Genomic DNA, 56,162 nt, shown 5'->3' with positions numbered 1-56,162 from the left:
TCCGGGAGTCCGGCACCGAGCCGGTGGTCCGCGTGATGGTGGAGGCCCCCGACCACGACACCTGCCAGAAGTACGTTTCTCAGGTGGTGGATGTCATCAAGGCACAGGGCTACAGCGTCTGACGCTGAGCCGGAAAGAGAGCGCAGGATGAAGAAGTTCAAACGGATGCTGGCGGGGCTGGCCTGTGTGCTGGCGGTCTGCCTGTGTACCCCCACCGCTTTTGCGGCAAAGGTCATCGTCTATTTTGATGCCAACGGCGGTATCTGTACCTCTGCCGCGGAGCGCACCAATGCCGACGGCCAGCTGACGAGCCTGCCCACCGCCACCATGGAGGGCTATACCTTCGATGGCTGGTACACCACCGGTACGGATGATGTCACCGGTTTTCCCATTGATGTGCAGGTCAAAGCCAACGATACGGCGTTTGGTGCGGATACCACCGTCTATGCCCACTGGTCGGCCAATGGCGGCAGCGCGGAAGTGGTGGAGGAAAAAGAGGTAGACCCGGACACCCTTCTTACAACGATGGGGCTGGCGGCCGGAAGCGTAGTTCTGGTGCTGCTGGCAAGCCTGGCACTTTGAGAGGAGCGGACATGCAGCAGAACTTGAGATTTCCGGCGCAGTGCACCGTCATTCCTGCTGAGGAGCTGGAGCAGATCTCCGGCGGCGCTCCTGCCTGGGTGGGGGAGCTGAAGGATCAGATCCGCCCCTACTGGCAGAAGGCAAAGCCCTATCTGGCCTTTGGCATCGAGTGCGGCAAGGCCTTTGTGCAGGTCATTGCGGCGGCATACAGCATCTACATCTATGGCCGGATCATTCAGGACTCCATGCACGGCATCAAGGACAGCCTGAACTGGTTCAAGGGCCTGAACTGAAAATATCGGGATATGAAACGTCCCCCTGCGCCGTTCGTGGTTTGAACGGTGCAGGGGGACGTTTGTTTGTATCGCTGTCAGGCAGGTTTCTTATCTGCAAGTGCTTTTACTTCGTCGAGAGAAAGCTCTGTACACTCAGCAATCGTTTCCAGATTCAGCTGCCCCAAAGCCAGCATCTTCTTTGCTGTCCGTACAGCCTTTTGATACTCGGCATCTCTTGCGGATTCTCGCGCAACCTCTTCAAATGCTCTGCACATCTGTGATCTCCCTCCTTCGGTTTCTTTCAGATAGCGTACCTCTTTGGCAAGAAGCGGGTTCAACATTTTGTTCGGGTCGGTACAGTTCATGTCATGCATCAAACGTCCAACGGGATGCTCCAAATCACGGAATGCGCCATTCACATAAATGATATGAGCTCCATCACCGAACGCGGTGTGTTGCAGCTCTGTGACGGTTCTCTCTACATGATATAACGGCAGGCCTGCACCATATTTGTCATGCTCAGTGATGAAGATGACATAGGTGTCCACCAATGCGTCAAAATCTTCACCTTTTTCCAGTAACGTCCGGTCGATGACACTGCTGTGGAAGCGCGCCCGGCGGACGCTGGCACCCTTGTCTGCCCGCTGGACCTCGATGTCCAGTACGCGGCCCTCGGTATCTACAGCCCGGATGTCCAATTTGATGGAGCGCTTGGTTGCGCTTTTGTATTCCACCTGAGCCTCGGCGCACTGAACCTTGATGTCGTTGCGCTCAAGAATCGTGCGCAGGATATATTCCACAGGCTCGATTTTTTCATCCAATGCTTCTGAAAAGAAATCATCGTCCATCAGCCGCAGTCCCTTCAGGAGCTCGAGATAATGCTGATACTGGTCCTTCATGGCAGGATACCTCTCTTTATAAGGTGTGCGGCTGTTTCTGATTCTAAATTATCATAATCCTGTTGAAAATGCAAGTAGCAAACCCCTTAGTCATCCGTGCTGTCGAGCTTCAGCACGGCGGTAAAGGCTTCACTGGGCAAGGAGACGCTGCCGAGCTGGCGCATCTTCTTTTTGCCCTCCTTCTGCTTTTCCAGCAGCTTCTTCTTGCGGGAGATATCGCCGCCGTAGCACTTGGCCAGCACGTCCTTGCGCATGGCCTTGACGGTCTCGCGGGCGATGATCTTGCCGCCGATGGCGGCCTGCACCGGGATCTCAAACAGGGTGCGGGGAATGTTATCACGCAGCTTTTCGCAGATGCGGCGGCCCTTGGCGTAGGCGTTGTCCCGGAACACGATCATGGAGAGCGCGTCCACGGGGTCGCCGTTCAGCAGGAAGTCCAGCTTGACCAGATCGCTCTCGCGGTACTCCTTGAACTCGTAGTCGTAGCTGGCGTAACCGCGGCTGCGGCTCTTGATGGCATCGAAGAAGTCGTAGACGATCTCGCCCAGAGGCAGGGCGTAGTGCAGATCCACGCGGACATCGTCCAGATACTTCATGTCGATGAGCACGCCGCGCTTCTGCTGGCACAGATCCATCAGGGCACCCACGTAATCGTTGGGGGTGTAGAGGTGGACATCCACAAAGGGCTCCTCCTGCTTGACGATGTTGGAGGGGTCCGGGTAGCTGGACGGGTTGTCGATCATCTCCACAGTGCCGTCCGTCATGGTCAGGCGGTAGCGGACGCTGGGGGTCGTGGTGATGATATCCAGGTCAAACTCCCGCTCGAGACGCTCGGTGATGATCTCCATGTGGAGCAGGCCCAGGAAGCCGCAGCGGAAGCCAAAGCCCAGAGCGGCACTGGTCTCAAGTTCAAAGGTCAGGGAAGCGTCGTTCAACTGCAGTTTTTCCAGCGCGTCCTTCAGGTCGGGGTACTTGGCACCGTCGGCGGGGTAGATGCCGCAGAACACCATGGGCTTGACCTGACGGTAGCCGGGCAGGGCCTCGGAGGTGGGGCGGTCTGCCAGTGTGACGGTATCGCCCACGCGGGTGTCCTGCACGGTCTTGATGCTGGCGGTCAGGTAGCCGACCTCGCCGGCCTGCAGCTGGCTGCAGGGGGTCAGGCTGGTGGCACCCATGTGGCCCACCTCTACCAGCGTGAACTCTGCCCCGGTGGCCATCATCTTGATGGTGTCGCCGGGCTTGACGGTGCCCTCGAACACGCGGATGTAGACGATAACGCCCTTGTAGCTGTCGTAGATGCTGTCAAAGATCAGGGCCTTGAGGGGAGCGTCCGGGTCGCCGGTGGGGGCGGGAATATCGCTGACCACCCGCTCCAGCACCTGATCGACGTTCAGGCCAGTCTTGGCAGAGACGCGGGGCGCATCCATGCAGGGCAGGCCGATCACATCCTCCACCTCCTGGGCTACTTCGTCCGGGTGGGCGCTGGGCAGGTCGATCTTGTTCAGGATGGGCACCAGCTCCAGATCATGCTCCAGCGCCATGTAAGTGTTGGCCAGCGTCTGGGCCTCCACACCCTGGGTGGCATCCACCACCAGAATGGCACCCTCACAGGCGGCCAGACTGCGGCTGACCTCGTAGGCAAAGTCCACATGGCCCGGGGTGTCGATGAGGTTGAACTCGTAGGTCTTGCCGTCCTTGGCAGTGTAGTTCAGGGTAACGGCGCGGGCCTTGATGGTGATGCCGCGCTCCCGCTCGATGTCCATGTTATCGAGGATCTGATCCTCCATGATGCGCTCGTCCACGCTCTTGGTCAGCTCCAGAATGCGGTCCGACAGGGTGGACTTGCCGTGGTCGATGTGTGCAATGATGCAGAAATTTCGGATGTTGTCTCTTGCCATGTAATTCCTCCGGGAGAGTGTGTTAGTCGTTCAGGATCCAGTCCTCCACGGCAGCGGTCGTGCCGTGTTCCAGATAAACACGGGGCACCCGGCGGGAAACGCCGCAGAGCACCTCGTAGGTGATGGTATCGGTCTTGCGGGCAATGTCCTCCGCACTGTCGCTGACAGTGCCGCCCCACAGGATGGCTTCGTCCCCCTCCTGCACCGTGCCCGGTACAGCGGAGACATCCACCATCATCTGATCCATGCAGACCCGGCCCAGCACCGGGCAGGGTCTGCCGTGGATCTCCACGATGCCCTTGCCGCAGCTGAGCTGGCGGGGGTAGCCATCGGCGTAGCCGGTGCAGAGGGTGGCCACCGGCGTGGGCCGCTCTGCTGTGAACCGGCGGCCATAGCTGGTGGACTGGCCCGGCTGCAGCACCTTGACCATGCTGACCACGGTCTTGAGCTTCATCACCGGGCGGAACAGCCCGAAGCGGACTTCATCGCTGGGGTCAAAGCCGTACAGGATGATGCCGGGGCGGGCCATGCAGTGTGCCCGGGGCAGGCCCTCGGGCCAGTCCGGGTGGAGCATCACACCGGCCGAGTTGTCGCAGTGGACGATGCCGGGCTCGTGCCCGGCTGCCGTCAGGGCGCTGCAGGCCTGCACAAAGAGCCGGTGCTGCTCGGCGGTGTAGGCAATGTTTTCCTCGGCGGTGTCATCGGCCACCGAGAAGTGCTGGAACAGGCCGGTCATTTCCAGGCCGGGCAGGGTGCAGGCGGCGATGGCCTCGGCAATGGCAGCATCAAAATTGGTGCGCAGAGCAAAGCCGATGCGGCCCATGCCGGTATCCACAGCCAGATGCACTTTGACCCGGCCCCCGGCGGCCTGTGCGGCCTCGCTCAGGGCTTTGGCCTGAGGCAGGGAGTAGCAGGCCGCGGTGATATCGTCCCGGATGAGGGCGGCAGCGTATGTGGGCTGCACATGGCCCAGAATGAGGATGGGTAGGGTTTGGCCGCTCCTGCGCAGCTGCAGGGCCTCGGCCAGGCAGCTGACAGCCAGCCAGGAGGCGCCCTCCTGCGCAAAGACCCGGGCGCACTGGACGGCACCGTGGCCGTAGCTGTCGGCCTTGACCACGGCACACAGGGGCAGGCTGCCTGCCCGCTGCTTTACGGTGCGGAAGTTGGCCCGCAGGGCATCGAGATCGATCTCAGCCCAGACGTGTTTTTCAAAGTTCTGCATCTGCATGATGCATTCCCTCCTTTGGGGATGGATTGGATGTGCGTCCTGTATGGACCGGCCGCCAGCCGTCGATGCCGCTCTCCTGCAGAGCATGGAGCGTTTTTTGCCGGAAAGCGTGGTCGGTGCGGCAGCGCTCCCGGACAAAATCCTTGGTCTGCTCCCGCACGGTCACACCGTCGGCGGGACAGCGGCTCTTGACGATGGGGAAGTCCTCCTCCTTTACCGCACAGCGCACCTCGTGTTCGGTGGCCAGCAGCATGGGGCGGATCAGGGTCAGGCCCCGGCGGTCCAGCTGGGTGACTGGGGAGAAGCAGCCAATGCGGCCCTCCCGCCAGAGATTCATGTAAAAGGTCTCGACAGCATCATCGAGGTGGTGGCCCAGTGCTACTTTATTGCAGCCCAGCTCCTGCGCCGCCGTGTGCAGCGCGCCCCGGCGCAGCCTGGCGCAGAGGGAACAGGGGTTCTTTTCCTGTCGGTATTCAAACACGATGGGGCCGATCTCGGTGCGGCGCACCTCGTAGGGGACCTCATACCGGGCGAACAGCGCCGCCAGCGGGCTGTAATCCACAGCCTGGTGGTCAAACTGCGGGTCAAGGGTGACGGCCACGACCTCATAATCAAAGCCGAGGTACCGGCGCAGCTGAGCCAACCCGATGGTCAGGGCCACGCTGTCCTTGCCGCCCGAAACGCCCACCATGATCTTATCACCGGGGGAGATCATCTCGTAATCCTGCACGGCCTTACGCATCAGGCCGCAGAGCCGCTGCATGGCGTGTGGATCACTCATGTCAGGCTCACGCTTTCCACCAGATTGACGATATCGCTGATGGAGGCCAGCTTGGTCAGGCCGGAGACATAGACTACATCGCCGCTGTCGTATTCAATGGTGGCCAGCACGGCGTAGTAGGCCTGGATATCACAGCGCACGGCAGTGACAGTGGCACCCTCCACCTGCAGCTTGACCTTGCGGGGGCTGATGACACCGTAGGCTGCTTTCAGGTCGGCTTCCGACTGGCCGATGAAATCTTCGTAAGTGGCTTTGTCCCCCCGCTGGAACAGCACCACCTGATAGTTGGCGTTGGCACTGTCCTCACCGGAAGCCAGCTGCAGCGCATGGCCCAGCGCAGCATCCTCGGTCATCTGACAGACGGGCCAGACGGCACTTTCGTAATCCACCGAGATGCCATTCTCCGCATCAAAGTGGGTGTCGGGGTTGGCAGGAGTGCGGCGGTTGACGGCCAGCGTCAGCCCAAAGTAGGCCAGCGCACCCAAAAGCACGATCACGCCCATGGCGAGCAGCAGCCTGGAGGCCCGCTGCTGGGAGGAATCCTGCGTGTGAATGTCTTTCGGCATGGGAAAAATCTCCTTTTTACAATATCTTATATAGTATAACACACTCGGCGGCAAAATTGTAGCGCCGCCGGGACAATTTTGCCCCCCGGAGACTGAAAAACTTTTTGAAAATGAGATTTTAGAAAACACGAGATTTCGAGAGAATTCAAGAGATTTTGAGAGGTATAAAAATTTCCGCTGAAAAAATCGCAAAAAGATGTTGACAGGCGCTTTTTTGTGTTGTATACTGACACTCGCGCCCCAAAGGCGCCTGAATCGTACCAAACACTTATCAGGAGGAAATAGATATGAGCACTACTCTCGTAAAGCCCGCTGAAGTCGAGCGCAAGTGGTATCTGCTCGACGCAACCGGCAAGAGCCTGGGTCACGTCGCTGCTGAGGCCGCTGTTCTGCTGCGCGGCAAGCAGAAGGTCAACTACACCCCCAATGTCGATTGCGGCGATTACGTCGTTGTCGTCAACTGCGACAAGGCAGTTCTGACCGGCAAGAAGGCTGAGCAGAAGTTCCACATCACCCACAGCAAGTACATTGGCGGCCTGAAGAAGGTCCAGTACAGCAAGCTGATGGCTGAGAACAGCGACCTGGCTATGACCTACGCTATCAAGGGCATGATCCCTTCCAACACCATCGGTGCTAAGGCTCTGACCCGTCTGCACTGCTACCAGGGTGCCGAGCACGCTCACGCAGCTCAGAAGCCCGAGAAGATCGAGTTCTAAGAAGGAGGCAATCGAACATGTACGAAACCAAACCTTATTTCTACGGCACTGGTCGTCGTAAGGATTCCGTTGCCCGCGTTCGCGTTTACACCGGCACCGGCAAGATCACCATCAACGATCGTGATATCGACAACTACTTCGGTCTGGAGACCCTGAAGCTGATCGTCCGTTCTCCGCTGGTCCTGCTGGGCCTGGAGGGCAAGTACGATGTCGTCGTCCGCGTTTCCGGCGGCGGTGTTTCCGGCCAGGCTGGCGCTATCCGCCACGGCCTGTCCCGCGCCCTGCTGCAGCAGAGCGATGAGAATCGTTCTGTTCTGAAGAAGGCTGGCTTCCTGACCCGCGATCCTCGTATGAAGGAGCGTAAGAAGTACGGCCTCAAAGCCGCTCGTCGCGCACCTCAGTTCAGCAAGCGATAATCTACAGCTTAAAAATGCTAAAAAAGCCCGGAAATACGCTATTTTCCGGGCTTTTTCTATGCCCAAAATTCTGTCTGGACTGTTCGGTTTTGATGGAATTTGAACGGAAATTTATGGGTTTATAGTGGTCAAATTACTGGTGGACAAGCCCATTTTGACCTCTTATGGGTTAAATTACTGGTGGACAATAGGAGCAAATGAAGTCCAATTTTGCCATCGACGGACGAACACATACTTGACCGATTTACATAGAGCCTTGGCTCATTCTTTGAAAACGAGAATGGGTCGAGGCTCTATTTTTTTTCGCCTGAAATCCGGCGAGACAAATTTGAGTAGGAGGTAACAGGTATGACGGATTTCAATCAGAAGACCCATGATACCGATGTGGGTAGTCATGGCGGACAGTCGAGGCAGATGATGGAAGTGTTTGAGAACCAGGAGTTTGGTTCGATCCGGTTGTTACAGGAGGCAGGCAAGACCTTCTTCTGTGCAAGCGACGTGGCGAAAGCGTTGGGGTATGTGAATCCCTACGCCGCAGTGAAACGGCATTGCAGAGGCCCCCTAACGAAACGCGAGGGGGTCGTTCAGAAGGTGAACCAGTATGGGGATGCTGGAGAGCAGGTCGTTGAAATCTCCTTTATCACAGAAGGCGATGTTTACCGGCTGATCGTTCACAGCAAACTGCCATCGGCAGAACGATTTGAACACTGGGTGTTTGATGAAGTTCTCCCTTCTATCCGCAAGCATGGAGTGTATATGAGCGATTCCATTTTGAATCAGGTGATTCAGCATCCGGAGGTCATCTACACCCTGGCACAGGAGCTTGTAGCCGAGAGGGAGCAGCTTGAGGGTATCCGCAAACAGCTGGATGCGGCACAGCCCAAGGCAGACTACTTCGACACCTTTGTGAACTCGGAGGATTGTACCTGCATCAGGAATTTCTGTAAGGAAATCGGAATCCCGGAGAAGACGGCAGTGGCTCTCTTACTGGATCATCGCTATCTGTACCGCAGTCCGAGTGGCTGGCTGATGCCTTTTGCAGATAAATCTGCAAGGGGCTATTTTATTGTCCGGGATTGCTACGGCAGAAGCGGAAAACTGGTGCAGCAGACGAGAGTGACCTGCAAGGGAAAGAATCATCTCTTCAAGTTGTTTAAGAAATGGGGTGTGATCGAATGACGCTTTTTACAGAGGGACGCCTTCAGGCGTTTGAACGCATGATGCAGGATACCGGCAAATACCATCGCCGAGAGGACAGCGAAGATCGTCCGCGCAAATGTCCGAAGAAAAAAGCGGAGCCTGCGAAAAAGGATGGTGAGCACCATGCCGGTATTCAGGGTTGAGAAGAACAGCAATTACACAACAATGTGCAATTACCACCTGCGGGATCAGGGTCTCAGCCTGAAAGGGAAAGGACTTCTCTCCATGCTGCTCAGTTTGCCAGACACATGGAACTATTCGGTACGGGGGTTATCTTCGATTACGCCGGATGGCGTAGATGGAGTGCTTACGGCTCTGAAGGAGCTGGAGCGTCTTGGGTATCTGGAAAGGAACCAGCAGCGTGAGAGTAACGGTCGGATGGGCAGAGCGGAGTATGTGATTTATGAGATGCCAAGGAAAAAGCCGTGTTCGGAATCACCGTGTACGGAAAAGCCGTATGCGGTAAATCCGGATACGGACACACCGGTTACGGAAAATCCCGCGCAATTAAGTACTAATAGAACAAGTACTAAAACAATCAATAAAAGAGAGAAGAAGGAAATCCAACACCGGTATGGCTCATACGAAAATGTCCTTCTTTCTGACACGGAATACGGCAAGCTCCGGCAGGAGTTCCCAGGAGATTATCAGATGCGAGTGGAACGGCTCTCTGAGTATATGGCCTCCACCGGCAGGAGCTACAAAAACCACCTTGCAACAATCCGGAGCTGGGCAAAGAGAGAAAAGCCGAAGTACAACCCGGCAGACTACACATTTGAGGAAGGAGACAGCCTATGAGCGACATGGTGCCTGAAGTTTTGAATGCGGCGTTGGATTCGCTCTTTACGCCGAAAGAACCCGGAGAGCTGGAATACCAGGGCGATGACGGACTGTTGTATTGCAGAAACTGCCATACGCCGGTGCAGTGCAGGGTAAAGCTCTGGGGCAGAGACAAGATTGTTCCCTGCCTTTGCAGATGCCAGCAGGAAGCGATGGCGGAAAAGAAACGCCAGGATGAACTGGTGGAGCGGCAGCGTAAAATCAGGCAGCTGAAAGCAACTGGGATTCAGGAAAAGCATCTTCTGGAATGGAATTTTGGCGTTGCAGAAGACAACAAGGACATCCAGATGGCAAAACGTTATGTGGAGCAGTGGAAAAAGGTCAAGGCTGAAAACCTTGGCCTTTTGTTATGGGGAGATGTCGGAACCGGAAAGTCCTTTGTGGCGGCATGTATAGCAAATGCGCTGCTGGATCAGGGCATTCCGGTTTTGATGACGAATTTCTCCAAAATCCTGAACCAGATGGGTGCCATGTATTCGGAAGAACGATACCGGTATATCGCTTCGTTTTCCAACTATTCTTTGCTGATTCTGGATGATCTGGGAATTGAGCGCAGCACCGAATATGCGCTGGAGCAGGTCTACGCTGTCATTGATGAGCGGTATAAGTCCGGGCTTCCGGTCATTATCACAACCAATCTGAAGATTGCTGAAATCCGCAATCCGCAGGATGTGGTATACGCCCGGATTTACAGCAGGATTCTGGAAATGTGTACGCCGGTGCGAATCAGCGGAGAGGACCGCAGAAAAAGCATTGGAAAAGAAAAACAGCAGGTCGTTAAGGAGGTACTTGATCTATGAAGTGCAAGGCAAAAAAGGCGTTTTTCGCAGGTAAGAATGACATCTATCACCGCTGGAAGGAGGTTAAGAAGCTGAATGGCAAAAGCAAAAACCAGTATTACAACAGAAAACCGCAGTGGCTCAGCTGCCGACGCTGCGGCTAAGGAGCAGTGGACGGAGATGCCGCTTTCAGACCTGCATCCCTTTGAAGGGCATCCCTTTAAGGTGCTGGACGATGAGCTGATGGCACAGACCGTGGAGAGCATCAAGCAGATCGGTGTGGTATCACCGCTGATTGTCCGACCGGACCCGGAAGGCGGATACGAAATCCTTTCGGGACACCGCAGACTTCATGCGGCGCAGCTGGCAGGTTTGGAGACAGTGCCGGTCATCGTTAAGGAAATGGATGATGATGCGGCAATCATCTTTATGGTGGACAGCAACTTGCAGCGGGAAAATATCCTTCCCAGTGAGAGAGCGTTTTCCTACAAGATGAAGTTGGAGGCAATGAAGCATCAGGGGGAACGCGGAGATTTAACTTCGGCCCAAGTTGGGCCGAAGTCGTGGGCAGCTCAGGTTGTAGCTGAAGAAGCTGGTGACAGTAAATCCCAAGTAAAGCGATATATCCGCCTTACAAACCTGATTCCTGAAATTCTGGATATGGTGGATGAGAAGAAAATCGCCTTCAATCCGGCGGTAGAGCTGTCTTATCTGAAACCGTCTGAACAGAAAGAATTTCTGGAGGCAATGGACTATGCACAGGCATCTCCATCCCTGTCGCAGGCGCAGCGGCTGAAAAAACTCTCGCAGGAGGGCGGCTGCACATTGGATGCCATGTGTGAAGTGATGAATGAAATCAAAAAGGATGAGCTTGACCATGTGACGATTAAAAATGAGGTTCTTCGGAAGTATTTCCCGAAATCCTATACGCCGAAGCAGATGCAGGACACGATTATCCGGCTGCTGGAAAAGTGGCAGCGAAGTAAACAACGAGATATGGAACGATGAGAAGGAGATTTTTATGATGATGAACTTTAAGAAGAATCAGAACAACGCAGTGTGCAGCATGGACTGTAAGGACTGCCCGAACGGTGCATCGCAGCCGAATCCGATGGATGATCCCAAGTTTGAGAAGTCCATTGCGATGCTTCATAACTGGGTGATGCTGGAGGCAATCCGTGAAGATCACCCGAAGGAGCGTATTGTGATGGTGATCCTGCCGGGGACTGGCGGCGAACTTCTGACCGAGGCTGGCAGTCGAGACATCTTTGAGGATGTTTACGATGAGATGGAGGCTGATCTGGTGGCAGATGGGGAACTGCTTCTCCATTATGATAAGAGCGATGTGATCGAGACTGACAGAACCCGCTATCTGTTGGGAGCTGCGGAGGTTTCGGAAATCGACCAGAACGGCAACGAATGCAGCATCAATCTGTTTACGCTGGAACGTACCATCGACTATGTGAACGAGAACCTGACGGTGGTTTCCATTGGCGGCGAGTTGGTTCCGGCACTGCGCCTGATCTAAGGAGGCGCCTATGAAGAAATTTGATGTGGAGATTACAGAGACTCTCCAGAGAAAGGTTTCCGTGGAAGCTGCCTCACAGGAAGATGCGGAACGCATGGTGACGCAGGCGTGGAACAATCAGGACTATGTTCTGGATTCCGGCGATTTCACCGGTGTGGATTTCAAGACCGTGGGAGAACATGAATTGGCAGAGACCAGGACAATGGATGTGCTGCTGGTACAGCCCAATGCCTATCCGAAGAAAATCAGTGTTGGCACGGAGCTGGAAGATTTGCAGGCCATGGTCGGCGGCGATATTGAAGTCACCTATCCATTTGAGGATGAAGTGGCCATTATTCTGAATGAATCCGGCAAAATCAATGGTCTGCCGCTGAACCGTGCGATTTACACCGAAGACGGGGATATGCAGGACATTTATGCCGGTGATTTTCTGGTGGTAGGGCTGACAGAGGATGACTTTGGTTCTCTGACTTCGGAGCAGATGCAGAAATTTGAGGAAAAGTTCCATCAGCCCCAGATGTTCGTTCGTATGGGTCGCAGCATCATGGCGATTCCGGTTCCGGATGACATGGTGAAGAAGATGGAGGAAAAGGCTGCAAAGCCCCAAGAAAAGAGCAAACCTGCACCGGACCGGGACAGTTTGTAAGGAAGGAGGCGGAGATTCATGCAGGAAGAAGTTGAAAATCGTACCGTCAATCTGGCAATCAGCACCACGAAATTGACCTTTCGCACCATCGTGAATGGCTATAATGCGTGGAAACGGCACCATCAGGCAAAGGTGGCTCAGAAAACAGCGCAGCTGCCGGTTGGAAAGCAGAGCATCAAAGAACTGATCGGTCAGAATCAGGGAGTCAGCAGTATCCCCATTGAGAAAACGGATTTGAAAGGCTTTGAACAGGTGGCACGGAAATATGGTGTGGATTATGCCATTACGAAAGACCAAAATGTAATGCCACCCAAGTACACGGTGTTCTTTAAGGCGAAGGATGCGGATGCACTGACTTCCGCTTTTGAGGAATTCACCAACCGAAAGCTGAAAACAAAGGAAAAACCGAGTGTTCTGGAGCAGCTTAACAAGCTCAAAGAGCTGGTTGCTGCAATTCTTCCGGATAAGGTTCGCCACAAAAGTCAGGAGCGTGATCTATGAGTAATAAGACAAAGAAGCAGCTGCTCCTGAACCTACCGTACTTCATTGCCGGTCTTGTATGTACCAATCTGGGAGAAGCGTGGAGAATTGCCGAGGGCGCAGACATGTCTGAAAAGCTCCTCGGCTTTCTTTCTGCCCTGGGTGCAGCATTTTCCAACCCGATGCCAAGTCTGCATCCGATGGATTTGCTGATTGGTGTGTGCTGCGGAGCGGGTTTGCGGCTTGCTGTGTACCTGAAAGGCAAAAATGCCAAGAAATATCGCCATGGCATGGAGTATGGCTCTGCTCGTTGGGGTACGCAGAAAGACATCGAACCGTTTGAAGATCCAGTGTTTGCAAACAATGTGATTCTGACCCGGACGGAGCGGCTGATGATGGGCAACCGCCCGAAGAATCCGGCAAATGCCCGAAACAAAAACGTGCTGGTGGTGGGCGGCTCCGGCAGCGGCAAGACCCGGTTTTGGCTTAAACCCAATCTTTTACAATGCCACAGTTCCTATGTGGTCACTGACCCGAAAGGCGATATCGTAATCGACTGCGGCCAAGCCCTTTTGAAGAACGGATACAGTATCCGGATTTTCAATACTATCAATTTCAGAAAGTCGATGCATTATAATCCCTTCGCGTATATTCACAGCGAAAAGGATATTTTGAAGCTGACCACAACCCTCATTGCCAACACCAAAGGGGACGGCAAGGCCGGTGACGAATTCTGGACGAAGGCAGAGACCTTGCTGTATTGTGCTTTGATTGGTTATATCCACTATGAGGCACCGCTGGAAGAGCAGAACTTTGCAACGCTGATTGAATTCCTGAATGCGATGGAAGTACGCGAGGATGATGAAACCTTTCAGAATCCAGTGGATCAGATGTTTGAAGCTCTGAAAAAGAAAAAACCGAACCACTTTGCTGTCCGCCAATATGCCAAGTTCAAGCTGGCGGCGGGCAAGACCTTAAAGTCGATTCTGGTGAGCTGCGGCGCACGTCTTGCTCCCTTCGATATTGAGGAAGTCCGTGATATCACTATGTACGATGAGCTGTCGCTGGATACGGTGGGAGATAAGAAAACGGCTCTGTTCCTCATTATGAGCGATACAGACCCGACTTTTAATTTCCTGATTTCCATGATTTACACACAGCTGTTTAACCTGCTGTGCGAAAAAGCGGATGATGTTTACGGCGGCAGACTGCCGGTGCATGTGCGCTGCCTGATTGATGAGTGTGCGAACATTGGTCAGATTCCGAATCTGGAAAAGCTGGTAGCCACCATCCGATCAAGAGAAATCTCGGCGTGTCTGGTGCTTCAGGCACAGAGCCAGTTGAAGGCAATCTACAAGGACAATGCCGATACCATCATCGGCAATATGGATTCTCGTATTTTCCTTGGCGGTTCGGAGCCGACTACGCTAAAAGAGCTGAATCAGGCACTGGGAAAAGAAACGATTGATCTGTACAACACTTCCGATACCAGAGGCAATAGCCCATCTTACGGCACCAATTACCAAAAGGTTGGGCATGACCTGGCTTCGGTGGATGAACTGGCTGTGCTGGATGGCGGAAAGTGCATTTTGCAGCTGCGCGGTGTCAGACCGTTCAAGTCAGATAAATACGATCTGACCCAGCATCCGAACTACAAGCTCACTGCCGGTGCTGATAAGAAAAACACGTTCAGCATCGAGGCGTTTCTCGATCATCGGCTGAAGCTCAAGCCCGGTGATAAGTACGAAGTGGTTGACGCAGATCATGCCAAGTAAGGTTGCTCTGACGGCGAAGATGTCATGGGTGCGCTGCTGGCAACAGAATAAGAAGAGGCGGCGAGCTGCCGCCTCTTTACATAGCCAGGTTTCTGATTGGGATTGGAAATCTGGCTATATGTTTGCCCATTTGCAGGTGCACATGCAGGGGGATATTCACTATTCATCAGCCCGTAAGGGCGCATTGTACAAGGAGGTACACATTTATGGCATTTTTCAACAGCGCAGTAACCGTTCTTCAGACCCTCGTTATCGCACTGGGTGCCGGCCTCGGCATCTGGGGAGCGATCAACCTGCTGGAGGGTTACGGCAACGACAACCCTGGTGCAAAGTCTCAGGGAATGAAGCAGCTGATGGCTGGCGGCGGCGTGGCACTGATCGGCACGACTCTGGTGCCGCTGCTTTCTGGTCTGTTCGGTTAAGCGAAAACTGTCGGAGCGAAGATTCCGACCGGGCGGCGAAAGCTGCCTGTTACATAGTCAGGTGCAGGCAATCTCCGCAGCTGGCTATTTTCTGCGCTCTCCGGCAGGTGCACATGTTGGAAGTATGACGCAGAACCGCAGTTTAGAATCGCACCGGCTGATAGGCCGGACAAGTTACAGGAGGACAAATCTATGGCGTTTCTTACTACAACTGCATCGGCACTGTCTCTTTTCTCACAGCTGTTCATGCTTCTGTCCCGGATGGCGAAGCTGTTCGGCGTGTTTGCGTAAGAAAGGAGGCGGCTCATGCAGAGTATCCTTGAACAGATCACAGATTGGCTCAAGAGCATGATCATCAGCGGCATCATGGGAAATCTTTCAGGGATGTTCGATTCGGTCAACCAGCAGGTTGGACAGATCGCAGGCGATGTGGGAACCACACCGGCGAACTTTTCACCTGCGGTCTTTTCTATGATCCGCAACATCTCGGAATCCGTGATCCTGCCCATTGCCGGAATGGTGCTGACATTCATCGCCTGTTATGAGCTGATCCAGATGCTTATCGAGCATAACAATCTGGCAAATTTCGAGACCTGGACATTTTTCAAATGGGTCTTTAAGACCTTTCTGGCAGTGACTCTGATCTCGAACACATTCAATATCACGATGGCTGTCTTTGATGTGGCACAGCAAGTGATCTCTCGAAGCGGCGGTCTGATTTCCGGCAGTACGTCCGTCAGTGATGCGACCCTGACAGCAATGCAGGCTACACTGGAAGGAATGGACTTGGGACCGTTGCTGGGACTGTATTTGCAGACCTTTGTGGTTCAGGTCACGATGCTGGCGTTGTCGGCTATCATCTTTGTCATCGTGTATGGCCGAATGGTGGAAATATATCTCATGGTGAGCCTTGCACCGATCCCGTTCGCAACCTTTGGCAACCATGAGCAGAGCCATACCGGTCAAAACTATCTGCGCTCCCTGTTTGCACTGGGATTCCAGGGATTTCTTATCATAATCTGTGTAGGCATCTATGCAGTTCTGATTCAGAACCTGTCCTTTTCGGATAACATTATCAGCAGCATTTGGGGCGTTATGGGTTATACGGTTTTGCTGGCATTTACCCTATTTAAGACGGGAAGCCTCGCGAAATCCGTGTTTGCAGCGCACTAAGGAGAGGAGGAATGATTCATGGCATCTTATATTTCTGTGCCGCGAGACCTTTCAAAGGTCAAAACCAAGGTATTTATGAACCTGACCAAACGGCAGATTCTCTGCTTCGGAGCCGGTGCGCTGATTGGCGTTCCGGTTTTCTTTTTGCTTAAATCCAGCGGGAATCTTAGTCTTGCTGCACTTGGCATGATGGCAGTGATGCTGCCGCTTTTCTTTCTTGCCATGTATGAGAAAGATGGTCAGCCGCTGGAAGTGGTGGCAAAGCACTTCTATGAGGCAAAGTTCAAGCGGCCGAAAACGCGGCCTTACAAAACAAAAAATTACTATGCACTGCTGGTTCAGCAGGCAGACGTGGAAATGGAGGTAAATCGCATTGTTCAAAATTCTCGAAAAGCTGACAGCGAAGAATAAAAAGCAGGAGGACATCCGAATGCCGTCCCATCTGTCAGCCGCAGAGCAGAAACAGGTGCAGATGGTGATCGACCGTGCAAGGGGTGACCGCACGGTTCCGCATTCGGCACAGGAGAGCATTCCTTTTCAGCGGATGTTCCCGGATGGTATCTGCCGTGTGACGGACAACTACTACACCAAAACCATTCAGTTTCAGGACATCAATTATCAGCTGGCACAACAGGAGGATCAGACGGCTATCTTTGAGGAATGGTGCAGCTTCCTAAACTTCTTTGATTCCAGCATCCGCTTTGAGCTTTCTTTTATGAATATGGCTACGGATGCCTCGAATTTTGAGAAGATGGTGCGTATTCCGTACCAGAAGGATCATTTCAATCCGGTGCGCACGGAGTACAGCACCATGCTGCGCCGCCAGCTTGCCCAGGGCAACAACGGCCTGACCAAGACGAAGTATCTGACGTTTGGCATTGAGGCGGAATCCATGAAACAGGCAAAGCCGAGGCTCATTCACATTGAGATCGACCTGATGAACAACTTCAAACGTTTGGGTGTCCAGGCAAAACTGCTGAACGGCAAGGAACGGCTTCATCTGATGCACGATATGTTCCACATGGGTGACCATGACCGATTCAATTTCGATTGGAAATGGCTGCCGGAGAGTGGGCTGTCGGTAAAGGACTTTATTGCTCCGACCGGATTTGCCTTTCCGAAGAACCGGATTTTTCAGATGGGCGGGATGTATGGTTCCATGTCCTATCTCCAGATCACAGCTTCCGACCTTTCGGATCAGCTGCTGAAGGACTTTCTGGATATGGAATCCAGCCAGATCGTGACCATGCACATTCAGTCAGTAGACCAGAATAAAGCAATCAAGTCCATTAAGCACACCATTACGGAGCTGGATCGTTCCAAGATTGAGGAACAGAAGAAAGCAGTCCGTTCCGGATACGATATGGACATCATTCCGTCCGATTTGGCAACTTACGGTAAGGACGCAAAGGCACTGCTGAAGGAATTGCAGAGCCAGAATGAGCGTATGTTCCTGCTGACCTTTCTGGTGATGAACACCGGCGAAACGGAGCAGGAGCTGGAAACCAATGTGTTTCAGGCTTCCAGCATTGCACAAAAGTACAACTGCAACCTGCGCCGTCTGGACTTCCAGCAGGAGCAGGGGCTGATGAGCTGCCTGCCGCTGGCACAGAACCTGATTGAGATTCAGCGCAGCATGACTACCAGCAGCACGGCAATTTTCGTGCCGTTTACCACCCAGGAACTGTTTCAGACCGGGAAAGAGGCTCTGTACTATGGGCTGAATGCTTTGTCCAACAACCTGATTATGGTTGACCGGAAAAAGCTCAAAAACCCCAACGGGCTGATTCTGGGTACCCCCGGTTCCGGTAAATCCTTCTCTGCCAAGAGAGAAATCGCCAATGCGTTCCTGGTGACGGATGACGATGTAATCGTGTGCGATCCCGAAGCTGAGTACACAGCACTGGTGCAGAAATTTGAGGGGCAGGTCATTAAAATCAGCCCTTCCAGCACGCAGTATATCAACCCAATGGACATCAATGCGAACTATTCGGAAGAGGATAATCCGATTGCCCTGAAAGCAGATTTCATCCTGTCCCTGTGTGAGCTGATCGTGGGCGGAAAAGAAGGCTTGCAGCCGGTAGAAAAGACGGTCATCGACCGCTGTGTTCATCAGATTTACCAGACCTATTTTGAACACCCGGTGCCGGAGAACATGCCCGTTTTGCAGGATTTGTACGAAGCTCTGCTCCGGCAGGATGAAAAGGAGGCACACCATGTGGCAACGGCACTGGAAATCTATGTAACCGGTTCTCTGAACCTGTTCAACCACCGCACCAACGTAGATATCAATAACCGGCTGGTCTGCTATGACATCAAGGAGCTGGGCAAGCAGCTGAAAAAGATCGGGATGCTGGTGGTGCAGGATCAGGTCTGGGGGCGTGTGACCGCCAACCGTAATGCCGGTAAAGCCACCCGCTACTATATGGACGAGTTCCATCTGCTTTTGAAAGAAGAGCAGACAGCGGCCTACAGCGTGGAAATCTGGAAGCGATTCCGTAAATGGGGCGGTATTCCCACCGGCATCACCCAGAATGTGAAAGACCTGCTTTCTTCCCGCGAAGTGACGAACATTTTTGAAAACAGCGACTTCATTTATATGCTGAATCAAGCAGCCGGTGATCGTCAGATTCTGGCGGATCAGCTGAATATCAGCCCACATCAGCTGTCCTATGTGACCCACTCCGGTGAAGGCGAAGGACTGCTGTTCTACGGAAATGTGATTTTGCCGTTCGTTGATCGTTTCCCGACCGATCTGGAACTGTACCGGATTATGACGACAAAATTAACCGAAGTGCAGGAAGCGAAGGAGGCGTAAGCGATGGCTGGCAAGAAAAATCCGAATCTCGGAGACAAGCTGCGGCAGGAGCGCGAGGGTGCGGAGAACACCCTTCGCGATTCCAGAAGCAAAACCGCAGATAGCAGTACGGGAGACGGCGGCAAGAAAAAAGCGGAACACCGAAGGCAGATTCGTCACGAGGCCGATCTTGCTAAGATGCGCAGTAAGAAGCTGAAATCAGATCAGGAAGTAAAAGCGAAAAAGAATGCAGCAGCTTCCGGGAAAAAAGGCGGAAAGCCAAAGAAGCCGGGAAATCTTGCGGCAGATGCACTTTCAGCCAAGGCACATCAGAGTGTGCGCAATGCCGACCAGGATAATAATTCTGGTGTGGAGGCAGCGCATTTTACCGAAGGCTCAGCGGAAGGTGCAGCCCGTGCTGGTTCCCGGTTCCAATATGGTCGAAAGCTGCGGCAGTACAAAAAGCTGGAGCGGTTGGAGAAAAAGGGAAATAAAGATGCCGTAGATTCCATCTTTGCGGAACGCATGAAGTCTGATCTGCAGGCTGGTTCCAATCTCTTTTCCCGATGGCGGCAGAAGCAGGCCATCAAAAAAGAGTATGCCGCTGCGAAGGCAGGTGCGGCCGCTGCGGAGAACACAGCATCTGGCACAGCCAAAGCTGCACAGGGTACTGTCAGTATAACGGAAAAGGCATTTCAGTTTGTGCAGAGCCACTCGCATATCATCATCGGTATCGCAGCCGTGGGACTGCTTGTTTTGGTGATTGCCGGGTCGGTTTCGTCATGCTCCGTCTTGATCAATGGCGGCGGCAATGTGGTGCTGGGGACTTCCTACACGGCAGAAGATGAAGATTTGAAAGGCGTGGAGACGGATTATACCAGGCTGGAAGATAAACTTCGCAAACAAATCGACCGCATTGAAACCGACCATCCGGGCTATGACGAGTATCGCTACAATCTGGCAGAGATTGGTCACAATCCCTATGAGCTTGCATCTCTGCTGACCGTAGAATTTGAAAACTATACGAGAAGCCAGGTGCAGGCGCGGCTCCAGAGTATTTTTGAAGCGCAGTATGAGCTGAAGTTGGAGGAAAAGGTGGAAATCCGGACAAGGAAGGAAACCCGTGTGGGCTATCGCTACAATCCAATCACCGGAACCGGACACACCTACACCTATCAGGTGACGGTACAGTATGAGTATAAAATCCTCAATGTAACACTGCTCAATCGGGGCGTTGACTATGTTGCAAGAAATTCCGGCCTTACAGATGACCAGCTGCAACGATACGAAGTCACACTGGAGTGCCGGGGCAATCGAGATGACCTGTTTGCAGGCATAGCCTTTGCAACGCCGGATGGCGCGGGTTCCAGCGGAGAATACCAGGATTACGACATTCCGGGCGAAGCTCTGACGGATGAAAAATTCCGGAAGATGATTACCGAAGCAGAGAAATATCTCGGTTATCCCTATGTTTGGGGCGGCAGCTCGCCGAGTACCAGTTTTGACTGCTCCGGTTTTGTAAGCTGGGTCATCAACCACTGCGGCAATGGCTGGAATGTAGGCAGGCAGACGGCCAACGGTCTGATGGGAAAATGCGACATTATCCCGAAGAGTGAGGCAAAGCCCGGAGACCTGATCTTCTTCCAGAAAACCTACAACACCAGTGGCGCATCCCATGTGGGCATTTATGTCGGCAACGGGATGATGATCCACTGTGGCTCACCAATTTCCTATGCTTCCATTGAGACGAGCTACTGGCGGCAGCACTACTACTGCATGGGAAGAATTCGATAAAAATAGGGCGTTTATTCGCCCGGAAAGGATACGATATGAGCTTGAAACTGGAAAAGATTGCTGCGGAGCGCGAGAAAGCCCGCAGGAAACGCGATGAATGGGAGGAGCGCAGAAAGGAATGGGACAGAAAGTACCACGAGCAGGAAAACAGCGAAATCTGTGAAATGGTACATGCCCAGAGCCTGACCCCGGAACAGCTGGCAGTCATCATTCAGCTGGCGCAGGCTGCGGTTCCCAACCCGGAGAACCTGAAACTGGATGAGAAAGAAACGGAGGATATGGAATGGAAAAGATGATGGCAATGCTGCTTGCCAGCGTGATGGCGGCAGGAACCTTTACGACCACTGCATTTGCCTATACGGGCGATGATGTGCAGAAGAACACGCCTGTCAGTACCGCTGCACAGGAGACGGATGCAGCAGAAAGCACAAATGCGGGGAAAACGGACAATACCGACAGCATCGAAATCGACCCGGACATGCAGGTTCTGCCGGATGGCTATGAGGTCTCTACGGATGCGGATGGGAACCTGATCGTTACGGTGGGCGGCAAAGAATACAATATCGGCAGCGAAAAGTCCCAAAAGCAGACTGGTACGGTGGTGCCGGGGATCACCAGTCTGCATTTTCGTTCCGGTCCCGGCATGGATCAGGAGATTATCGGATATCTGCATTCCGGCGATACGGTGGAGATTGTCGAAAAATGCGGTGACTGGTATAAGGTAAACTTCAACGGCAAAACCGGGTATGCACATGGAAAGTACCTGAATGTCACGGATTCTGCAAAAGACAGCAGCATGTTCAGTGAAGATGCGCTGAAGCTGTTTCTGGATCTGATGCAGAGTGGAATGTCATACGAGGATGAGACGAAATCCAGTGCAGCTTTGACTCCGGAAGGAAATATGACGCTGGTGGACGATATCGGTGAGGAAGAAGATAAATCCAGCCAGCAGTTCATTACGCTGGTGACAAAGGCGGGCAACACCTTTTATCTGATCATCGACCGCGATAAAGACGGCAACCAGAATGTGCATTTCCTGAACATGGTGGACGAGGCCGATCTGCTTGCGCTGATGGATGAAGAGGAAGCTGCCAAGTATCGGGAGAAGGAGCCGGAAGTCACGGAACCTGCGGAAACCGAAAAGCCGCAGGAGACGGAACCGGCACCGGAAGAGCAGAAAACAGAGAGCGAGCAGAAGAAATCGTCTCCGCTTCCGATGATTATGCTGCTTCTGTTTGTGATCGGTGCAGCCGGTGTCGGCGGTTATCTCTATATCAAGATGAAGGGCGTAAAGCCTGCGTCCAAGAAAAATCAGCCGGACCCGGATGCGGATTATCACGATGAGGATGAAGATACGCTCCAGCTGCCGGAGGATGATGGTGACGAGGACGAAGAAGTGGATGTCAACGAGGATTATGAAGCGGAATCGGACGATGAACCTGTCTGATTAACGCAGCGTTGACCGGTGGGGGCGGCTGAAAAGCCGTCCCCTTTACATAGCCAAATGGTTGGTGGGTGAACTGTTTTGAGCTATGAAGCTATGGACTCTGTAGGCGATATCTGATAAAATAGAAAGTAAGAACAGCTCAACAACTCGGAATTTTACCATTCAGATTTCCGTGCTCTGCCACTTTTATGAGCGTTCTTTTCAGTATTTTGCCACTTTCATGAGGGAATAATCCGTGCTTCATTACACTTTCATGAGCGAATTTATGCTGTAATATGACATTTTCATGAGGGAATTGGTGCTTCGATGCGACGTGAGGAGGTAGTGGGCGGAGGCATGGGCGCGATAAAGGCAACGAGTGCGAATGGGTGGACGCGACGTGAGAAGGTGGAGGGTGCGGACGCGTGGGCGCGGAGTGAGCAGGCGGAGGGCCGAGACATTGGCCCGGGAAAAGTGAGCAGAAATATACGAGTGTCAACGGGAGGGTTTTATGGTACAACTAGAAGTAGTTTTTTGATGGAGGTGCCTATGGAGCCGAAGGTCAGTATCATCGTGCCGGTGTATAACGCGGAGAAGAGTCTCGCGCGCTGTGTGGACAGTATTCTGAATCAGGAGTTTCGGGATTTCGAGCTGATCCTCATGGATGATGGAAGTAAGGATCGGTCCGGGGAGATCTGCGACGGATATGCGCGGGCGGATGCGCGCGTGGTGGTCGTGCATAAGGAGAATACGGGGGTGTCGGATACGCGAAACCAGGCGATCGCGCGGGCGCGGGGTACGTTTCTGCAGTTCGTGGACAGTGATGACTGGCTGACGGCGGATGCGACGAAGCTGATGGTGCGGGCGGCCGAGGAGACGGGCTGCGACATGGTGATCGCGGATTTCTATCGTGTCGTCGGAGAGATGGTGTCGCAGAAGGGGGATATCGACGCGGACCAGGTGATCGGGCGTGAAGCGTTCGTTGGCTTCATGATGGAGAACCCGGCGGACTACTACTATGGGGTGCTGTGGAATAAGCTGTACCGGCGCTCGCTTGTGGAGGCGCACGGGATCCGGATGGATGCGAAGCTCAGCTGGTGCGAGGATTTTCTGTTTAATCTCGAGTATGTGCGCTATGCGACGACGTTCTATGCGCTGCGGACGCCGGTCTACTATTATGTGAAGACGAAGGGTTCGCTGGTGAATCAGAAGATCAGCTTCGCGCGGACGGTGGAGATGAAACTCGCGATGTTCGAGTGCTACAACGACTTCTTCAAGCATGTGCTGGATGAGGATGCGTATGAGCGGAAGCGGCTGCAGGTCTATCATTTTCTAGTGGATGCGGCGAAGGATGGTTTCGTGTTCCCGGCGACGATTCCGGGGACGCAGAAGCTCGGTGAGGAGCGGAGCCAGGCGCTGCAGGAGGTGATTTCGGAGGATGGGATCATCGTGGAGAAGTACCGCGACCGGAAGCTGCTCGAGCGCTATCTCGAGTCGGTGGCGCTGAACTATGATATGACGCTGGCGGAGCTGTCGCTGCTGCTGTATCGGAAGGACGCGGGAAAGGCGCTCTCTCGAGGGGCTGAAGCGCAGATGCCTGCGCGGGAAGATGCCGTGGAGGCGACTGATCGAAAGGATGCCGGAAAGGCGCTGAGCCGGAAGGATCTCGCGGAGCTGATGCATATGAGCCGCGGGGATCTGCGCGCCGCGCTGCAGAAGCTGGTCTCACGCGGGATGCTCGAAGTGGTCGACGTGCCGAGGAAACGACGTGAAGCGGCGGAAATAGCCGAGGCGACCGGTCTTTTCGGAAAGCGTGGCGAGGCACAGGATGCAGACGCGAACGGAATGACGAAGAAAAAACGCGAGCCGCGGAAGATTCGTCTCGAGCTGCTGCCGGCGTCGGATGCGGTGCTGCAGGATATCGCGGCCGCGGAGCGTGACTACGAGCAGGCGAAGTTCCGGGGATTTACCGAGGACGAGCTCCGGCAGTATACAGCGCTCGAGCGGCGTGTGCAGGAGAACGAAAAGCAGATACTGCAGAAGTGAGGATGGGCAGACGAACACCATCAGCGATGCCTGGCGATGAGTCAGCGAGGGGCAGAATGCGTTGCGGCGAGGCACAACGCATGCGCGGAGTGATGATGTGGAGGGCCGAAACATGGGCACAAGCGAGTAGGAGGCGGTGACTAGCCGCCGTCCTCTCACACCACCGTGCGTACCGTTCGGTACACGGCGGTTTCAACAGTTGACGTGCATAGACTGATAAGCTGTGGCAAGATCATAAAAGCCCCAGTTTGTAGACCTAAAACAGAATACCGTTCCTTACATAGCAGTCATGCGCTTCGGTGCCTGGCTGCTAATTTTTTTGCGAAAGGAGCAGTATCGAATGAAGCTTGTATTAGCGGAAAAGCCCTCGGTTGCCATGAGTCTCTCGAAAGTGATCGGGGCAGATCAGCGCGGGGACGGTTATATGGAGGGCAATGGCTACCTTGTCAGTTGGTGTGTGGGGCATCTGGTGGAACTTTCCCAGCCGGAAGCCTATGATGAAAAGTATGCAAAGTGGAAGTATGATGATCTTCCGATTTTGCCGGAACATTGGCAGTATCAGGTGTCCGCCAGCACGAAAAAGCAGTTCGGAATCCTGAAAAAGCTCATGCAGCGGAAAGATGTGGAGAGTCTGATCTGTGCAACCGATGCAGGGCGTGAGGGCGAACTGATTTTCCGACTGGTTTACCATCAGTGCGGCTGCAAAAAGCCGGTGGAACGGCTTTGGATTTCATCAATGGAGGACAGTGCTATCCGGGAAGGCTTTCAGAAGCTCAGACCGGGAACAGAATATGATGCCTTATATGAGGCGGCTTTATGCCGGGAGCGAGCCGACTGGATTGTCGGAATCAACGCCACCCGGCTTTTTTCATGTCTGTATGGGCAGACCCTGAATGTGGGGCGCGTGATGACACCAACGCTTGCGATGGTGGTTATGCGAGATGCAGCAATCCGGGCGTTCAAGCCGGAGCCGTTCTACTCGGCAGAATTAAAATTTCGGGATTTTCAAGCGGGCGGTGAGCGAATGAAAGAAAAAGCAGAAGCAGAAAAACTGGTGGCAGAGTGTTGCCAGGCAGGAAGTGCCATCATTACCAAGGTAGAGCAGAAAGAAAAATCAGAGAAGCCCCCGGCCTTGTTTGATCTGACATCGCTTCAGAGAGAAGCAAATCGGCAGCTGGGATTCACTGCCCAGCAGACCCTGGATTACACACAGGCTCTGTACGAGAAGAAACTCGTGACATATCCCCGTACCGACAGCCGGTATCTGACGGATGATATGGCACCGCTGGTGCCGGAACTTGTTTCTGTGATCCAGCAGAGCTTTCAGATTCAGGCGGATGTACCGGCACCGGTGAATGCAGCGCAGGTCATCAATTCTAAGAAAGTCACCGATCACCATGCCATTATCCCTACAAAAACAGCGGCGGGTTATGACATTTCCTCGCTTCCCAGTGGAGAACAAGCGATTCTTACTCTGCTGGCGGTGCGGCTGATTTGTGCGGTCGGAACACCCTGCCACTATGCAGAAACCATAGTAGAAGCGGAGTGTGCCGGTCAGAAGTTCCGCACGAAAGGCAAAACAGTCACGGATATGGGCTGGAGGCAATATGCAGGAAAGCCGGTTGAAGATGCTGAGAAGAATGCGGAGGCAGGTGATCTTCCGGAGCTTTCGGAAGGCATGACATTGGAACTTGCCGGTGTCGATCTGAAAGAAGGCAAGACCAGCCCACCCAAGAGGTTTACCGAAGATCTTCTGCTTTCAGCGATGGAAAGTGCCAGCTCGGATGAATTTCCGGCTGGTGTAGAGCGAAAAGGCATCGGCACACCAGCTACACGCGCTGCCATCATCGAAAAACTGGTACAGAAAGGCTTTATCGAGCGCAGGGGCGATAAGAAAACGAAATACCTTTGTTCTACGGACAAGGGAAATGCGCTGGTGACGGTGGTGCCGGAACAGATTCAGTCTCCATCCATGACGGCAGACTGGGAGGTAAAACTGCTGAAAATAGAACACGGCGAGTATGACAGCGATGCCTTTATGGGAGAAATCAGCAGCATGGTCAGCGGACTTGTAAAAACCTACGAGGCTGTGAAAGGTGCCAATGTCCTGATGCAGCCGGAATGCAAAGTCATTGGTTCCTGCCCCGCCTGCGGCAGTGATGTTTGTGAAACGGCAAATGGATGGTTTTGCAGGGATAAGAACTGTAAATTTGCACTCTGGAAGGAAAACAGGTTCTTTCAGACACTGGGAAAGCAGATGACAGAGGAACTGGCAAAGCAACTGGTAAATCAGGGAAAAGCACGGCTTACCCACTGCTATTCCAAGAAGTCTGGACGTTACTATGACACAACCGTTCATGTAGAGACTGGCGAGGACGGTGCAGCAGCATTTAAGCTGGAGTTTGGAGGTAAAAAATGAGCATGAAAATGATGAATGCAGCTTATTTGGTGGATAATGCTGCGCTGCTTTCCTTGCAGGAAAAGCAGGACGGCGTGGAATTCCATTGCTTTGATATGGACAGCAAGGTGCAGACCACCGAGGGACACATTGGCTGGGATGTGTTGGATAAACAGCCGTCTTCTACGCTGGAAGAAAGCGCAAGGGTGGTAGCACTTCAGAAGATTTCCCAGCTTGACGGTCTTGCCGTTGCGCCGGTAGCTCCGGAGATGCTGGAGCAGGTACGCGGCGGCAGAAAGGTTCTCTGGCAGATGAAAAAGGCTGATCCTGAGCTGGAGAATGCAAAAAATATCCGGTTTATCACCAGCAACTACGAGGATCGGTTCAAAATTCCGGATGGCAGTGCAGTGGAGATCGAGTATCCGAACCGGAAGTTCTCAGCTCGCTGCGAATATATGGACGAATATCATTTGCGCCTGGGGTATGATGTTTTGCACATCTGTCAGCTGGCAGAAATGCTGGAACGCGGCGGTGGTACATGCCGCCCGGAGCCGCTGATTACGGAAGAACGCAGTGCATGGGATTTGGGAGGCAAGGGCTTTCTTGCCATTCAGACCTGTGAGGACGGTTACGACTATACCTTATATCATAAGGACTTTACGGAAATTGACGGTGGACAGATCGACAACCCGGAAATCAGCATGAATGCAGCCAGAGACCAGATTCTTTCGGATTATGGGTTCGGTGGCCGCACCATGACGCGGATTGACTATGATGAACTTTGTGATCGTGCAGAGGAAGCGGAAATCAGCAGACGGGAATCTGTGCTGGGTAAACTCTCGGATTTGTCTTCCAGAACGGATACGCCGGTGAAAGCTGCCAAGGCGAAGGAGGCAGAGCGATGAAATACAAGCTTACGAAGGCAGAGCAGGAAACCGTCATCAATTTTGATAATGAACTGGATACCGCCAGCATTTATACCCATGACAGCCGCCTGATTAAGAAGCTTCGGGAACTGCGAAAACAGTATCCGGAGCAGTTTATTTTGGAGCACCGGGAGCATGGGTCGGTCACTTATACGATTCCGAAACGCTGCGTCGGTATCCGACCGCCTTATAGTGAAAAGCGGCGGGAACAGCAGCGGCAGGAAGCAAAGGAAAACGGCCTGCCGTTTATGGAGAAGGGAGAAATGAACGATGGCAAGAATTGAAAAATGGGATGAAGTGCATGGAACGCAGGCACCGGACGAAAGAATGATGGCATTTCTCGACAGTACTACCGACCAGTATGCGATTTTGCAGCTTCGCCGCAGCGAGGATACGGTATATGAACGCTTTTCGTCTATGCGCGAACTGGAACGGATGGGGCTGGAACCGGATATTGACCATTATGAGGTGGTTTATACGGCTCCGCTTCTTCCCTACAAGGATCAGAATACGATGTTAGAGGAACTGTATGCGAAATTCAATGTTTCCCGCCCTGATGATTTTACTGGTCATAGTCTTTCTGTGTCTGACATCGTGGCTTTACGGCAGAATGGTGTTGTAAGCTGTCACTATGTGGATTCCATCGGCTTCCAGGAACTGCCCGGATTTTTGAAACCGGAGAACTACCTGAAAGCCGCAGAAATGGCAATGGAGGACGATTACGGCATGATTGACGGCGTAATCAATAACGGAAAGAAGGAAGAACCGGTGGAGAAAGCATCGGTTCTGGATCAGCTGAAGGAAAAGCAGGAGGCTGTGCCGCCTGCGCCGCCTCGCAGGTGCTGCGAAGAAAAGGAGTTATAAATGCGTTTTACGGATGACGAATGGATGCTCATGATGCTTTACAGCCCTGGCACACGGACAGGGCTGATCGAAGAGCTTCAAAAGATGCAAAAAAGTCTGACGGGCAGAGACAGAAACCTGCGCAGGTGGACGGCCTCGCTGCTTGCAAAACTGGCAGAGATGACGGATGCAGAATATGAGGCACTGGATTTGTATCCGGACGAATAAAGGAGAGGAGGAAAAAGACAGATGATGACGAAAACGGCTTATTATATGCAGATGGCGCAGGAAGCTGCGGCACAGATCACTGGCAGCAAAGAGCAGTGGACAGCGTTTCTGACCACATCCGCACGGCTTTATAAGTATCCTTTTGCGGAGCAGCTGATGATCTATAAGCAGAGACCAGAAGCGACGGCCTGTGCAGAGTACGATCTCTGGAATGATCGGATGAACCGCTATGTGAAGCGTGGCTCCAAGGGCATTGCTCTTTTGGACATGCGCGGCGAGCAGCCGAAACTGCGGTATGTATTTGATGTGGCAGATACCGGAGAACGGAAGAATTCCCGACCGGTACAGCTCTGGAAAATGAATGCGGAGCATGAGCAGCCAATCATTCGCGCACTGGATGCAGCATTTGATGTTTCTGCCGGTGCTGGGTCTCTGGAAAATCATATCATGGAAGCGGCAGAACGCCTTGCAAGGGATTACTGGGAGGAAAACCGCAGGCAGATCAGTGACATCGTTGCAGATTCCTATCTGGAAGGATATGATGAACTCAACATCGGAGCTTCCTTTAAGAGAGCTGCCGCTGTCAGCATCGCATATTCCGTCTTTACCCGGACGGTGGGCAATGCAGATGACTATTTTGAGCACGAGGATTTTCTGGACATCTTTGATTTTAATACGCAGGCTGCCGCCAATGTGCTGGGAACTGCGGTCAGCGAAATGTCCAGCCAGATCTTCCGGGAAATTGAACGCACGATCCGAACCTATGAAAGAGATAAGCAGGCAGAAAGGAGCCAAAACTATGATGGAGCTGAATTACACGAAGAACGGCGATTACCTGATTCCGGACATCCAGTTGTCGGTGCAGGAACAGAAGCCCCTGGGCAAGTACGGGAGGATGCGCAGAGCGTTTCTGCAGGAGAACAACACGCTGCTGTACAATCACCTGATCCTGACCGAGAAGCTGTACCCGCACCTGTGGGAGATTCAGGAGACCGCGACCGCACGGATGGAGCAGATGATGGCGGATCTTCTGAAAGCGAATCCGGCACCGGACAAGAAATTGAACCAGATGGCCTGGGTGCAGCACATGAACATGCTGAAAGCGCAGGCAGAGGAAGTCATTCTGACGGAACTTATCAACAGTTAAACTTCATGAGTCTGTTTCAGTCCGAAGCAGAGCAGATTCAGAAAATTGATGCGGCGGCAGAAAATGCAGCCAAAGAAGCGGAGAGCGAAAAGCCCTCCGCTTTTGTTATTTCTGAGGATGAAATCGACCGGATGCTGCGGACAGGCTCCAATTTTGAAGGCGGAAAGATCCGTATTTATGCGCTGTATCAGCAGCAAGGGGACGCAAAAGAACGAGCTGCATTCTTGAAAGCGGAATACGGTCTCGGTGGCCACAGCTATACCTTTATGGATGGCAGTCGCGGTTTTGCCGATTATAACGGAAGAGGTATTCTGCTTCGCAATTATGACCATGACCGGGAAGTGCGACTCACATGGTCGGCGGTGGATAAGCGGTTAGACCGGCTTGTGGAAAATGATCAGTACCTGACCGCGCTGGAAATGGAAGAGTATCGGAAGCTGGAGCAGGAATACGGCGCGCCGCTTCCTATGCCGACTGCCGCCCATGTGTTTCCGCCAACGCCACCGGAACGCTACGATACCGGAAATGAGCATGTGGACAACATGCTGAATACGGCTGCGGATGTATATGCCCGGAGTGAACTGGCGGCACCACAGCGGTTTACCGTGATGGAGACAGACGATGGTTATGCGGTCTGGGATGATATTCAGGACGGCATTCATGTGGAGCCGGATGGTGTCAGCGAAGAGTTTACCAGCGAATGGGAGGCAGAGACCTACCGCCAGCAGTTGATTGAAAAAGTTCAGGAACGGGAAGCAAAAGACTGGCTCTATGTTGAACAGAGCAAGCAGAATTTGCAGCAGGACATTCCATTCCCAGATGTGGAATCCGAAGAAGTACAGGAATCGGCTCACGCAGAGACAGATCCTCTGGTACTGGAAATGCAGGAACACGCCAGCGAACTTTCCAGAGAGTCTGGCTATGCACCGGATGAACGGTTTGTGGTCACAATGACCGGCGAGAACTTTCCGGATTCTAAAGATGCGTTTGCCATCTGGGATTATGTCAAAGAAGAGTATTACGGATATTCGGACGGAAAAGTGCAGACATTTGCCGATTATGTGAGTGCATCAGAGGCGTTGCAGGAGATTCGCGGCAGGAACATGGAGGCTGAAAAAGAGCCTGCAACTGTGCAGCCAGAACCCGCAGCTCCGGTGCAGCCGGATTATCGCGTTGGAGATACGCTGTATCTGGACGGAAAGGCATTTACGATTGAAAAAGTCGGGCTTTTCGATGTGGAACTTCGGGACCCGGATTCCGTGTATCCGATCTTCCGCTCGGAAAGCAAGGAAAATCTGGCAAGAATTTTGGGGCATGAGGAAAATGTTCACCTGCACAATCTGGTGGTTGATCTGAATTCTGGAAAAGAAGAAGCGTTCCGGGCAGGGCATGAAGCAAAACATGCGGAGAACTACCGCATCAACAGCTTTCACCTCGGCGAAGGCAGTCCTAAGCAGAAATTCCGTGCCAACATGGATGCCATCTACACGCTGAAAGCCTTAGAAAATCAGCATAGGGATGCGACACCGGAAGAACAGGAAACGCTGGCCAATTATGTCGGCTGGGGTGGGCTGGCAGATGCCTTTGACGCAGAGAAAACTGCCTGGACAGGCGAATATAAGGAGCTGAAAGCAGCTCTTACGGAAGAAGAATATGCCGCAGCCAGGGCTTCGACTCTGAATGCGCATTACACCAGCCCTACCGTGATCCGTGCAATCTATGAGGCATTGGACAGTATGGGATTTGAGAAAGGCAATATTCTGGAACCGTCGATGGGTGTCGGCAACTTCTTCGGTATGCTGCCGGATTCCATGCTGGGGAGCAGGCTCTATGGTGTGGAACTGGATTCCATCACCGGGCGTATTGCGCAAAAGCTGTATCCGCAGGCAGAAATCAAGGTGGCAGGCTTTGAGACCACCGACCGGCGTGATTTTTATGATCTGGCCGTGGGCAATGTGCCTTTTGGCAACTACCGTGTCAGCGATAAGCCATATGATAAACTCGGATTTTCTATCCACAACTATTTCTTTGCCAAGGCACTGGATCAGGTTCGGCCCGGTGGTATCGTGGCCTTTGTTACCAGCCGCTATACGATGGATTCCAAAAATCCGGACGCACGAAAGTATCTGGCGCAGCGGGCAGAATTGCTGGGAGCTATCCGACTTCCCAACAACGCATTCCGTGCCAATGCCGGTACGGATGTGGTGTCGGATATCATTTTCCTGCAAAAGAGAGACCATCCCATTGATATCGAACCGGATTGGGTGCATCTGGGGCTGACATCGGAGGGTATAACCCTCAACGGCTACTTTGTTGACCACCCGGAAATGGTGCTGGGTGAGATTACAACGGAAAGTACCCAGTACGGCAAGGAAGAATGTACGGTCATTCCGATTCCAGGTGCGGATCTGGGAGACCAGCTGCATGAGGCGGTGCAGCACATCGGCGGTCATTATGAAGCACAGGAGCTGGCACCGGAGGAGGAGTTGTCCTTGCAGGGCGAAACTATTCCGGCAGACCCCAATGTCAAGAACTTCTCCTATGCCGTAGTGGATGGGGATGTCTACTTCCGTGAGAACAGCATCATGCGGAAGGCTGACCTTTCTGCGACAGCCACCGGCAGGATCAAAGGCATGGTGGAGCTTCGCACCATTGTGCAGGAACTGATCGACTATCAGTTGAACGATTACCAGGAGGAAGCGATTGCCCAGAAACAGCGGGAACTGAATGTAGCCTATGACCGATTCGCCGATCAGTATGGGCTTATCAATTCCCGTGCAAATGCACAGGCTTTTTCGGAAGATTCGTCTTATTATCTGCTCTGCTCTCTGGAAAATGTGGATGAAAACGGCAGGCTGGAATCCAAGGCGGATATGTTCACCAAACGGACGATTCGACCGGAACGGGCTGTTACCAGCGTGGATACTCCGGCTGAAGCTCTGGCAATCTCCATTGGAGAGCGCGGCAGAGTGGATTTGCCCTATATGTCGGAGCTTTTAGGTACACCAGGGGAATATGAAAAAATCCAGCAGGAACTGCATGGTGTCATTTTCAAAGACCCGATGACGCAGGGCAGCGAGGAAACCGGCTGGGTAACAGCTGATGAATATCTGTCCGGCAATGTCCGGGAAAAGCTCCGTGTGGCAGAGTTGGCTGCGGCCTCTGACCCTGCCTTTGCGGTGAACGCGGAATATTTGAAGAAGGCACAGCCAAAAGACCTGGATGCTTCGGAGATTGATGTGCGTCTTGGTGCCACATGGGTCAATCGGGATTATATCCAGCAGTTTATGGAAGAAACCTTTGAACCGCCGTTCTATCTGCGCCGAAATATTGAAGTGAAATTCTCTCCCATGACGGCAGAATGGCAGATTACCGGCAAGAGTACACCGAGCCGGAACGATGTCCATGCCTATATGACCTACGGCACCAGCCGTGCCAATGCCTACCGGATTTTAGAGGATACGCTAAATCTGCGGGATATTCGTATCTACGATACCGTGGAGGATGCAGACGGTAAGCAAAAGCGAGTTCTGAATAAAAAGGAGACCACCCTCGCCCAGCAGAAACAGCAGGCCATTAAGGATGCGTTCCAGAATTGGGTGTGGAAAGACCCTTATCGCCGTGCGGAACTGGTGGAAAAGTATAACGAGCTGTTCAACAGTACCCGTCCCCGTGAGTACGATGGTTCTCATATCCGCTTTGGCGGCATGAATCCGGAAATCCGGCTGCGGGAACATCAGCAGAATGCCATTGCTCATGTGCTGTACGGCGGCAATACGCTGCTGGCCCACGAAGTGGGTGCCGGCAAGACTTTCGAGATGGCCGCTTCTGCTATGGAGGCAAAACGGCTGGGGCTGTGCCAGAAATCCATGTTTGTCGTTCCGAATCACTTAACCCTTCAGTGGGCAAATGAGTTCCTGCGCCTGTATCCGAGTGCAAAACTGCTGGTGGCAAGCAAAAAGGACTTTGAAACCGCCCGCAGAAAGAAGTTCTGCGCACGAATTGCCACTGGCGATTACGATGCAGTCATCATTGGGCATTCCCAGTTTGAGAAAATCCCGGTGTCCGCAGAACGGCAGGAGCGGATTTTGACTGCCCAGATTGATGAAATCGAAAACGCCATTGCTGAGATGAAATCCCAGAATGGCGAACGTTTCTCTATTAAACAGATGGAAAAGACCCGGAAAGGATTGGAGGCGAGATTGGAGAAACTCCGGGCAACCGACCGAAAAGACGATGTGATTACCTTTGAGCAGCTGGGCGTAGACCGGCTGTTTGTAGACGAGGCACACGCGTTTAAGAACCTGTTTCTCTACACAAAAATGCGCAATGTTGCAGGCTTGTCCACTTCGGAAGCGCAGAAATCTTCGGATATGTTTATGAAGTGCCAGTATATGGACGAGTTGACAGGCGGGCGCGGCATCATTTTTGCGACCGGAACCCCGGTCAGCAACAGCATGACGGAGCTTTACACCATGATGCGGTATCTCCAGTACGGCACGTTGCAGCAGAAAGGGCTGACCCATTTCGACAGCTGGGCTTCTACCTTTGGTGAGACCACCACAGCCATTGAGCTGGCACCGGAGGGAACCGGATACCGGGCAAGAACAAGATTTGCAAAGTTCTTCAACCTTCCGGAGCTGATGAATATGTTCAAGGAAGTGGCGGATATCAAGACTTCCGATCAGCTGCATCTGCCGGTGCCGGAGGCAAAGTTTGAAACCGTGGTGGTGCAGCCTTCGGAGCATCAGCAGGCGATGGTGGCGGAACTTTCGGAACGGGCGGCGGCTGTGCATTCCGGCGTGGTAGACCCGTCGGTCGATAACATGCTGAAAATCACATCGGATGGCAGAAAGCTGGGGCTGGATCAGCGGCTGATGAATCCGCTTCTACCGGATGACCCCAACAGCAAGCTCAATGCCTGTGTGCGGAATGTGCTTCGGATTTATGAGGAAGGACAGTCGGATAAGCTGACCCAGCTGCTGTTCTGCGACCTCAGCACACCGAAGAACGATGGAACCTTTAATGTGTATGAGGATATCCGCGCCAAACTCATCCAGTCCGGTGTGCCAGAGGAAGGAATCGCATTTATCCATGATGCCGATACCGAGGCAAAAAAGAAGGATTTGTTTGCCAAAGTGCGTACCGGACAGGTGCGGGTGTTGTTAGGTTCGACACAGAAGATGGGTGCAGGCACGAACGTGCAGGACAGGCTGGTGGCCGTGCATCATCTGGATGTGGGCTGGCGGCCTGCGGACATGACCCAGCGAAATGGTCGTATTATCCGTCAGGGAAACCGAAACAAAGAAGTGCAGGTTTATCAGTATGTGACGGAAGGAACCTTTGACGCCTACCTCTATCAGACACTGGAGAATAAGCAGAAGTTCATCAGCCAGATCATGACCAGCAAATCTCCGGTACGTTCCTGTGACGATGTGGATGAGCAGGCACTTTCCTATGCAGAGATCAAGGCACTTTGTGCAGGAGACCCGCAGATCAAGGAAAAAATGGACTTGGATGTAGATGTTGCAAGGCTGAAGGTGTTGAAAGCTGATCATCAGAGCCAGCAGTACCGATTAGAAGATAAGCTGATGAAATATTTCCCTGCGGAGATTGAGAAAACGCAGGGGTTCATCAAGGGCTTTCAGTCGGATATTCGGACGGTGGCGGCACATCCGCTGCCGGAAGAAGGGTTCTGCAGTATGGAGGTGAATGGCACACGATTTACTGAAAAAGCCGAGGCCGGTGAAGCAATCCTTGCGGCCTGTAAAGCCAATCAGAGTCTGGAGCCGGTGCCGCTTGGCAGCTATCGAGGTTTCAAGATGGAGCTGGCATTTGATAGCTTCCAGAAAGAGTATCAGGTGCTGCTGAAAGGCGAGATGACCCACCGGGTACCCATCGGCACCAGTGCTGCGGGCAATATCCAGCGTCTGGACAATGCTCTTGCTGGGATTCCTGCAAGGCTGGAAAAGGCGGAGCAGCAGCTGGACAATCTTAGCAGCCAGCAGGAAGCGGCGCAGGCCGAGCTTGGAAAGCCATTTCCCCAGGAGGCAGAATTGGCAGAAAAGAGTGTAAGACTGGCAGAACTGGACGCACTGCTGAATATGGATGACCGCGGAAATGATGATCCAGACCCTGAGAAAACGGCGGAAAAGCCGTCTGTCCTGGCAGAATTGCGTGACCGTGCCGGTCGCATTCCGCCGATGGCACATCGAGATGATGAGGAGGTGGCACTATGAGTGTTCGGGAACACTGGATCAACGTCCGGGTAAACCCGGAAGAGCTGGCGAGGATTCGTGAAAAGCAGAAGGAATTGGGGATTCGGAATACCGGTGCCTATATGAGAAAAATGGCGATGGACGGGTACTGCGTGAATCTTGATTTGTCGGATGTGGCGCAGGTATCCACCCTTCTTCGCCGATGCAGCAACAACCTGAACCAGTACGCAAAACGCGCCAATGAATCCGGAAGCATCTATGCGGAGGATATCCGGGATTTGCAGAAGCGACTGGATGAACTCTGGGAGATGCAGAAGCTGATCCTGAAGAGGCTTTCTGGTATTCGCTGACGGCGCAAATGTGCGAGATTTCTACCGCACATGGCACAGATGAAACTGCCTGTGCCATTACATATTTTTTGTAGGTCTTCCTGTTGACATCGTGGTGTTTGGCAAGCGGGTACGGTAAAATGAAGATGAAAAGAAAAACGAAGGGGTGAAATCCATGAAGATCGTAAGTTTTTTGTTGAAGCTGATGCTGAAAATCCTGTTGCTGCCGGTTGCATTTTTTCTGCGATTTCTATGCTTTATCTGGAATCTGCTGATGCAGCTATCTCTGTGGGTACTTTCGCCGGTTATGCTGTTTGTTCTTGGCTGCGGCATCTATTCGGTGGTTCGGGCGAGCTGGACGGATGTGTTCCTGCTGACCATGATTGAGATGGGGCTGTTCGCAGCTGCGGTTGGTGCGGGCAGCATCATGGAACTGATGGGACGGCTGTGTGAGCGTGTAGAGGATGTTTTGACAATTTGAATTCAGGAGGGATTCGATGGATATTCAGTTTATGAAAGATTATTATGATTTGCGGTACGAGGAAACAGATGGAGAGAATCATTTTGTGGAAGAGACAGCTTATCCGGAAAAACAGTCTGAGCATTCGAAGATGGAAGACCAGCTGATGGAAATGGTGGGCGGCACCGAATCTAATGTGTGGAAGCTGTACGAAAGCATCATGTGTGTCTATTTCGATATGGAAGAGATCATCAAGCAGGCCGTTTATTTGCAGGGAGCTTATGACCGGGAACGGATGTTAAAATGAGAATAGTAGATTGGTAAGAGCTGCCTTCGGGTAGCTCTTTTTAGATGGAGGAATATGAAAATGGCGGCTACAAGACTAATTGCGCTGCATATCAATAAAGGAAAGACGGTAGCGCAGTGTCTGGCTGACCGTACTGATTATTCTGAGAATGCAGCAAAGACGGAAGATGGAAAATACATTAGTGCGTATGCCTGTGATGCAAAGACCTGTGATGAAGAATTTCTGCTTTCCAAACGGCAGTATGAGCATATCACGGGAAGAACCCAGGCACATGATGTGATTGCATATCAGATTCGGCAGTCCTTTAAGCCCGGAGAAATCACACCGGAGGAAGCAAACAAGGTTGGGTATGAGACAGCCATGCGATTCACCAAGGGAAAACACGCATTTATCGTAGCTACCCATGTTGATCGTGCGCACATTCATAATCACATTATTTTTAATTCGACTACATTAGACTGCACCAGAAAATTTCGGGATTTTCGCTTATCCGGTCTTGCACTGGCGAGGCTCAGTGATATCATCTGTCTGGAGCACCGATTGTCGGTCATTATCCGGAAGCCCTATGGGGAGCGGCAGAAGAGAACGGAATACCCGGAGAAAAAATCGCAGCGGGATGAAATCTGCGAGTCCATTGATGCAGCATTGGCAAGAAAACCAAAAGACTTCCGAGAACTGATTGGAATTTTGCAGGAAGCAGGGTACGAGTATAAAGATGGAAAACAGCCTGCCCTGCGGGGAAAAGGCCATGCCAGATTTGCCCGCTTCCGCTCTTTCGGCAAGGGCTATTCAGTTGAAGAACTTTGCGAGGTGCTTGCCGGGAATGCGATTCATAAAAGCAAATTTGCAGAGAAAACCCGCACAAGCGCACGGTCTGCGCAGGTGCATCAGAAGGCGGAGCTGTCGTTCCTTATTGATGTCCGTGCCAAAATGCAGGCAGGCAAAGGCGCGGGGTATGCGCGTTGGGCGAAAGTCTTTAATCTGAAACAGATGGCAAAAGCTATGATGTTCATGGAAGAGCATGGAATCAAGAGCTATGCAGAGCTGAAAGAAAAGGCAGATGGAATTTCTGAAAAATGTGATGCGCTGCTGGAATCTGTAAAAGCAGATGAGGAACGGATGTCGGAAGTGTCGGTGCTGCGGAAGCATCTAATCAATTATGCCAAGGCAAAAGATGTTTTTGCTGCGTATAAAGCATCTGGCTACAATCGAGAGTTCTATGAAGCCCACCGGGATACGCTGGCCTTGCGCAGCGCAGCAAAAAAGGCGTTTGATGCTTATAAGAAAGAGAACGGCTCTGACAAAAAGCTCCCGCGCATCAGCGAGCTGAACGCAGAGTATGCGATGCTTCTGGAACGAAAGAAAAGCTCCTATGCAGAGTACCGCAAAACAAAATCAGAAATGCAGGATTGGCTTGTGGCACAGAAAATCGTGCAGGAAATCCTGAAAGAGGACGAACAGAAGAAAGAGCAGCTGCATGAGCAAGAAGTGCGGCAGGAAGAAGAAAATAGACAAAGCAGTCGATGATGGAAAGTCCGGTGCAGTGTGGGTGTAATGCTCATGCTGCACCGGGCTTTTTTTCTTTGGCAGGAACTGCCGTTAAAGCATCCGGAACGGATGCGCAGCCCGATGCCGCAGGCAGCGTTCTAAGGGGATTGGGGAGTTTCCCCAACAAGCAGAAAATCGCTTTCGTGTCACGAAAGCCCTGCTTGCAGAAGAGTGGGTTCTAAAAAAATCGTTCAAAATTTGGAAGAACTTTCGATTGATTTTGTTCGTTTCTTGGAGTAGAATATAAATGAGAAATTTTAACTTGCTGCGAGTGACTTTAGACATCGAAAAAGAGGTTCCGTATGGATTTCATGACGATTAAGCAGGCTTCTGAAAAATGGGGAATCTGCACAAGGAGAGTACAGACATTATGCACGGAAGGGCGAATTGATGGTGCCGAGCGTTTAGGCCATCAGTGGGTCATTCCTATTAACGCCGAAAAGCCGAAGGATGCCAGAATCAAAAGCGGCAGATACATTAAAACAAAATCCGGAAATGGAGAGAACGAAGATGGAAAGAAAACCGTATAGTGCCGGAGCAGTGAAATTTTCGTTCTGGTTCATGGAATTTCGGAAAACCGTGCAGCTTTTGAGCGAGGGTAAGAGCTTTGCAGACATTAAAAAGTTGAATGAAGAGACAAACATCTATGGCGCACCGACAAAACTACGAGCGCAGCAGATTTATTCTACCGTAACAGCCCGTATCAAGACATTAGATGAAAGCTTTTACCCAATCTTTCTGAGCAGTGATCTTGCTACACAAAAATTATTTGTGCTGACTGCGGCTCTTTTGCATGACACGCTGTTCTTTGATTTTGTGTATGAAGTAGTGCGGGAAAAAATGATTCTTGGTTCCGATGAGCTGACGGATGCAGATATCCGGATATTTTTCAAAAATAAACAGGAACAGAGTGAGAAAGTGGCTTCTCTTCAAGACTATACGCTGCGCCGTCTCGGTTCCTGCTATAAGACACAGCTTTATGAAGCAGGACTTTTAGAAAGCAACCGGGCAAACAGCACAAGAAAAATACTGAAGCCAATTCTTGATATTGCATTTGAGCATTGGCTTTATGACCATGACCTTGGCATCATGGTAAAAACACTGACGGGGGTAAGATGAAATGGATTTAAGCCAAAGACTGGACGAGATGGAGCTTGCAATCCATAAGCCGTCTTTCCGAAAAGGAACAGGCCGCGCAAATGAGGTCAACTATTGGGTGTTTGATTATCCACCGGAAAAGGAACTGGAAGTTCGGGAGCGCGTAGAGTATCTGAAAAATAAGAACGACCGGGGCGATGATGATTTTGAGCTTGTGGTCTTTGACCTGTATGATATCATCATTGACTTTTTGGAAAAGAAAAACTTCATGGAAAAGTGCTATGACTTTGAAAAAAAGCGCGGAATCGAGCGTATCGTCAAGGCAGTGACCAACTCCATGAAGGTGAATGACGATGACAGCCTGATCGTGCAATATATCAAAGAACATACGCCGGAGAATGCAGTCGTGTTCCTGACCGGTATCGGCAAGTGCTATCCGATTTTGCGTTCCCACAAGGTGCTTAACAACTTGCACCAGGCGTTTGTGCGCTGCCCGGTCGTGATGTTCTTTCCGGGAACCTATAATGAACAGGAACTGATTCTGTTCAATGAGATTAAAGACGATAACTATTACCGGGCATTCCGACTGGTAAAGTAATGGATGGAGGAAACTGTTATGCAGATCAAGGACATGTTCCGAAAGAAAATTGACCGTGAGATACAGGGCGTTATCATTGTCGGTCAGGGTGAAGAAACAAATGTAGCGCAGGAGCTGGAAGAGTACGTTGTGACCCGTGAGCTTCAGCGTCATTTTGCGGATTTCTTTGCAGCATATAAAAAAGGTATTCAGGGAACCACACCGAAAATGGGTGTCTGGATTTCCGGCTTCTTTGGAAGTGGTAAATCTCATTTCCTGAAAATTCTGTCCTATCTGCTTCAGAATAAACAGGTCGGAGACAAACATGCTATCGACTACTTTATCGAGGATCAGAAGATTACCAATCAGATGGTGCTGGCAGATATGCAGCTGGCAGCAAACACCCCATCGGACGTAATTCTTTTCAACATTGATTCCAAAAGCGATTCGAATGGCAAGGAAAACAAAGATGCCATTGTGAACGTATTCCTGAAGGTATTCAATGAAATGCAGGGCTTCTGCGGTTCTATGCCGCACCTTGCCGACCTGGAGCGCAGGCTTTCCGAGGAAGGCCGTTTTGAAGAGTTTAAGGAAAAGTTTGAAGAAGAGTATGGCGATCCGTGGGAAAGCTCTCGTCAGGACTTCGATTTCATTCAGGATTCCGTTGTCGATGTTCTTTCTGACATGGATTTCATGAGCGAATCAGCTGCCCGTAACTGGTGCGAGAAAGCAACCGAGAGCTACCAGATCAGCATTGAGGATTTCGCCAAGCGTGTAAAGTCCTATATTGATAAAAAAGGGAACAACCATCATGTTGTCTTCCTTGTGGATGAGATCGGCCAGTACATTGGTGATGATTCTAAGCTGATGCTGAACCTTCAGACAGTGACGGAAGAACTGGGCAAGGAATGTATGGGCAAGGCTTGGGTAATCGTAACGAGCCAGCAGGATATCGACTCCATTACCAAGGTGAAGGGTAACGACTTCTCCAAGATTCAGGGACGTTTCGATACCCGTCTTTCTTTGTCCTCTGCCAATGTGGACGCTGTTATCAAAAAGCGTATTCTGGATAAGACAGAGACCGCAGCACAGAGCCTGCGTCTGCTTTATGACCAGAAAGCAACCATCATCAAAAATCTGATTGTCTTCAACGACGGCGTGGAGAAAAAACTGTACGCCAACGCAGAAGATTTTGCAGAGGTTTATCCTTTTGTTCCGTACCAGTTTAATTTGCTTGCCAGCGTGCTGACCAGCATCCGTACCCACGGTGCATCCGGTAAACACCTGTCCGAAGGTGAACGCTCCATGCTGGCTCTGTTCAAAGAATCTGCTATGCAGCTGATGGACGATGAGATGGGAGCCATCGTGCCGTTCTATCGGTTCTATGATGCATTGGAGAACTTCCTCGACCACAGCCACAGCAGCGTGATCATCCGCGCTTATGATAACAGTTACATCAACCCGGAAAAGAAGGAAAAGGATGTTTTTGCCATCAATGTGCTGAAGACCCTTTTTCTGATTAAATATGTTCTGGAGATCGAAGCCAACGTGGACAACATCGTGAGCTTGATGATTACCAGCATTGATGATGATCGCATCTCTCTGAAGGCACAGGTGGAGGATGCACTGAAAGTGCTGATGCGCCAGATGTTGATCCAGAAGAATGGCTCCATCTATGTATTCCTGACTGATGAGGAACAGGAAATCAACAACGAAATCGAAAAAGAAAATGTGGAGATGCCGGAGGTCATCACGAAGATCGCGGAGATGATCTATGAGGACATTTTCTCCAGCAAGAAGTATCAGTATCCAAGCTTTGGTGGACGGTATGCGTTCTCCTTCAATCAGACAGTGGATGACCGCCCCTATAAGGCAAATCAGAATTACGATATCGGCCTCCGTGTGCTGACCCCGTGGTATGAGGGCGGCACCGATGATGGTACGCTGCGCCTGCTCTCCGGCCAGGGCAAGGAAGTCCTTGTGGTTCTGCCGAATGATGATGCGTTCCTGACGGAAATGCGGGCATACTTGAAAATTGAGCGGTTCTTGCGCAAGAATACCTCTGTGCAGCTTGCCAAGTATGAGACCATTAAGGAAGCAAAGCGCGTGGAGATGCGGGAACGCAACGGTAACGCCAAGCTTTATCTGACGGAAGCTCTGAAAGAGGCTACCATCTATGTCAATGGCGATGTGCTGCACACCTCCGGTAAGGAAGTGACCAGCCGTATCAACGAGGCTATCGGTCGACTGGTGCAGACGGTTTACCACAAGCTGTCCTACATTGACGCAGCGATGGGCGAAGCAGACATCCGGAAGATGTTCAAGACCAGCAATCAGCTGTCGCTGGCACTGGGAGATACCGGAGAATCCAATGTTCACGCGCTGGATGATGTGCTGCAATTCGTGGCAGGTAACTCCCGGATGCACATGAAAACTTCTATGAAAACGATCAAGGATCGCTTTATGAAAGCACCCTATGGCTTTGTGGAAGATGACATCCATTGGCTGGTGGCACGTCTCTTTAAGCGTGGAGATCTGTCCTTTACGGTCAATGGTGAGAGCGTCAATCTGAACAACCGTTCCGAGGAAGAAATCATCGGCTATATCACGAAGAAGCAGTTTGTGGATAAGCTGCTGACGGAAGTGCGCGTGCGGGTACCGGAAAACCAGAAAAAGGCTGTCCGCACCGTGATGAAAGAGCTGTTCAAGGTGGCACCGCCTGCCGATGACGAAGATACCATCATGAAGAACTTCCAGCATTACTGCGAGAATCGAATCACTGAGATTGAGCGGCTGGAACCGAAATATGAGAATTACGCCTATCCAGGAAAGGAACTTCTGGAAAAGGGCAAGAAGCGGCTTTCCGCACTGGTGCAGATTCAGGCACCGCTGGAATTCTTTAAGACTGTATTTGACGAGCAGGACGATCTGATGGATTTTGGCGAGGACTATGAGCCTATCCGTGATTTCTTTGGCAGTGAGCAGCTGACCATCTTCACCCGTGCGCTGGATATGCTGAATATCTACGAGGACAGCAAGACCTACATCGTGGATGCAGAACTGGAAGACGTGGTGGCTAAGATGCGCACCATCGTCCGGATGGCGAAGCCCTATAAGGAGATTCCGAAGCTGCCGGAGCTGCGCGAGAAGTTTATGAACTGCTATATGCGCATTCTGGAAGAGCAGGCAGAGCCGGTCAAGGATTCCATCAATCAGGATCGGAACCGTGTCTTTGAAGTGCTGAACACCAAGTCCTATAAGGATGCGAAGTTCAACCGTTATCTGGAACTGTTTAAGGAGATCATGGACGGTGCGGAGCACTGCAACAATGTCTCCACTCTGCGTAGCTATGCAGATAAGGCGGAAGCACTGAAGCTGCGCCTGCTCAATGAGATGAACGCAGAGGATATCCGTCTTGTGCAGGAAGCTGCGGCAAAGGCCGAGGCAGAGCGCAAGCGTCAGGAAGAAGAGGCGAAAAAACGCGGCGAGACCGTGAAACCGGCAGAAAAGGTCGCAGAACCGCAGCCGGTATATAAGGTGCGCACCACGAAGAATGTTTCCATCAAAACGGTTGCCAAGACTGCATCGTGGCGGTTGGAGAGCAAGGACGACGTTGATAAATACCTTGCCGCATTGCGTGAAAATCTGCTGAAAGAGATGGACGAAGATACAATCGTCAACATTGAACTATAAATGACAGGAGGATTGGCTCCATGAACAAGACAGCCATAAAGAATTTTGCGATTTGGGCGCGGAATAAGCTGATTGCAGATGTTAGCTATGATGCCCGCCTAATCGGTATTACGGAGGACGGCATTGCAAAGCCGTTGCCGCAGAGCTTCGGCGGCACTCAGTTCTTCGATATCGGCACTGCAGAACCGTATTCGATTTCCGGCGAGGCCGTGCGGCAGCGTGACAAGCTGATAGAGGTCATCCAGCAGAAGGAAAAGGATACCGACTACAAAACCGCATATCAGTATGTGATCGAGGAGGTTGCCTATACATGGTTCAATCGCCTGATTGCGATCCGTTTCATGGAGGTCAACGACTATCTGCCTTCCCATATTCGAGTGCTTTCTTCCGAGAGCGGAAAGTTGGAGCCAGATCTGGTCACGACACCGTTTGACGCAGAGCTGCCCTTTACTGCGGAGGAAGAGGCTCAGATTTTCCAGCTGAAGCAGGACAACAAGCTGGACGAAGCGTTCCGCATCCTGTTCCTGAAACAGTGCAATGCCCTGAACGAGATTCTGCCTGCTCTGTTTGAAAAGACAAAGAACTACACCGAGCTACTGCTCAGCTTGTCCGTTATTGACCAGGATGGCGTGGTCTATCATCTGATTCACGATATTCCGGAGGATGACTTCAACATCGAGCGCGGTGGTCAGGTGGAAATCATCGGCTGGTTGTACCAGTATTACAACACTGAGCCGAAGGCCGCTGCCTTTGCCAAGAACGGAAAGATTACCAAAGAGGAAATCCCTGCCGTGACCCAGCTGTTCACCCCGGACTGGATCGTTCGTTACATGGTGGAAAACAGCCTTGGCCGTCTGTGGGTGGAAGGACACCCGGACTGCGACCTGAAAGAAAACTGGAAATACTATCTGGAAGAGGCACAGCAGGAGCCAGAGGTGCAGGCAAAACTCTCGGAAATTCGTAAAGAGTACGCCGCTCTGAACCCGGAAGACATCAAGCTCATCGACCCCTGCATGGGTTCCGGCCATATCCTCGTATACGCCTTTGATGTGCTGATGCAGATTTACGAGAGTGCTGGTTACAGCCAGCGTGATGCTGCAAAGAGCATTCTGGAACATAACATCTACGGTTTGGACATTGATGACCGTGCCTATCAGCTGGCGTATTTTGCCGTGATGATGAAAGCACGGCAGTACAACCGTCGTATCCTCAACGGTGAGAACACCTGCCATGTCTATGCCATTCAGGAGAGCAACAGCATCAACCGTGCGCACCTGAAATATTTTGGTGCGGGCATGGACGATATTGAGAAGAACGCCGCCAAGATGCAGCTGGAAGGTTTGCTGGACACTCTGACCGATGCCAAGGAGTATGGCTCTATCCTGAATGTGGAGAGCTATAACTGGGATTTGCTGCGTCGGTTTGTGGCAGCAGAAGATACCGCAGGTCAGATCAGCATGGATAGCGTGGGCGTGGAAGATACTGCCGAGCAGCTGAATCGGCTTGTTGACATTGGTGAGACGATGGCACGGAAATATTGGGTGACCATTACGAATCCACCGTATGCAGCTATAAGTAATTTAAGCCCTAAAGTGAATGACTTTGTTAAAGCAAATTATCCTGATAGTAAAGTAGATCTCTTTGCTGTCTTTATTGAACGATGTGGTTTGATGACGCGAGTGAGTGGTTATCAAGCGATGATAACACAACATGCATGGATGTTTCTTGCAAGCTATGAGAATTTACGCGATAAACTATTAAACAAAGAACTGATAAATTTGGCACATTTAGGACCACATGCATTTGATGAGATAAATGGGGAAGTTGTTCAGACGAGCAGCTTTGTGTTCTGCAATGACTTTTTCTCAAATTATAATAGCACCTTTGTTCAATTAGTTGGCGGAAAAAATGAAGCAGCAAAAGCTGCTATGTTTATTTCTGGTGAACACCGTTTTAATAAAACAAATGAACAACTAAGAGAAATTCAAGGGACACCTTATACTGCATACTGGGCGTCAGATGTTGTTTTGTCGGCATTTAAAAAGTCACATTTAGTTGGTGATGTTTCGGAACCTCGCGTTGGTATGGCAACCGCAAATAATGATAGATTCATTCGACTTTGGTTTGAGGTGAACCGTAACAAATTTGGAATTAATATCTCGTCAAGAAAAGAAGCTGTTGAGAGCCGAAAGAAATGGTTCCCGTTTGCTAAGGGAGGGGAACAGAGAAAATGGTACGGCAATAATGATACAGTAGTAAACTGGGAAAATGATGGGTTTGAAATTCAGAATTTCAAAGATGAAAAGACGGGTAGGATACGTTCACATAACTATAATCTGGATTATATATTCAGTTCTGCATTGACTTGGACTGTTATTGGAACAGAGAAGACCTCATTTAGATTTTGCCCGGTAGGATTTTTGTATTCTAACAGTGGATATGGACTGTTTTGCAATAATGAAAAGACAAAATACTATTTACTTGGATTTATGAACTCCAAAATAGCCGCTTCACTGTTAAAGATTCTCTCACCTTCGATGGGATTTGAATCTGGATATCTTAGGAAGTTGCCACTGATAGAGTCGGATTCTTTGGATAGTATAGTAGAGCGTGTTAAACATTGCATTGATGGCAGTAACGCAGAGTGGGACTCTTTTGAGATTTCTTGGGACTTTAAGAAACATCCCTTACTCCGTAACGTTTCCACGATTTCGGAGGCCTTTACCCAGTGGCAGTCAGAATGTGATGCCCGTTTTAACCAGCTGAAAGCCAACGAGGAAGAACTGAACCGCATTTTTATTGACATTTACGGTTTGCAGGATGAACTGACCCCGGAAGTGGAAGATAAAGATGTGACGGTGCGTAAGGCTGACTTGCAGCGGGACATCAAGAGTTTGCTCAGCTACGCTGTGGGCTGCATGTTTGGCCGCTACTCTCTGGATGTGGAAGGATTGGCCTATGCAGGCGGCGAGTGGGATAGCAGCAAATACCAGAGCTATATTCCGGATGCTGACAATGTTATCCCTATCACCGATGAAGAATATCTGGACGATGATATTGTATCTCGCCTGTGCGCGTGGCTGAAAGCGGTTTACGGTGCTGATACGCTGGAAGAAAACCTTGATTACATCGCAAAAGCCCTTGGCAATAAAGGCAGCACCAGCCGGGAGATTATTCGTAACTACTTCCTGAACGATTTCTTCAAGGATCACTGCCAGACCTATTCTGTCACTGGCTCCGGCAAGCGTCCGATCTACTGGCTGTTTGACAGTGGCAAGCAGAACGGCTTTAAGGCACTGGTTTACCTGCACCGCTACACGCCGGATACTATCGGTAACCTGCGTATCGACTACCTGCACAAGATGCAGCGCGTTTATGAATCCGAGATCAACCGAATGCAGGATATGATGGATCACAGCGGGAATGCCCGCGAGGTGGCAGCAGCCTCCAAGCGCAAGGATAAACTTGCCAAGCAGTTGAAGGAATGTCGGGAATACGATGAGAAGATCAGCCATCTGGCACTTTCCCGTATCGAGCTTGACCTCGATGACGGCGTAAAGGTCAACTACCGCAAGCTCCAGACCGCGCAGGACGGCAAGTTCTATGAGGTGCTGGCGGACAGCAAGAACATCATGGTGAAAGAAAAGAAATAAGAGGAACAGGAGGCGTTTGCAATGATTTTGTACCACGGAAGTAATGTTATCGTAGAACAGCCGAAACTTATCCGGCAAAATCGCTATCTGGACTTCGGTTTTGGATTTTACACCACCACTAACCGCGATCAGGCAGTGAACTTCGCTCAAAAGGTCACTGACCGCCGCAAAACAGGAGCCGCTACGCTCAATATTTATTCCGTAGAGGAAGCTGTGGCTTTCAAGGAGTGCAGCTTGCTGCGCTTTGATAGCCCAGATGAAGCATGGCTGGATTTTGTAGCTGAGAACCGTCAGGGAACCTATCAGGGAAAGCAGCATGACCTGATTTATGGTGCTGTGGCAAATGATGATGTGTACCGCACCATTACCCTGTATATGACCGGAGTGTTGGATAAGGAACAAACACTGGCGGCACTCAAGATTCGGAAATTGTTCAATCAGCTGGTGTTTGCAACTGAGAAGTCCCTGCAATACTTGCATTTTGAAGGGAGGGAGCTTGTATGAATGAAGATCAGTTCAGCGCAATGCTTGCAATCATTGTGCCGCCCATCATCGAACAGATTACAAAAAACAGCAATGTGGATGATGAAAAAGCGATTTCCCGCTTTTATCAGTCCAAGCTCTATCAGGAGCTTTCGGATGAAAAATCGAAATTGTGGCATTACAGCCCGATGACGCTGTATACCATGTATCAAGATGAACTTCTGACAGGCGCCTATGATTACCCGGAGGAGGCGTGAGTGATGAGCAAAGAATCCAATTTTTTGATTTATTGCATGGAGCGGTACCGTCATTTCAAAGGGCTTTCCGGTGCAGATGTAGCAAAGACTTTTGAAGAGTATGGCATCTATGGGTATATCACAAAGTATTTTGAATCACTGCACACAATGGGGGATCATTGTATCGTGCAGGATATTGACGATTATATTAGCAGCATCACAGGCAATAAACGGATCAAGGCGTAACTGCCTGTATGATATTCCCCAAAGGGCGGAATCTATCAAGTAAAGGAAATTGATATGGCAGAATTGAACCTGAAACAAATTATAGACCGCCTGAATGCGGAATTTACCGGGGAAACCCGGAAACTGGTTTTCTGGTACGATGACAAGGCGGAATTTGTCGAGGATATGGAGACGGTGGAGCTTCAGAATGCGAAGATTTACTATCTCCAGCCGGATAACCAGTTCTATACAAAGTATTTTCTGGAGCGTGTGGATAAGACCACGAATTATCTGATCTATGCACCGTTTCCGAAACCGGATGTAAGGGACAACCATCTGGAAGACACAATGCTGTATTCCAGACGGTTCTTTGCTGACCGAGCCTCCTTGCTGTCGGTTGACCTGGGTATTGAGGAAAAGTACAAGCCGGTTATTGAGAAGCACATCAAGTTTTTCGCCAACAAAGAGCGCACTCAGCGGTTCTATGATTTGGAAATCGAAAACTTCAATGAAGAAAATATCCTTGTCGGTCTGCTCAGTGCAGTCTGCAAGGCGCGTACCTGCTCTTTTGAGGAAGTCGTGCGCATCGTGTTGACGGATGGCGAGCTGGTGGACAATGCTTTTTTGCAGGAGTTTGAAAAATACGATCTGCTGTCTGCATTCTGGCAGCTCTGTGAGCAGCATTTCGGATACACCGATACAAAACCGAGTTTGGAACGGCTGCTGGTAACATTGTTCGTTACTTATACTGGGCGATATGTGCAGGCAGAGCTTCCGGCAGCATGGAAGAGCTTTGTCTCCTACAAGTCAGGCAATATCATCGCATTCCTCGATAGCCTGATGAACAGCGTCCTGTACCGGGATAAATACGACGCTTTGTCGGCACATGTTGCCAAAGGGCTGAATGTTTTTTCGGCATTTGCAGGAATGCGAGTGGACGATTTGGTGGAGTGCGACACTTTCCTTGCCGTGGATCAGGTGCTGGTAAAGTGGCTCATTGGCAGACTTGTTTCGGAAGATATCGGTGCAATCGTAAACGGATTTACCATTCCGGAACTCTGTGAAAAACGGGCTAAAATGCACTTTGGCAGAAAGACCGGGAAAACCTATCAGATGCTTTCCAGTGCATACAGCATGGTGAAGGAAGCGGATTACCATGCCGCAGATGGCTTAAAGCCAATCATCGACCGATATCTTGCTGCGGATTACAATATGGATCAGCAGTATCGGAAATTCTACTATTATTACGACCAGCTGGAGAGCACGGAAAGCTTTGAGTCGCTTCGGGAGCTGGTGGAAAATATCTACACGAACGAATATCTGGCTTGTCTGCTCCCAGCATGGAATGCTGGAATCCAGCAGGATGCCGCATTTTCGGCAATTCCGTTGCAGCGGGAGTTTTACAATGCCAACCTGCGCTATACCAAGGAACGCACCGTGGTCATCATTTCGGATGCCATGCGTTACGAGGTCGGACAGGAATTGTTTGCCCGAATGCAGGATGACCCGAAATGCACGGCAAAACTTTCCGTACAACTAAGTGTCCTGCCGTCTTATACAAGGCTCGGTATGGCAGCACTTTTACCGCATAAAACACTGGAGATGACGGATGACTTCCAGGTGCTGGTAGATGGTATCCTTTGCGATAATCTGGCAGGTCGGCAGCAGGTGCTGCAAAGCTATAACCCGGATAGTGTCTGTGTACAGTTCGATGATATCAAAAATCTGAAAGTGGCAGAGCTGCGAGATGTGCTGACAAAACGTCAGATCATCTATGTATACCATAATCAGATCGACGCGCGTGGAGACAAGGCAAATACCGAGGATGAGGTGTTTCATGCGTGTGAGGAAGCCGTTCAGGAAATTGTGGATTTGATTCATCGAATCTCCGTCAGCGGCAACACCTATCATTTTATCGTTACTGCCGATCATGGCTTTATTTATAAGCGTGATAAGCTGACAGAAAGTGACAAGATTTCTGGGAAAAGCGCGGACAAAGCATTTGTTAATCGCAGATTTATTGTGTCCAAGGCGGCACTGGAAGATGACGGCATCGACCATATGAGCATGGGATGCGTTCTGGGGAATGAGGACAGCAAGGTGGTGTCTTATCCTGTCAGCAGCAATGTCTTTAAGGTGGCCGGAGGCGGTGCTAACTATGTGCATGGCGGTTCCTCACCGCAGGAAATGCTGGTACCGGTGCTGGAGTTTAAGATGGAGCGCGGTCACATGGAAACAAAGAATGCAGAGATTGCTCTGGTCAGCATTGTCCATAAGATTACGAACCTGATCACTTCCATGGACTTTATCCAGTCGGATGCAGTCAGCGATACTGTAAAAGCTGCAAAATACCGCATTTTCTTCCTCTCGGAAGACAATGAGAAAATCTCGAACGAAAACAGCTATGTGGCGGACAGTCGCGAGGAAAATGCACAGAAGCGTATCTTCCGGATGCGTTTCACATTCAAGAATAAGAAATACGACAAGGACAAGCAGTATTACCTTGTGGTTTACGACGAAGAAAGCGGTCTGGAGCAGTGGAGGCAGCCTGTCATCATGGACATTGCCTTTGCAGATGACTTTGGATTCGGATTCTGATATAGAGGAGGCAGGAATTCCGTATGGAAATGATGGATATGGCGGCAGATGATACCCGTGAAGAACTGCGCCGGAAGCTGCGCAGCAACTTTGACGGTCGGATCGTCCGCAAAGACCTGACAAAGAAAATAAAAGAAGGAGCAAATGTTCCGGTCTATGTGCTGGAGTTCCTGCTGGGTCAGTATTGTAGTTCAGACGATGAGACAATCATTGAGCAGGGCGTTCAGAATGTAAAACGAATTCTGGCAGATAATTTTGTCCGCCCGGATGAGGCTCAGAAAATTCTCTCACAACTGCGCAAGAACGGGAGCCATACCATTATTGATATGGTGACCGTGCATCTGGACATCAAAAAGGATTGCTTTTTTGCAGAGTTCTCTAACCTTGGTCTCACCAATGTGCCGATTACGGATGATTATCCGGAAAAATATGACCGGCTGCTTTGTGGCGGTATCTGGTGCATCGTGCAGCTGGAATATGAATCTGAGGGAGACAGTAGCTTTGGAATCACGGATATAGATGGACAGCCGATTTCCTCTAAACAGAAAAAGCAGAAGGATATCTCTCCCATTAGCATCCATAAGCTGACTCCGATTCAGATGCCCCATATCGACATTGAAGAAGTTCGAGAGGGACGCAAGGCATTCACACAGAAAGAGTGGATGGATGTTATGCTGCGTTCCTGCGGATATGAGCCGGAACAGTTGAACAACCGGGAAAAGTGGCTGCTGCTTGCGCGTATGCTGCCGTTGGTGGAGAACAACTTCAATCTCTGTGAATTGGGGCCGCGCAGCACAGGCAAGTCCCATATCTATAAAGAAATCAGCCCGAACAGTATCCTGGTATCCGGTGGTCAGACGACCGTTGCAAATTTGTTTTACAATATGGGGCGCAAAACCGTAGGTTTGGTAGGCTTATGGGACTGCGTTGCCTTTGATGAGGTTGCCGGAATCAAGTTTAAGGACAAAGACGGCATTCAAATTATGAAAGACTATATGGCTTCCGGCTCCTTTGCCCGCGGCAAAGAGGAAAAGGCAGCATCGGCTTCTATGGTCTTTGTAGGAAACATCAATCAGAGCGTGGATGTGTTGCTTAAGACTTCCTCTCTGTTTGACCCGTTCCCGCCGGAGATGGGAACGGACACCGCCTTTCTTGACCGTCTGCATTGCTACATTCCAGGCTGGGAGATTCCGAAGTTCCGTCCGGAGCATTTTACCAATGATTACGGCTTTATCACGGATTACTTGGCAGAGTTTATCCGAGAACTGCGGAAAGAACAGTATGGTGATGCGTTGGATAAGTATTTCCGCCTTGGAAAGAACCTGAACCAGCGCGATACGATTGCTGTCCGCAAGATCGTAGGCGGCTATGTGAAATTGCTATATCCGGATGGGGAGTTCACGAAGGAACAGATTGAAGAAATTCTTGTATTTGCGCTGGAAATGCGCCGTCGCGTCAAGGAGCAGCTGAAAAAACTGGGTGGAATGGAATTCTATGATGTGAACTTCAGCTATATTGATCTTGATACCTTTGAAGAAAAATTTGTTTCCGTGCCAGAGCAGGGCGGCGGCAAACTCATTCCTGATGGTATCTGCAATCCTGGACAGGTATATACCGTAAGTCAGGGTAAGTCCGGTATGATCGGTGTATTCCGCCTCGAAAGCCAGATGCTGCCTGGCAACGGAAAATTTGAACGTACTGGCCTTGGCAGCGACCGTGACTGCAAGGAATCCACGAATACGGCGTTCAATTTCCTGAAAGCTAACGGAAATCGCATCAGTGGCAGCATCAGTACTACGATGCGGGATTACATCATCAACTATCAGGATTTGCAGGGCATTGGCATGACCGGAAAGCTGGCATTGCCTACATTGATTGCACTATGCAGCATCGCTCTTGGACGGCCTACAGTCAGTACACTTGCCGTGCTGGGAGAAATCAGCATCAGCGGCACGATTCTGAAAGTGGACGAGCTTGCCAATAGTTTGCAGGTGTGTCTCGATAGCGGAGCAAAGAAAGTGCTGCTTCCGATTACCAGCGCAGCAGACCTTGGCACCGTGCCGCCGGAGCTGGTGGGCAGTTTTAATCTGATTTTCTACAGCAGCGCGGAAGATGCGGTGTTTAAGGCGTTGGGGGTAGAGTAATACTAAAGGTACGGAGGAAATGCGCCAATGGAGAAAAGTTCGCTGGATTACCGTGAAAAATTATATTCTCAAATACAAGAAGAATATGGAAAACTTGTATATACCTATACATGTCATTTTAAGATGGCTGATCGGTTGAGTAAGCGTAATTTTTGGATAAAATGGGGACAGATTGGGTTATCAGCAATATCAACAGGCGGCTTTTTGGGAGTGCTCATTTCAAATGAACAGATACTGTTATGGGCTGGTGGACTATGTTCAACAGCACTTCTTGCACTAACAAGCTATCTGAAGGATAAGGACATTTCCACTGAAAAAACCGATCATATTAAGACTGCAAATAAGCTGTGGAAGGTAAGAGAAAAATATCTGTCACTTTTGACAGACTTTGACGAAATTAGTATTGAAGAAATAGTGCGCAAAAGAGATGAACTGTTGGATGAAAGTTCGGAAATTTACTGTGCTGCACCTTTAACTGATGGGAAAAGTTATGCTGCCGCCCAAGCTGCGCTTAAAACAAATGAAGAGCAATTCTTTACGCAGGAGGAATTAAACAAGATGCTTCCGGCGCATTTGAGAAAAAAATGAGTAAATGGGGGATGAATACATTGAGTTTGTATGTTCAAAGAAATGAAGAAGTAATATCAGCTGACAGCCGTTCTCTTATTTCAAAAAGATATTGCACTGTAACATCAGCAATGAACCGTGAGTTTTGGAATATAACAAGCGATAGACAAAATAGTATATATGTTGGCTCCTATGGAAGGGGAACTGCGATAGATACAAGTGATATTGATATTTTGATGTCCTTGCCGGAATCATATTACAACCAGTTCAACTCTGTTTATGGGAATGGTCAATCTCGTCTTCTGCAAGTAGTTAGACAGGCTATTCTTGTTCGGTATCCAAGAAGTGAAGTAAGAGCAGATGGACAGGTTGTGAAGATCAATTTTTCAGATGGAATGTTCTTTGAAATTCTGCCGGCATTCAAAAATTGGGATGGCTCATACAGATATCCAGATACAAATATGGGTGGGAATTGGCGTTCAACTAATCCAAAAGCAGAACAGGATGCCATGAAAAACAAAAATATAAGCAGTAATGGACTGCTTTTTGACACTTGCAAGCATCTACGATATGTGCGAGATAACTATTTTAGAAGCTACCATTTGTCAGGAATAGTTATTGACAGTTTCGTTTATCAAGCAATAGGAAATTGGAGATGGCTTTCCTCTGGAGAAAGTTCAACTTCAGCAGCAGGTACATACGAGAAGATTCTTTTAGATTATTATAATCAGCATTTTATGTGGGGAGCGATGCCTCTTAGCGCACCAGGAAGCAATCAACAGGTGTCTACGGATAACAGCAGAGATTGTCTGGGTAAAGTTCTTAGATATATTGCTGGTTAAATACAGCAAGGGATAATGACAATAATTAGTAGGAAGGAGGAATTGTTATGACTGATACTCGAAAGAAAGCCTCTATGTCGCAGGTGCTGGCAGATATAAAGCCTTACATAACGAAGAAGTTCATGGCGGCACCGTGTATAAATAATGTTTTGAAATCAGGGATGAGGTAGAAAGGAAAGTTCCATGACAAAAGATGAAGTAAAAAAACTCAGGATGAACAGTCCGGAATCACTACAGTTTTTAAATAATGCTACAAAATTTTATAATTTAATGATGATGTATCGTTGTGCTATTCGGGAGATACAAACTAAGCTTGAGGTTTTGGATGATGAATTTTCAGTTGAGAACAATCGAAATCCTATTTCTTTTATAAAAACAAGAATTAAGAAGCCCAATAGTATTTACAATAAACTGCAGAAGATGGGATATGAATTTACAACAGAAAATATACAGACATATCTCAATGATGTAGCAGACGTTCGAATAGTTTGTGCGTTTATTGACGATATTTATATGATATCAGATTTGATTACCCAACAGGATGATATTAAAGTTATTGAAATAAAAGATTATATAAAAAATCCAAAATCGAATGGTTATCGAAGCTATCATATGATTGTTGAAATACCAGTATTTTTTGCTAAGGGTAAAACACCTATGCGTGTAGAATTACAGATTCGAACCAATGGTATGGATTTCTGGGCAACATTGGAACATCAACTTCGCTATAAAAAAGGAATTGAAGAAATGCCTGGCTATGATGAGATAAGTGAAGAATTACTTCATTCTGCAAAAGCTATCATTGAAGCAGATAATGAAATGCAGAGAATAAAAGACAAAATTGGTATGTTCCACGAAATTTAAGCAGAAATTTGATCGAGTAGAAAGGTTGGAATATATATGAAACAAGATACTTTAGAAGGAAAAGCGAAAACAAAAAACGGAGTAAAACGATTGTGTTTTTCCATAGTCTGCATTCTTCTAGAAGTAGTTTTTATTATTACTATTGTAACACGCTTAAATGAATATGCAGAAATCATAAATCTATTTACAAGGATTTTAAGTGGAATTTTAGTTTTGGGATTGTATGCATCAGATAAGACATCTTCCATGAAAATGCCTTGGGTTATATTAATTTTAATTTTCCCAATTATGGGTGTAGGCCTATATTTATTGATTGGTTTGAATGGCGGCACACATAAAATGCGTGAGCGATATGCAGAAATTGATAGCAAATTGTTACCAATGCTTTCCGATAATCAGGAGTGCTTAAACAGAATAAACGAAACGATTCCGAAGGCAGGAAATATTGCAAGTTATATACAAAGAAATTCGCAGTATCCAATCTATCAGAATACGGATATTGTGTATTTTG

52 protein-coding genes are annotated in these 56,162 nt (G+C 50.5%); 47 read left to right on the top strand and 5 right to left on the bottom strand.

Annotated features, from left to right (window positions below; all coding sequences use genetic code 11):
- From J3352_RS14405 to J3352_RS11835, 3 genes are all read left to right on the top strand, one after another.
- The coding region (locus J3352_RS14405; RefSeq protein ID WP_207700514.1) for a hypothetical protein at positions 1-122 on the top strand (122 nt) is incomplete at its 5' end.
- 25 nt (positions 123-147) lie between these two features.
- Positions 148-582, top strand: coding sequence for an InlB B-repeat-containing protein (locus J3352_RS11840; RefSeq protein WP_173016522.1), 435 nt, complete (start codon positions 148-150; stop codon positions 580-582).
- An 11-nt stretch (positions 583-593) separates the two neighbouring features.
- Positions 594-875 (top strand): hypothetical protein, encoded by a 282-nt coding sequence (locus tag J3352_RS11835; RefSeq protein WP_156067567.1) that lies wholly within the window; start codon positions 594-596, stop codon positions 873-875.
- A 77-nt stretch (positions 876-952) separates the two neighbouring features.
- Here J3352_RS11835 and J3352_RS11830 read toward each other — a convergent pair whose 3' ends face one another.
- The 5 genes from J3352_RS11830 to J3352_RS11810 form a co-directional block, all read right to left on the bottom strand.
- Complete coding sequence (locus tag J3352_RS11830; protein ID WP_156067569.1) at positions 953-1,756, bottom strand: PD-(D/E)XK nuclease family transposase; 804 nt, start codon at positions 1,754-1,756, stop codon at positions 953-955.
- 86 nt (positions 1,757-1,842) lie between these two features.
- Positions 1,843-3,654 (bottom strand): translation elongation factor 4, encoded by a 1,812-nt coding sequence (lepA, locus tag J3352_RS11825; protein WP_097770166.1) that lies wholly within the window; start codon positions 3,652-3,654, stop codon positions 1,843-1,845.
- A gap of 22 nt (positions 3,655-3,676) precedes the next feature.
- Entirely contained in the window at positions 3,677-4,882 is a 1,206-nt protein-coding gene (gene alr / locus J3352_RS11820) for an alanine racemase (RefSeq protein WP_156062066.1), read from the bottom strand.
- Positions 4,863-5,663, bottom strand: coding sequence for a tRNA 2-thiocytidine biosynthesis TtcA family protein (locus J3352_RS11815; RefSeq protein ID WP_097772910.1), 801 nt, complete (start codon positions 5,661-5,663; stop codon positions 4,863-4,865). Before J3352_RS11815 ends, alr begins: the two co-directional genes overlap by 20 nt.
- On the bottom strand, positions 5,660-6,229 hold the full coding sequence (locus J3352_RS11810; RefSeq protein WP_097772909.1) for a hypothetical protein: 570 nt from the start codon (positions 6,227-6,229) through the stop codon (positions 5,660-5,662). Before J3352_RS11810 ends, J3352_RS11815 begins: the two co-directional genes overlap by 4 nt.
- Before the next feature lie 287 nt (positions 6,230-6,516).
- Between J3352_RS11810 and rplM the strand changes: the two genes are divergently transcribed.
- The 44 genes from rplM to J3352_RS11595 all read left to right on the top strand — a co-directional run.
- The gene (gene rplM / locus J3352_RS11805; RefSeq protein ID WP_005929998.1) at positions 6,517-6,945 is read left to right on the top strand and encodes a 50S ribosomal protein L13; all 429 of its coding nucleotides are present in this window, start codon (positions 6,517-6,519) and stop codon (positions 6,943-6,945) included.
- A gap of 17 nt (positions 6,946-6,962) precedes the next feature.
- The gene (gene rpsI, locus J3352_RS11800) at positions 6,963-7,361 is read left to right on the top strand and encodes a 30S ribosomal protein S9 (RefSeq protein ID WP_005929995.1); all 399 of its coding nucleotides are present in this window, start codon (positions 6,963-6,965) and stop codon (positions 7,359-7,361) included.
- A 348-nt stretch (positions 7,362-7,709) separates the two neighbouring features.
- Positions 7,710-8,540, top strand: a complete 831-nt coding sequence (locus J3352_RS11795) for a phage antirepressor KilAC domain-containing protein (protein WP_117965691.1) — start codon at positions 7,710-7,712, stop codon at positions 8,538-8,540.
- Positions 8,537-8,704, top strand: coding sequence for a hypothetical protein (locus J3352_RS11790; protein WP_009532276.1), 168 nt, complete (start codon positions 8,537-8,539; stop codon positions 8,702-8,704). Before J3352_RS11795 ends, J3352_RS11790 begins: the two co-directional genes overlap by 4 nt.
- Positions 8,685-9,359, top strand: coding sequence for a helix-turn-helix domain-containing protein (locus J3352_RS11785; RefSeq protein ID WP_005929992.1), 675 nt, complete (start codon positions 8,685-8,687; stop codon positions 9,357-9,359). The genes J3352_RS11790 and J3352_RS11785 overlap by 20 nt, the downstream gene beginning before the upstream one ends.
- The gene (locus tag J3352_RS11780) at positions 9,356-10,201 is read left to right on the top strand and encodes an ATP-binding protein (RefSeq protein ID WP_117965688.1); all 846 of its coding nucleotides are present in this window, start codon (positions 9,356-9,358) and stop codon (positions 10,199-10,201) included. Before J3352_RS11785 ends, J3352_RS11780 begins: the two co-directional genes overlap by 4 nt.
- 75 nt (positions 10,202-10,276) lie before the next feature.
- Positions 10,277-11,188 (top strand): ParB/RepB/Spo0J family partition protein, encoded by a 912-nt coding sequence (locus J3352_RS11775; RefSeq protein WP_117965685.1) that lies wholly within the window; start codon positions 10,277-10,279, stop codon positions 11,186-11,188.
- Between the two features lie 13 nt (positions 11,189-11,201).
- Positions 11,202-11,708, top strand: coding sequence for a hypothetical protein (locus J3352_RS11770; protein WP_117965682.1), 507 nt, complete (start codon positions 11,202-11,204; stop codon positions 11,706-11,708).
- 10 nt (positions 11,709-11,718) lie between these two features.
- Positions 11,719-12,354 (top strand): DUF3846 domain-containing protein, encoded by a 636-nt coding sequence (locus J3352_RS11765; RefSeq protein WP_117965678.1) that lies wholly within the window; start codon positions 11,719-11,721, stop codon positions 12,352-12,354.
- Between the two features lie 18 nt (positions 12,355-12,372).
- The gene (locus J3352_RS11760) at positions 12,373-12,855 is read left to right on the top strand and encodes a PcfB family protein (protein ID WP_097772871.1); all 483 of its coding nucleotides are present in this window, start codon (positions 12,373-12,375) and stop codon (positions 12,853-12,855) included.
- A complete protein-coding gene (locus tag J3352_RS11755; RefSeq protein ID WP_112120892.1) occupies positions 12,852-14,609 on the top strand; it encodes a VirD4-like conjugal transfer protein, CD1115 family in 1,758 nt (585 codons plus the stop codon). The genes J3352_RS11760 and J3352_RS11755 overlap by 4 nt, the downstream gene beginning before the upstream one ends.
- Before the next feature lie 206 nt (positions 14,610-14,815).
- Positions 14,816-15,031, top strand: coding sequence for a Maff2 family mobile element protein (locus tag J3352_RS11750; RefSeq protein ID WP_002576404.1), 216 nt, complete (start codon positions 14,816-14,818; stop codon positions 15,029-15,031).
- Between the two features lie 306 nt (positions 15,032-15,337).
- Positions 15,338-16,204: a VirB6/TrbL-like conjugal transfer protein, CD1112 family gene (locus J3352_RS11745; protein WP_097772855.1), complete on the top strand. Its 867-nt coding sequence runs from the start codon at positions 15,338-15,340 to the stop codon at positions 16,202-16,204.
- An 18-nt stretch (positions 16,205-16,222) separates the two neighbouring features.
- On the top strand, positions 16,223-16,615 hold the full coding sequence (locus tag J3352_RS11740) for a PrgI family protein (protein WP_002576402.1): 393 nt from the start codon (positions 16,223-16,225) through the stop codon (positions 16,613-16,615).
- A gap of 19 nt (positions 16,616-16,634) precedes the next feature.
- The gene (locus J3352_RS11735; protein WP_097772854.1) at positions 16,635-19,022 is read left to right on the top strand and encodes a VirB4-like conjugal transfer ATPase, CD1110 family; all 2,388 of its coding nucleotides are present in this window, start codon (positions 16,635-16,637) and stop codon (positions 19,020-19,022) included.
- Between the two features lie 3 nt (positions 19,023-19,025).
- Positions 19,026-20,795 (top strand): CD1108 family mobile element protein, encoded by a 1,770-nt coding sequence (locus tag J3352_RS11730; protein WP_117965675.1) that lies wholly within the window; start codon positions 19,026-19,028, stop codon positions 20,793-20,795.
- Between the two features lie 35 nt (positions 20,796-20,830).
- Positions 20,831-21,091, top strand: coding sequence for a DUF4315 family protein (locus J3352_RS11725; protein ID WP_117965672.1), 261 nt, complete (start codon positions 20,831-20,833; stop codon positions 21,089-21,091).
- Positions 21,079-22,242, top strand: a complete 1,164-nt coding sequence (locus tag J3352_RS11720; RefSeq protein ID WP_117965669.1) for a CD1107 family mobile element protein — start codon at positions 21,079-21,081, stop codon at positions 22,240-22,242. The genes J3352_RS11725 and J3352_RS11720 overlap by 13 nt, the downstream gene beginning before the upstream one ends.
- A gap of 528 nt (positions 22,243-22,770) precedes the next feature.
- Complete coding sequence (locus J3352_RS11715) at positions 22,771-24,267, top strand: glycosyltransferase (RefSeq protein WP_370569104.1); 1,497 nt, start codon at positions 22,771-22,773, stop codon at positions 24,265-24,267.
- A 340-nt stretch (positions 24,268-24,607) separates the two neighbouring features.
- Positions 24,608-26,686, top strand: coding sequence for a DNA topoisomerase 3 (locus tag J3352_RS11710; protein ID WP_117526371.1), 2,079 nt, complete (start codon positions 24,608-24,610; stop codon positions 26,684-26,686).
- Positions 26,683-27,570: an LPD16 domain-containing protein gene (locus J3352_RS11705; RefSeq protein WP_117526372.1), complete on the top strand. Its 888-nt coding sequence runs from the start codon at positions 26,683-26,685 to the stop codon at positions 27,568-27,570. Before J3352_RS11710 ends, J3352_RS11705 begins: the two co-directional genes overlap by 4 nt.
- Positions 27,567-27,875, top strand: a complete 309-nt coding sequence (locus J3352_RS11700) for a hypothetical protein (RefSeq protein ID WP_008396497.1) — start codon at positions 27,567-27,569, stop codon at positions 27,873-27,875. Before J3352_RS11705 ends, J3352_RS11700 begins: the two co-directional genes overlap by 4 nt.
- Positions 27,862-28,455 (top strand): YodL domain-containing protein, encoded by a 594-nt coding sequence (locus tag J3352_RS11695; RefSeq protein WP_117526373.1) that lies wholly within the window; start codon positions 27,862-27,864, stop codon positions 28,453-28,455. The genes J3352_RS11700 and J3352_RS11695 overlap by 14 nt, the downstream gene beginning before the upstream one ends.
- On the top strand, positions 28,456-28,662 hold the full coding sequence (locus J3352_RS11690) for a transposon-transfer assisting family protein (RefSeq protein WP_005929883.1): 207 nt from the start codon (positions 28,456-28,458) through the stop codon (positions 28,660-28,662).
- Positions 28,663-29,464: 802 nt separating this feature from the next.
- A complete protein-coding gene (locus tag J3352_RS14345) occupies positions 29,465-29,809 on the top strand; it encodes a TnpV protein (RefSeq protein ID WP_227612692.1) in 345 nt (114 codons plus the stop codon).
- A gap of 5 nt (positions 29,810-29,814) precedes the next feature.
- Positions 29,815-36,048, top strand: coding sequence for an SNF2-related protein (locus J3352_RS11685; protein ID WP_242699962.1), 6,234 nt, complete (start codon positions 29,815-29,817; stop codon positions 36,046-36,048).
- Positions 36,045-36,377, top strand: a complete 333-nt coding sequence (gene mobC, locus J3352_RS11680; protein WP_002576391.1) for a plasmid mobilization relaxosome protein MobC — start codon at positions 36,045-36,047, stop codon at positions 36,375-36,377. Before J3352_RS11685 ends, mobC begins: the two co-directional genes overlap by 4 nt.
- A 154-nt stretch (positions 36,378-36,531) precedes the next feature.
- The gene (locus J3352_RS11675) at positions 36,532-36,837 is read left to right on the top strand and encodes a hypothetical protein (RefSeq protein ID WP_117965663.1); all 306 of its coding nucleotides are present in this window, start codon (positions 36,532-36,534) and stop codon (positions 36,835-36,837) included.
- A 16-nt stretch (positions 36,838-36,853) separates the two neighbouring features.
- Complete coding sequence (locus tag J3352_RS11670; protein WP_117965660.1) at positions 36,854-37,123, top strand: protein BART-1; 270 nt, start codon at positions 36,854-36,856, stop codon at positions 37,121-37,123.
- A 54-nt stretch (positions 37,124-37,177) separates the two neighbouring features.
- The gene (locus J3352_RS11665) at positions 37,178-38,650 is read left to right on the top strand and encodes a relaxase/mobilization nuclease domain-containing protein (protein ID WP_117965657.1); all 1,473 of its coding nucleotides are present in this window, start codon (positions 37,178-37,180) and stop codon (positions 38,648-38,650) included.
- Between the two features lie 323 nt (positions 38,651-38,973).
- Positions 38,974-39,201, top strand: coding sequence for a helix-turn-helix domain-containing protein (locus J3352_RS11660; protein WP_002576387.1), 228 nt, complete (start codon positions 38,974-38,976; stop codon positions 39,199-39,201).
- Positions 39,182-39,790, top strand: coding sequence for a DUF1819 family protein (locus J3352_RS11655; RefSeq protein ID WP_007882141.1), 609 nt, complete (start codon positions 39,182-39,184; stop codon positions 39,788-39,790). Before J3352_RS11660 ends, J3352_RS11655 begins: the two co-directional genes overlap by 20 nt.
- A 1-nt stretch (position 39,791) precedes the next feature.
- Positions 39,792-40,367, top strand: a complete 576-nt coding sequence (locus J3352_RS11650) for a DUF1788 domain-containing protein (protein ID WP_005929853.1) — start codon at positions 39,792-39,794, stop codon at positions 40,365-40,367.
- 18 nt (positions 40,368-40,385) lie between these two features.
- A complete protein-coding gene (gene brxC, locus J3352_RS11645; RefSeq protein WP_207700511.1) occupies positions 40,386-44,039 on the top strand; it encodes a BREX system P-loop protein BrxC in 3,654 nt (1,217 codons plus the stop codon).
- 20 nt (positions 44,040-44,059) lie between these two features.
- Positions 44,060-47,692, top strand: a complete 3,633-nt coding sequence (gene pglX / locus J3352_RS11640; protein WP_207700510.1) for a BREX-1 system adenine-specific DNA-methyltransferase PglX — start codon at positions 44,060-44,062, stop codon at positions 47,690-47,692.
- 21 nt (positions 47,693-47,713) lie between these two features.
- The gene (locus tag J3352_RS11635; protein ID WP_013274275.1) at positions 47,714-48,196 is read left to right on the top strand and encodes a DUF3990 domain-containing protein; all 483 of its coding nucleotides are present in this window, start codon (positions 47,714-47,716) and stop codon (positions 48,194-48,196) included.
- A complete protein-coding gene (locus tag J3352_RS11630) occupies positions 48,193-48,432 on the top strand; it encodes a hypothetical protein (protein WP_207700509.1) in 240 nt (79 codons plus the stop codon). The genes J3352_RS11635 and J3352_RS11630 overlap by 4 nt, the downstream gene beginning before the upstream one ends.
- A 3-nt stretch (positions 48,433-48,435) precedes the next feature.
- Positions 48,436-48,657 (top strand): DUF3791 domain-containing protein, encoded by a 222-nt coding sequence (locus J3352_RS11625; RefSeq protein ID WP_013274273.1) that lies wholly within the window; start codon positions 48,436-48,438, stop codon positions 48,655-48,657.
- Between the two features lie 54 nt (positions 48,658-48,711).
- Entirely contained in the window at positions 48,712-51,234 is a 2,523-nt protein-coding gene (gene pglZ, locus J3352_RS11620; protein WP_207700508.1) for a BREX-1 system phosphatase PglZ type A, read from the top strand.
- Positions 51,235-51,257: 23 nt separating this feature from the next.
- Positions 51,258-53,378, top strand: coding sequence for a protease Lon-related BREX system protein BrxL (gene brxL / locus J3352_RS11615; protein ID WP_097772841.1), 2,121 nt, complete (start codon positions 51,258-51,260; stop codon positions 53,376-53,378).
- 27 nt (positions 53,379-53,405) lie between these two features.
- A complete protein-coding gene (locus J3352_RS11610) occupies positions 53,406-53,966 on the top strand; it encodes an SLATT domain-containing protein (RefSeq protein WP_117965640.1) in 561 nt (186 codons plus the stop codon).
- Between the two features lie 11 nt (positions 53,967-53,977).
- Positions 53,978-54,787: a nucleotidyltransferase domain-containing protein gene (locus tag J3352_RS11605; protein WP_117966293.1), complete on the top strand. Its 810-nt coding sequence runs from the start codon at positions 53,978-53,980 to the stop codon at positions 54,785-54,787.
- Between the two features lie 183 nt (positions 54,788-54,970).
- Positions 54,971-55,651 carry a GTP pyrophosphokinase family protein gene (locus tag J3352_RS11600; RefSeq protein WP_207700507.1) on the top strand — a complete coding sequence of 227 codons (681 nt, stop codon included), beginning with the start codon at positions 54,971-54,973 and terminating at the stop codon, positions 55,649-55,651.
- Between the two features lie 36 nt (positions 55,652-55,687).
- A partial coding sequence (locus tag J3352_RS11595; RefSeq protein ID WP_207700506.1) for a PLD nuclease N-terminal domain-containing protein occupies positions 55,688-56,162 on the top strand: 475 nt, incomplete at its 3' end.

The sequence above is a fragment of the Faecalibacterium sp. Marseille-Q4164 genome (assembly GCF_017377545.1).
GTDB classification, from domain to species: Bacteria; Bacillota; Clostridia; order Oscillospirales; family Ruminococcaceae; genus Faecalibacterium; species Faecalibacterium duncaniae.
This window is presented reverse-complemented; position numbering and strand designations above follow the sequence as displayed.

Bases quoted from the DNA above. Each gene is read 5' to 3' on its own strand.
- J3352_RS11715 (WP_370569104.1), top strand. From the start codon at position 22,771: ATGGAGCCGAAGGTCAGTATCATCGTGCCGGTGTATAACGCGGAGAAG.
- J3352_RS11815 (WP_097772910.1), bottom strand. From the start codon at position 5,663: ATGAGTGATCCACACGCCATGCAGCGGCTCTGCGGCCTGATGCGTAAG.
- J3352_RS11690 (WP_005929883.1), top strand. From the start codon at position 28,456: ATGCGTTTTACGGATGACGAATGGATGCTCATGATGCTTTACAGCCCT.
- J3352_RS11740 (WP_002576402.1), top strand. From the start codon at position 16,223: ATGGCATCTTATATTTCTGTGCCGCGAGACCTTTCAAAGGTCAAAACC.
- J3352_RS11735 (WP_097772854.1), top strand. From the start codon at position 16,635: ATGCCGTCCCATCTGTCAGCCGCAGAGCAGAAACAGGTGCAGATGGTG.
- J3352_RS11685 (WP_242699962.1), top strand. From the start codon at position 29,815: ATGAGTCTGTTTCAGTCCGAAGCAGAGCAGATTCAGAAAATTGATGCG.
- J3352_RS11765 (WP_117965678.1), top strand. From the start codon at position 11,719: ATGAAGAAATTTGATGTGGAGATTACAGAGACTCTCCAGAGAAAGGTT.
- J3352_RS14345 (WP_227612692.1), top strand. From the start codon at position 29,465: ATGGAGCTGAATTACACGAAGAACGGCGATTACCTGATTCCGGACATC.
- pglZ (WP_207700508.1), top strand. From the start codon at position 48,712: ATGGCAGAATTGAACCTGAAACAAATTATAGACCGCCTGAATGCGGAA.
- pglX (WP_207700510.1), top strand. From the start codon at position 44,060: ATGAACAAGACAGCCATAAAGAATTTTGCGATTTGGGCGCGGAATAAG.
- mobC (WP_002576391.1), top strand. From the start codon at position 36,045: ATGAGTGTTCGGGAACACTGGATCAACGTCCGGGTAAACCCGGAAGAG.
- J3352_RS11770 (WP_117965682.1), top strand. From the start codon at position 11,202: ATGATGATGAACTTTAAGAAGAATCAGAACAACGCAGTGTGCAGCATG.
- J3352_RS11605 (WP_117966293.1), top strand. From the start codon at position 53,978: ATGAATACATTGAGTTTGTATGTTCAAAGAAATGAAGAAGTAATATCA.
- J3352_RS11830 (WP_156067569.1), bottom strand. From the start codon at position 1,756: ATGAAGGACCAGTATCAGCATTATCTCGAGCTCCTGAAGGGACTGCGG.
- alr (WP_156062066.1), bottom strand. From the start codon at position 4,882: ATGCAGATGCAGAACTTTGAAAAACACGTCTGGGCTGAGATCGATCTC.
- lepA (WP_097770166.1), bottom strand. From the start codon at position 3,654: ATGGCAAGAGACAACATCCGAAATTTCTGCATCATTGCACACATCGAC.
- J3352_RS11625 (WP_013274273.1), top strand. From the start codon at position 48,436: ATGAGCAAAGAATCCAATTTTTTGATTTATTGCATGGAGCGGTACCGT.
- J3352_RS11840 (WP_173016522.1), top strand. From the start codon at position 148: ATGAAGAAGTTCAAACGGATGCTGGCGGGGCTGGCCTGTGTGCTGGCG.
- brxL (WP_097772841.1), top strand. From the start codon at position 51,258: ATGGAAATGATGGATATGGCGGCAGATGATACCCGTGAAGAACTGCGC.
- J3352_RS11695 (WP_117526373.1), top strand. From the start codon at position 27,862: ATGGCAAGAATTGAAAAATGGGATGAAGTGCATGGAACGCAGGCACCG.
- J3352_RS11650 (WP_005929853.1), top strand. From the start codon at position 39,792: ATGGATTTAAGCCAAAGACTGGACGAGATGGAGCTTGCAATCCATAAG.
- J3352_RS11730 (WP_117965675.1), top strand. From the start codon at position 19,026: ATGGCTGGCAAGAAAAATCCGAATCTCGGAGACAAGCTGCGGCAGGAG.
- J3352_RS11785 (WP_005929992.1), top strand. From the start codon at position 8,685: ATGCCGGTATTCAGGGTTGAGAAGAACAGCAATTACACAACAATGTGC.
- J3352_RS11745 (WP_097772855.1), top strand. From the start codon at position 15,338: ATGCAGAGTATCCTTGAACAGATCACAGATTGGCTCAAGAGCATGATC.
- J3352_RS11725 (WP_117965672.1), top strand. From the start codon at position 20,831: ATGAGCTTGAAACTGGAAAAGATTGCTGCGGAGCGCGAGAAAGCCCGC.
- J3352_RS11775 (WP_117965685.1), top strand. From the start codon at position 10,277: ATGGCAAAAGCAAAAACCAGTATTACAACAGAAAACCGCAGTGGCTCA.
- J3352_RS11705 (WP_117526372.1), top strand. From the start codon at position 26,683: ATGAGCATGAAAATGATGAATGCAGCTTATTTGGTGGATAATGCTGCG.
- J3352_RS11750 (WP_002576404.1), top strand. From the start codon at position 14,816: ATGGCATTTTTCAACAGCGCAGTAACCGTTCTTCAGACCCTCGTTATC.
- J3352_RS11630 (WP_207700509.1), top strand. From the start codon at position 48,193: ATGAATGAAGATCAGTTCAGCGCAATGCTTGCAATCATTGTGCCGCCC.
- J3352_RS11675 (WP_117965663.1), top strand. From the start codon at position 36,532: ATGAAGATCGTAAGTTTTTTGTTGAAGCTGATGCTGAAAATCCTGTTG.
- J3352_RS11755 (WP_112120892.1), top strand. From the start codon at position 12,852: ATGAGTAATAAGACAAAGAAGCAGCTGCTCCTGAACCTACCGTACTTC.
- J3352_RS11790 (WP_009532276.1), top strand. From the start codon at position 8,537: ATGACGCTTTTTACAGAGGGACGCCTTCAGGCGTTTGAACGCATGATG.
- rpsI (WP_005929995.1), top strand. From the start codon at position 6,963: ATGTACGAAACCAAACCTTATTTCTACGGCACTGGTCGTCGTAAGGAT.
- brxC (WP_207700511.1), top strand. From the start codon at position 40,386: ATGCAGATCAAGGACATGTTCCGAAAGAAAATTGACCGTGAGATACAG.
- J3352_RS11835 (WP_156067567.1), top strand. From the start codon at position 594: ATGCAGCAGAACTTGAGATTTCCGGCGCAGTGCACCGTCATTCCTGCT.
- J3352_RS11660 (WP_002576387.1), top strand. From the start codon at position 38,974: ATGGATTTCATGACGATTAAGCAGGCTTCTGAAAAATGGGGAATCTGC.
- J3352_RS11600 (WP_207700507.1), top strand. From the start codon at position 54,971: ATGACAAAAGATGAAGTAAAAAAACTCAGGATGAACAGTCCGGAATCA.
- J3352_RS11795 (WP_117965691.1), top strand. From the start codon at position 7,710: ATGACGGATTTCAATCAGAAGACCCATGATACCGATGTGGGTAGTCAT.
- rplM (WP_005929998.1), top strand. From the start codon at position 6,517: ATGAGCACTACTCTCGTAAAGCCCGCTGAAGTCGAGCGCAAGTGGTAT.
- J3352_RS11700 (WP_008396497.1), top strand. From the start codon at position 27,567: ATGAAATACAAGCTTACGAAGGCAGAGCAGGAAACCGTCATCAATTTT.
- J3352_RS11810 (WP_097772909.1), bottom strand. From the start codon at position 6,229: ATGCCGAAAGACATTCACACGCAGGATTCCTCCCAGCAGCGGGCCTCC.
- J3352_RS11665 (WP_117965657.1), top strand. From the start codon at position 37,178: ATGAAAATGGCGGCTACAAGACTAATTGCGCTGCATATCAATAAAGGA.
- J3352_RS11720 (WP_117965669.1), top strand. From the start codon at position 21,079: ATGGAAAAGATGATGGCAATGCTGCTTGCCAGCGTGATGGCGGCAGGA.
- J3352_RS11670 (WP_117965660.1), top strand. From the start codon at position 36,854: ATGGATATTCAGTTTATGAAAGATTATTATGATTTGCGGTACGAGGAA.
- J3352_RS11610 (WP_117965640.1), top strand. From the start codon at position 53,406: ATGGAGAAAAGTTCGCTGGATTACCGTGAAAAATTATATTCTCAAATA.
- J3352_RS11710 (WP_117526371.1), top strand. From the start codon at position 24,608: ATGAAGCTTGTATTAGCGGAAAAGCCCTCGGTTGCCATGAGTCTCTCG.
- J3352_RS11780 (WP_117965688.1), top strand. From the start codon at position 9,356: ATGAGCGACATGGTGCCTGAAGTTTTGAATGCGGCGTTGGATTCGCTC.
- J3352_RS11655 (WP_007882141.1), top strand. From the start codon at position 39,182: ATGGAAAGAAAACCGTATAGTGCCGGAGCAGTGAAATTTTCGTTCTGG.
- J3352_RS11635 (WP_013274275.1), top strand. From the start codon at position 47,714: ATGATTTTGTACCACGGAAGTAATGTTATCGTAGAACAGCCGAAACTT.
- J3352_RS11760 (WP_097772871.1), top strand. From the start codon at position 12,373: ATGCAGGAAGAAGTTGAAAATCGTACCGTCAATCTGGCAATCAGCACC.